Below are 57,671 nucleotides of genomic sequence, written 5' to 3' on the forward strand. Positions count from 1 at the left end.
GACTTTAGGATTTTTTCTTCTCGTAGATATCTATATTGTGCTGCTGGAGCAGCTTTCGAGAGCTTTTGACGAAGATATCCAGGTGTTTACGAGCTTCCGGCGTTAAATGTTCCGCAGGAAAACCGGCGGGATAAAGAATATAATTTTTTTCTTTAGTAAGTTTCGGCCGGCCGGTCCAGATCAAATCATATCCACAATAGGAAACACGGCAGTGTGGAAAAGGCAGAGGATGTTTCTCCAGCTGCAAAATGAAGATGAGGCCGCCGTCAGTGTTGGCCTTGCTCATATTGGAAATGAAGTTTCCCAAGGAGTAGACTATGATGTGCTGTCCGGTACCGTTGGTACGTAGTTCCATCGGTTGAATGACGTGAGGGTGCGAACCGATAATATGTGTTACGCCTTGTTGGAGCAACCAGTTGGCCAGCTCGCGTTGCTCACGGTTGGGAAGGGACTGATATTCCTCTCCCCAATGCATGCAGGCAATAATGGCATCCGGTTGGCGTGCTTGGCACTTTGGATATCTTGCAGGATGATGTCCTTGTCGATATAGTTCACGATATTGGGAGTGACAGCCTTGATGCCATTGGTGCCGTAAGTATAGTTGAGCAGGGCAATGCGAAAGCCGTTTCTGTTGATGAACAGAGGATAGCGTTGCCTGCGCTCCGACAGATTCTTGTAGGTGCCTGCGTGACGGATACCGGAGGAGTCAAGCAATTGTATGGTACGCTCCATTCCCTTTTTTCCACGGTCCAGACAATGGTTGTTGGCTGTCAGTAAAATATCGAATCCGGCGTCCTTTATGGCCTGAAGATATTCATCGGGGGCACTGAACATCGGATAGCCCCGATAGGGCTTGCCTCCCAATGTGACTTCCAGGTTTCCTATGGCGAGGTCTGCCTGGGATATTTGCTCTTTTATGAGGGAGAAGCAGGAGGAGTAGTCATATTTTCCTTCAGATACATGTGCTGCGTCTATTTGTGCCTGGTGCTGCATCAGGTCACCGACAAATAATAGCGTAATCCTTTCCTGGGAGGAAAGGGTTACGCTATACAGCAGGACAGCCATGAAGACGGCGAGCGTTTTCATTACCTTGTTATTGGTAGATTGCTTTCTTGCCGGCGAGCAATGTATTTTTCATAAGGGAAACGATGGTCATCGGACCTACGCCTCCCGGTACGGGGGTAATGAATGAACATTTAGAAGCTACTTCATCGAATTTCACATCACCGGTCAACTTGAATCCGGATTTCTTGGAGGCATCGGGCACACGGGTAGTGCCTACATCAATAACGACAGCACCTTCCTTGACCATTTCAGCCTTAACAAAGTTCGGTTGTCCCAATGCAGCAATGATGATGTCCGCTTCCTGGCATTCCTTTACCAGGTCTTTGCTGCGGCTGTGGCATACGGTTACTGTGGCATCACCGGGATAGGCTTTCTGCATCATCAAGCAGCCATGGGTTTGCCGACAATGTTACTGCGTCCCAATACCACGCATTTCTTGCCTGAAGTTTCTATCTGATAGCGCTTCAGCAGTTCAAGGATACCGTTGGGGGTAGCGGATACATAGCAGGGAAGACCAATGGACATCCGTCCCACATTGATGGGATGGAAACCGTCCACATCCTTACGGTAGTCGATGGTTTCAATCACCTTTTGCTCGGAGATATGTTTGGGCAAGGGAAGTTGTACAATGAAACCGTCCACATCTGCATCCTCATTCAATTCGCGTACTTTGGCAAGTAGCTCCTCTTCAGTAACGTCTGCCTCGTAACGGATAAGGGAGGACTTGAATCCGCAAACTTCGCATGCTTTTACTTTGGCGGCAACGTAGGTTTCGCTACCTCCATCGTGTCCTACAAGAATGGCGGCCAGATGCGGGCGTTTACCCCCACGAGCCACTATCTCGGCTACTTCTGCTGCAATCTCTTGCTTTACTTGCTCTGAAATTGCTTTTCCATCAATCAGTGTCATAGGCTATTATCTTATCTTTTTAATTTCGGCATCATCTTGCCCATCTTGCTGCCAGTGACCATCTTCATCATCTTGCGGGTCTGGTCAAACTGTTTCAGCAGGCGGTTCACTTCCTGAATATTCGTACCGCTACCTTTGGCAATGCGCTGGCGGCGTGAACCGTTCAGAATGGCCGGATTGCTGCGTTCTTCCGGAGTCATGGAGTAAATGATGGCTTCAATGCTCTTGAAGGCATTGTCGTCAATGTCTATATCCTTGATGGCTTTGCCTACGCCCGGTATCATGGAGGCAAGTTCCTTCAAGTTACCCATTTTCTTGATTTGCTGAATCTGGCTCAGGAAGTCGTTGAAGTCGAACTGGTTCTTGGCAATCTTCTTTTGCAGGCGTTTGGCTTCTTCCTCGTCATATTGTTCCTGCGCACGTTCCACCAAAGATACGATGTCGCCCATACCGAGGATACGGTCGGCCATACGTGAGGGATGGAATTGGTCGATGGCATCCAGCTTTTCACCGGTACCTACAAACTTGATGGGCTTGTTTACCACCGAACGGATAGAAAGGGCGGCACCACCGCGGGTGTCACCATCCAGCTTGGTCAATACTACACCATTGAAGTCGAGCCGTTCGTTGAATTCCTTAGCGGTGTTTACTGCATCCTGACCGGTCATTGAATCCACTACGAACAGAATCTCGTCCGGATTGATAGCCTTCTTGATGGCGGCAATCTCGTTCATCATCTCCTCATCCACTGCCAGACGACCGGCTGTATCGACAATTACAAGGTCGTAACCTTTGGCTTTGGCTTCTTGGATGGCATTTTGGGCAATGGCTACCGGATTCTTGCTGTCCGGTTCAGAGTACATCGGTACGTCAATCTGTTCGGCCAGTACACGCAACTGCTCGATAGCGGCAGGACGGTACACGTCACAAGCCACCAATAACGGCTTTTTGTTCTTCTTGCTCTTCAGCATGCGGGCCAGCTTTCCGGAGAAAGTTGTTTTACCGGAGCCTTGCAAACCGGACATTAGGATAATGGCAGGCTTGGAGTCGAGTTTTATTTCAGAAGTCTCGCCGCCCATGAGCTGGGTCAGTTCATCGTGCACGATTTTTACCATCAGCTGGCTGGGCTTAACGGCTGTCAGCACGTTTTGTCCCAAGGCTTTTTCCTTAACGGTATCGGTGAAGTTTTTGGCTACCTTATAGTTCACGTCGGCATCCAAAAGTGCCTTACGTACGTCTTTCAGGGTTTCCGCAACATTGATTTCGGTGATTTTGCCCTCACCTTTCAAAATTTTAAACGACCTTTCAAGTCTCTCGCTTAAATTATCGAACATAGTATCTAATTACAATTACTAAATTACAAATTACTCTTATTGAGGCGCAAAAGTACAAAAAATCCCTTTAACTGCCTTCTTTTGGAGCAGAATATTATTGAAGACTTGCAGCGGGATAAGTGAAAAGAACGGTAGGGGCGGTTGTATCATCCGTTATAATCTGATAAGTGCCTCCAAAATGTTTCAGCAGCAATCGGTTGATGTCGTGGCGTATGGAGGTTTCCTGGCTCGTGTGTTTCTTGTCGGCCAATGGGCTGTTTGCTACCTTGAAATATAGTATATCCCCTTTTTTGTCGAGGCTGAAATGAATTTCTTGTTTTTCTTGGGAAGCTGTGGAACTGCCGGCCAGGGTGCTGATAATCATTTGCATTATCCGGTTACAGTCGGTGTGTAGGATGCATTGTTCCACATTGTTCTGAAAATGGACTTTTATATTCGGATGCTGCATACGGACAGCGCCTATGGCATCATTGCAAAGTTGTACGATATCAGCATCCATCAGTTGGAATTTCATCATATCCGCTTCCAGACGCGATAGGTCCAATACATTATTGACCAATAACATCAGTTTTTCAGTGTTTTGCTGAATGATATTGGAGTATTCCTGACGTGTTGCTTCCTCTATCTCTACAGGGGAGGCCATAAGTTGTGAAAAGCCGACTACACTGTTGAGGGGTACCCGGATGGCATGGCTCATGTTCGATAGGAAACGGCCTTTCATCTCGTTGGCTTCTTCCGTTTGGAGAGTCGCCTCTTTGGTCTCTTTTTTCCGATAGGCGCAACTCTTTTCTCAAACGGCTGATATGCAGTATGTAAAAAATGCATAAAATCAGTATAACACTTACCACAGCCAGGATGATGGTTTGTATATAGCTTCTTAGTTGCCCTTGTTCCAGTAAAAGCTGGTTCAGGTGGTAGCTGTCTTTTATTTCTTCCAGTTGTCGGTTTGAGACGGCAATATATATGGAATCCTGTATCTGGTTTACCCTTTTATAGAGTGGCAGGGCTTCGGAGTACCGTTCCATACTTTTCAGTATGTCGGCTTTGTATCTCAATTCTTTGGCATAGTCCGCTTCGCTGAACTCATATTTTCTTACAAGATGTAGGGTGCTGTCTACCGTCGCAAGAGCTGTATCATACTCTTTTGTATAAAGGCAATAATCTATGGTCAGATTCTGGTAGCTGACCAGATAGGGAAGAAAGGTATCCGTGGTGACGTATGTCTGCCCTTTTTCATAATGAACTTTGGCTTGTTCCGGCTCATTGGTTTCTAAGTACAAATAGGTGTAATATATTTCCAGATACAGATATTGGTCGAAGAAGCTTTCAAGCATTTCCGGATTTTTGCTTATCATTTCTTCCAGCACAGTTCTTATATTGTCGAGATATGTTTTCATGTCTGCATAGTTTTTCCGGAACTTGCAGAAGTTGACGAGTTGAAACAGTATGTTTATCTGTGAGCCGGAATATGTGATTTGTGGTAGCAATGCGTATGCTTTCTTCAGGATTTTTTCTTCTTCTTTCCAGCGGTTCGTCTGATGGTAAACGGTGGCTAAACACTGGTATGCAGCAGATTCGCCATTGACACTTTGGGTCTTCCGGGCTTTCTCTAGCATGAGGGTAGCTTCGTTGAAGGCATATTCATACTGGTGATTGTATATGTAGATATTGATGAGTAGCCTTTGTGAGTTGAAATAAATTTTCCAGTACTTGATGTCCTGGGCAATGGGTTTTATTAAGTTGACCCATTTGGCAACACTGTCTTGTTCTCCTTCATTGTTGTAGTAATGAAGGACATGGAAGTAGGCTGCATTGCAGATATAATAGTCGTCTTTCTGTTGTTGGGCCTCTTTGAAGAACCGGTCGGCAAACTCAAGCGAGCGTGAAGAATTTTGTGAGGCAAGTGCCAGCTTTTGCAGAAGTTCCAGCCGGGTAGTATCGTGAGGCAGTGTTTCCAGTTGTGTCAGCAAGCTGTCTACAACGGATTTTGGAGTATTGTCTGCCAGTCCGGCCAAGGTTTGCAGGCAAAAAAGTAGGATGCATATCATTTTTTTCATAATCTGTCCTCCTTTTCTTTGTGCGGAACGGGGCGGATGGGGTGGGTGAATATGAAGCGGGAGCCGTTTCTATATTCACTGTCAATCCATATTTTACCTCCGAAATGTTCTACAATCAATTGGCAGATGGAGAGCCCGAGCCCGCTACCCTGGACATTCTCGTCGAGTTTCTCGAACCGGTTGAAGATGGTGGCCTGCTTTTCGGGAGCAATGCCGCATCCGGTGTCGGTCACGGCAAACAGAGCGGTATCCTGCTGCATCTCCAGTGAGAGGGTAATGCTTCCTTCAGGAGTGAATTTGGTAGCGTTGATAAGCAGGTTGATGAGGAGCTGCTGCAGGCGTGCTTCGTCTGTATGGAGCTCCAATTTATCCAGGGTGGTCCGGAAGGTGACGGTGGCGGCCGTCTGTTTAATTTTCTCTACAGTATCAATGACATTCCGGCAAAGGGAAACGGCCTCATGGTTTCCCATGTGGAATTGCATTTTCCCCCTTTCCAGGCTGGATAAATCTACAACATCGTCAATCAGTTTTAAAAGCAAGTCTGAGTTCTGTTGGATAATATCGTTGCATTGCTGGCGGATACTGTTGTCTATATTGCTATCGGTTAAGATGGATGAAAAACCGGACAGCGCATTCAGTGGTGTCCGTATTTCGTGACTCATATTGGACAGAAACACACTCTTGGTACGGATGGATTTTTCCGCATTTGCCCTTGCCTCGTTCAGCTTCTGTTTTGAAGTGGCGAGCCGTCTGTTTTCCCGTCTTATATGTATGACGAATACGATGAATACCGTCAAGATGAGGATTCCCCCTGCAATGAGGTAAAGCAATATTCGGTTCCATTGTTTCTGGTTGTCTACTTCAAGCCGGTCTACTTGGTATATAGTCCGCAACAGATTGATTTGGGAAGTGTAATTGTGCGCATTGATGGAATCGCGGGCAGTATTGATTGTTTGGTATACTTCGCATGCCTCCCTCTTTCGTCCCAGTTCCGTATATATATTGGCAGTCGCTTTTTTTATCTGCAGATAATTATTGTATAGGTTCAGGCTGTTGATGTTGCTTGTCAGCTCTGTATATAGCCGGATGGCCCGTTCATAGTCCTGCGTCTCTTTGGCATACTCTGCCTGGATATATTTCAGGATGAAGGCATGAAAAACGGATGGATTGTTGCTATTGGCTTGTTCTGCGTCGGCAAGGTACTTGCCGGTTTTTTCAGAATTGCCGGTCCGCAGGTTGTAATACGCTCGATAGGCATACAGAAGGAATGGGTTCAGTTTGCCCTCTTCATAGATGCGGCTCATCTTTTCCAGATATTCCATCGCTTCGTCCGTTCTTCCATGTTGGATGAGTGTGGGGACTAGCTGGATGAATACTCTTTCCTGCAGGAGTTCGGAACCGGGTGTCCGGTCCAGTATGTGGAAAGCCTTTTCATACTCTTCTATAGCTTCGGGGCCCATGCCGGCATTGAGGTAAGTGTCTCCCAGCGCAAAGAAGGACAAGGCAATTCCGGTTTCGTAGTTCATTTTCCGGGCTTGCGCCATCATGGCGTTGGATCTTTTCAGAGCTTCGGTAATCTGTCCCTGGAAGGAATAGGCATATACTGCCATCTGCTTCATCAGGAACATATGTCTGTAATCTTGCTTTTCCCGGAAGGCGGATACCATTGTGTCTTCCCATTGGATAATATCGTTGGCTCTCATTTCTTGCGAATAGCCCAGATTGTTGTCCATCAGGGTTTCCACAAGGTGAAGCACACTGTCTTTTGCATTTTCCGAAGAAAAAGTCCGGGTGTACATTCCAAATAATAAAAACAATAACAGTATGTTTGCTTTGTTTTTTTTCAACTTATTTTCTTTTTGGTGAAAGAAATCATTTAATATCCTGCAAAAATAATTAAAAAAGAGCGGAATAAATGAATTATTCCGCTCTTTTTTAGCTCTTTGTGCTTATTTCCTATTGATGACGTCTCTGGCGCAGGGTCCCTCGTGGTTGGGATATCCTGGTGCGTGGCTGCGCCATCTCTTGTCGGCTTCAACTTTCAGGCTTCGGTAGTCGTCCTGTGTGCGGCGGATGTAGTTGTCCAGCAGTGCCCGATGCTCGGCCAGAATCTTTGAGTATTTGGGGTCATGGGCAAGGTTTCGTCTTTCTCCTTTATCCTTCAGCATATCATACAGTTCTTCCCCGTTGCCTTCCAGATAGTGTGTGTATTTGTATCTGGGACTGCGTATCATCCGTCCCGGGCTGACGGTCACTTCGTATTCACTGTGCCATTCGGAGGCTACATAGGGGTGCTGTCTCTTTTGCTGCTCGCCTTTCAGGAAAGGGGCAAGGCTGATGCCGGGCTTGGAGGAAGGCACCGGAATGCCTGCCAATTCACAGAGAGTGGGCAGCAGGTCGATAGTGGGTTGGGTCAGTAAATCTTCCACCGGCTTTTGACGGGGATGAATGCCGGGACCGGCTATGATGAAGGGCACATTTGTCATTTCTTCGTAAAAGCTGACTTGCTTGGTTACCATGCGGTGTGACCCCATTCCGTCTCCGTGGTCTGCCAGTACAATGACAATGGTATTTTTGCCGGCGGGAGTGGAGTAGAGGGCTTCCAGTACACTCTCTATCTGTCTGGCCACTATCCGCGTGTAATGCTGGAAGGCGGCGACGTAGTGCCGGTAATTGTCCTCGTTCCAGTGGGCGGCTTGCATCATCCTCCGGTGGCTGCAGCAGATGTACTGAATGGGCAACGGAAGTTTTTCCCAGTTTTCCACTTCAAAGTTTTCGGGTAGTAGCGGGAGTGGGGTACTGATGGGGCTATCTATGTGCTCCCCTTTATTTTCGCCTACATATCCGCAGATATTGTGCGGGTTTTGGAAATCGGCTATGCAGATGAAAGGTTCTTGCGGCGGATTGCTGAGATAGGCCACGGCATCCTCGCAGGTTCCTACATCCAGAAAGCTGTCATTGTTGACGGGAAATTCGGGGTCGGTGAAGGGCTTGGCAACCGGTTCCTTGTGGCGGAATCCCCTTAGGGAACCCATGTCATGGGTTTTGCCAAAGTGGACGGCCTCATAACCGTTGGCGGTGAAGAGGCTTCCCAGGGTCGGAATGCTGTCGGGTAGCGGAGGATTGATGTGCTCGGCCGAGTTGGAACGTACATTGGTTTGATGTGGCATCAGTCCGCTCCATAAGGCGGCGCGTGACGGTTGGCTGAGGGGGCATCCCACGTATGCGTTGGCAAATGTTACACCTTGGGAGGCAATTCGGTCTATAGGCGGAGTGCAACTGGGGTCGGCACCGTATGCGCCTACTACCCGCTGGGTCAAATGGTCGCATTGGATAATAAGAAAATTGGGCGATTGCTGTGCCATCACCGGAAAGCTGCACAATGCCATTCCCATAAAAGAGTGAATCGTTTTCATCAGATTTGGATTTTATTTGTTCAAGGTTATTGTATGGTGGCAAATGTATGAAAAAACGGATATAAAAAAAGCTTCCACCTACGTTTATGAACATAAATGGAAGCTTTTGTACAATATCTGTATGCAGTTGTTGTTAACTGTTCATGCTCATCAGGAATTCGTCGTTGTCTTTGGTCTTCTCCAGACGGTCTTTTACGAAGTCCATGGCTTCTATCGGATTCATGTCGGCAAGGTACTTGCGGAGAATCCACATGCGGTCCAGTGTCTGCTTGTCTTGCAGCAGGTCGTCGCGGCGGGTGCTGGAGGCAACGATATTGACAGCCGGGAAGATACGCTTGTTGGACAAGTTGCGGTCGAGCTGCAATTCCATATTACCTGTACCCTTGAATTCTTCGAAGATAACCTCGTCCATCTTCGAGCCGGTGTCAATCAAGGCAGTGGCAAGGATGGTCAGTGAACCGCCGCCCTCGATGTTACGTGCTGCACCGAAGAAGCGTTTGGGCTTATGCAATGCGTTGGCATCCACACCACCGGAAAGCACTTTGCCGGAAGCCGGGGATACGGTGTTGTAGGCACGTGCCAAGCGGGTGATGGAGTCGAGGAAGATGACAACATCGTGTCCGCATTCCACCATGCGTTTTGCTTTTTCAAGGACGATGCCGGCAATCTTCACGTGGCGTTCTGCCGGTTCGTCGAAGGTAGAGGCGATTACTTCCGCATTGACGGTACGAGCCATGTCGGTAACTTCCTCCGGGCGTTCGTCGATGAGCAGCATAATCATGTAGACTTCCGGATGATTGGCGGCAATGGCGTTGGCAATGTCTTTCATCAAGATGGTCTTACCGGTTTTGGGCTGTGCCACAATCAAGGCACGCTGACCTTTGCCGATGGGGGCAAACAAGTCTACGACACGGGCAGACATAGAGTCGGAGTATCCGCCTTTGCAAAGCTTGAACTTCTCGTCCGGGAAGAGGGGGGTGAGGTGCTCGAACGGTACGCGGTCGCGTACGAAAGCCGGGTCACGTCCGTTTATTTTGGATACTTTTACCAGCGGGAAGTACTTTTCGCCTTCTTTCGGGGGACGGATTACGCCTTCTACCACATCACCGGTTTTTAGGCCGAACAATTTGATTTGTGATTGTGATACGTAAATATCGTCCGGTGAGGACAAATAGTTGTAATCGGAGGAACGGAGGAAGCCGTAACCATCCTGCATGATTTCCAGTACACCGGTTCCGGTGAGGATGTCGTCGAATTCGTACGCCTTCTCGCGTTCTATTACGGGTTTGCGTTCCGGAGCGGCGGGATAGTTCTCTCCGTTGTTATACGGTTGTACAGGGCGCTGCTGCACGGGGCGCTGTTGGTTATAGCCACCGTTGCGGTTGTTATTGTTGTTGTTATTGTATGGGTTGTTGTTGTCGCGGGCGCGGAGGCGCGGGCGTTGTGGCTGTTGCGGTTCGGCTGGGGCAGCGGCAGGAGTGGGAGTGGCGGGAGTTTCCGCTTTGGTCGCTTCGAATTTGCCGATAAGTTCGGATGGCAACTCTATCTTTTCCGTAGGGAGGTCTTCAATGGGGATGAAGTCATCTGTCGCTTCGGCCAGGATAGGGCTTTCGTCCGGTACGATATTCTTTTCTGCTTTGGCTTCTGCCTCTGCCTGAGGTTCTGTTTTCGGAGCTTTAGCCTCGAAGTTCAATTCCGGTTCGGCAACCTTCGGGGGTTCCGTTGCTTGGGGTGCGGCAGTCTCTTCCTTTACCTTGCGGGGGCGTCCCGGTTTGCGTTTGGGTGCGGCGGCTTCTTTGGCTGGCGCCGGCGTTGCAGCTTCTATGGTCGGTTCTTGGGGTGCTTCCACAGTTTTGGATTGTTCTTTCGCAGCCGGTGCTTCCTCTGTTTTGGCTTTGGTGAGGTCTCCGTTTTTATTGGCTGAGAACACTTTGTCGGCACCTTCCTTTTTTACGGTCTTGACAGTGACGCGCGAGCGTTTTTGCTTTTCCCCTTTACGCTCTTCCTTCAGCTTGTCGGCGGCAACTTTCTTGGTAGCGCCTGCGATAGCTTGTTCGTCAAGTATCTTGTAAACAAGTTCTTCTTTTTTGAGTGAGTCTGTTTTTTTTATACCCAGTTCTTGGGCAATAGTTTGTAGTTCCGACAAATTTTTGTCGTTCAGTTGAATGATGTTATACATACAGTATATATGTGAATGGTTTAAAATTTACTTTTATTGAAAGGCATAAGTGCACAGTTGCAGTTGTTGTAGGAAGCAACTTGGGCAAGTTTACCTTGTGATATATGATTTATATGGGATATTTATTATTGAACCGGAAATCTGATAAACAATTCTCGCCACAGCAAGAAGTCGCAGAATGTTTCAACGGTGCAAAGGTAATAAATATTTTTGGTTTCATAAACAAATCATCTTTTTTTTAAATTTAAAACTTTATCTTTGCTGTATTAACAACAACATGAAGGATTGGTTTATGAATATAGATGAAGTACAGTTGATAACTTTTTCACCTACTTGTACCTCTAAACAAGTGGGAGAGGCAATTGTTCACGGAACGGGAATTTCGTCTGTCTCCAAAGTGGACCTCACCTTGGAGGCGGCGGGTAAAAGGGAGGTGCCTTCCCATGCTTTGGCGGTCATCACGGTGCCCGTATATGGCGGTCATGTGGCTCCTTTGGCATTGGAGCGAATGAAGGAGCTTCATGCTGACGGTGCACCAGCCGTGGTTGTGGTGGTTTACGGCAACCGGGCCTATGAGAAGGCTTTGGTGGAATTGGATGCTTTTGTCACGAAGTTGGGCTTCAAGGTAATTGCAGGCGCTACGTTTGTAGGCGAGCACTCTTATAGCAGTGAGAAATATCCGGTGGCATCCGGACGTCCGGATGCGGACGACTTGGAGTATGCAAAGCTTTTTGGTGAAAAGATACGTGCTAAAATTGCGGCGGCCGAAGATATGGAGAAACTGTATGGGGTGGATGTGACCCGTATCCAGCGTCCGCGCCAGCCTTTCTTCCCGTTGCTCCGCTTTTTGCGCAGAGTCGTCAAGTTGCGTAAGAGTGGGGTGCCTATGCCCCGCACTCCGCAAGTGGATGCGGAACGTTGTACGCATTGCGGATATTGCGTGAAGCATTGTCCTGCAGGAGCCATTATAAAAGGAGACGAGTGTAATACGGTTGCAGAGAAATGCATCAAGTGTTGTGCTTGTGTGAAAGGCTGTCCGCAGAAGGCGCGCACGTATGACACGCCGTTTGCCGTATTGCTTTCCGATTGCTTCAAGAAACAGAAGGAGGACAGAATTATTCTGTGATGGCTACTGGCCGATGGTTGATACAACCAGCACTTTCCGGGTTTTTTCGTCTATCCTGAAACGGTTGTCCGCCCGTTCTCCCACCAGCCAGATGATGTCATCTCCGCAGCAAAGCACCCATTGCTGTTCTTTGCGCAGAAGGGAGAACTTGCGGTCGGTCAGGTAGTCGCTTACCTTCTTCCGGCCTTTCATGCCGAAGGGCACGAAGCTGTCTCCCTGCCTGCAAAGGCGTAGTGAGAGGGGATGCTGGAGTTTGTCGGCATCAAAGCAGGCGGTGGCTTTGTCGCGTGGAATCGTGAAATCCGGTGTATAGGGATGTTCTTTTATCTTCAATAAGGGCTTTACGGCTTCTTGTACGGGCTCTATCAACAACGAGCCGCGGTCTTTGATGACACGCCAGCCGGGGGTGGCAAAGACTTTGCCGGGCTGTCCGTCCAATGTCCGGCAGATGTCCCTTACTTGTGCGGCGTTGAATCCAAGCGGATGCAGAATTTCAAATAAGACCGTTTCCGGTGCCGCTTCTTGCCTCAGGGCGCCGATACTTATGCCTTCCGGTGTCTTGACCCGCAGTTTGGCTTCTTCTATACCTATATTATATATAGAGCAGCATCGTCCAGATGCTCTGCCGTTTTGAGGATGCTTTCCTTGACGGAGGGGTTTATCTCCTGCATCATGGGAAGCAGGTTCAAGCGTATTTTGTTGCGGGTATATTCGTCCTGCAGATTGGTGCTGTCCGTCACGTAGGATTGCGCGATACTTTCCAGATAACCGACGATTTCCTTTCTGTCCAGGCAGAGCAAGGGGCGGACTATATGTCCGTTTCGGGGGCGTATGCCCCGCAATCCGTTGATGCCGGTACCGCGAATCAGATTGAGCAGCAATGTCTCCACACTGTCATCCTGATGGTGGGCGACGGCAATGACAGTCGCATTGCATGCTTCCCTTGTTTTTTCGAACCACGCGTAGCGCAATTCCCTTGCAGCCATTTCGATGGAGATATGCCGTTCTTTTGCTTCCTGCTCCGTGTTGAAGTGGACGGTGTGCAGCGTCACCCGGTGCTCCAGGCAGAGCTGGCGTACAAAGTGCTCGTCGCGGTCGGATTCCGCTCCGCGCAGATGGAAGTTGCAATGGGCGGCTTCGCATGTGTATCCCAGGCTGAGGAGCAGGCGCAGCAACGCCACGGAGTCCGCCCCGCCGCTCAGTGCCACAAGTATCTTGTCGTTCGGCGAGAAGAGCTTGTGGCGCTCGATGTATTGTACTACCTTCTGCATATTCAACTATAGAGTGGTGCAAAGATAGTGAAACGATTTTTATTGCCATATCTGCAAGTATCTATTTTCAGAATCTCTATCGACTAAGGTCGTATTTGCTAAAAGCTAATCTTACTACAGTGGTGTTTTATGCATACCACAGCTTTGTTCTTTTCTTACCACAGCTGTGGTAAGAAAAAGAACAAAGCTGTGGTAAAATTACGATTTAGTATCTCTGGAAATAGTGTTCTGCCTTCTGGGTATTATTGTTTAGTGTCTCTTTTAGGAACTGAATGGTGGTTCCATCTTTTCTCTTATCACGGCTCTTTAAATAAAAGAACAGTGTTTGCTTATTTAAAAACATTCTAAATTATTTGTACCTTGTAGCCATAAGTGTTATCTTTGCCCCAAAATAGAAAAGAAAGGCAGAAAGACTATGCGTTTGTCCGAATTGAATACCGGTGAAAAAGGTGTAATCGTAAAAGTGCTGGGACACGGCGGTTTCCGCAAACGGATTGTGGAAATGGGATTTGTTAAAGGTAAAACAGTGGAGGTCTTGCTGAATGCTCCGCTACGTGACCCTATCAAATATAAAGTAATGGGATATGAGATTTCTCTTCGTCGGCAAGAGGCTGAGATGATAGAGATTATCAGTGAGCAGGAAGCTAAGGAGCAGGCTGTGCAGCCCGATTACCACAAGGGGCTGGGCGAAAACATGCATCTGGGCGAAGATGAGCTGAAGCAACTGGCCCTCGGCAAACGCCGCACCATAAATGTGGCTTTGGTGGGAAATCCCAACTGTGGTAAAACTTCTCTTTTCAACATCGCTTCCGGCTCGCACGAGCATGTGGGCAATTACAGTGGCGTTACGGTAGATGCTAAGGAGGGGTATTTTGACTTCCAGGGCTACCATTTCCGTATTGTCGACCTTCCCGGAACCTATTCCCTCTCTGCCTACTCTCCCGAAGAAATCTATGTCCGCCGGCACATCATCAATGAAACGCCGGATATCATTATCAATGTTGTGGACTCTTCCAACCTGGAACGCAATCTCTATCTCACCACCCAGCTGATTGATATGAACGTGCGTATGGTGATTGCACTGAACATGTACGATGAGCTGGAAGCCAGTGGAAACACGCTGGATTATGTAAAGCTCAGCCAGTTGTTCGGAGTGCCGATGTTGCCTACGGTCAGCCGTAGCGGAAAAGGCATCGAACAGCTGTTCCATGTGATTATCAATATTTACGAAGGCGGCGATTTCCTCGACCATAAGGGCAGGATGCGCAGCGAGATATTGAATGACCTTCGCAGTTGGCATCAGGAGTATGTGCCCGACCATGACTTCGGAAGCCATAAAGAAGAGGTGGAGCGGTCGCGCGGCTTTTTCCGCCATATCCATATCAATCACGGTCCCGAGCTGGAACGTAGCATTGAGGAGGTGAAGCGCGTCATCAGCGTCAATGAGAACATCCGCCACAAATATTCCACGCGTTTCCTTGCCATCAAGCTGCTGGAGAACGACGAAGACTTGCAAAAGATTGTGGAGGAGCTGCCCAACGGAAAGGAAATTCTTGCCGTCCGCGACCGGGAAGAGGCACGGATTGCCGAGGTGGTGAACGAGGAGAGCGAGCAGGCCATCACCGATGCCAAGTATGGTTTATAGCCGGTGCCCTGCGTGAGACCTATGTGGACAATCATCAAGATACGTCGCACACCACTCAAATCATAGACTCAATCGTTACTCACCGTGTATGGGGTTATCCCATTTTCTTTCTTTTCCTTTATCTGATGTTCGAAGGCACCTTTGTGCTGGGCGACTATCCTATGCAGGGGATTGAATGGCTGGTAGGCGAATTGGGCGACCTGATACGCAACAACATGTCCGAAGGACCGCTGAAGGACCTTCTGGTGGATGGTATTGTCGGTGGTGTGGGAGCGTCATTGTATTCCTGCCGAATATTCTGTTGCTCTATTTCTTCATTTCCTTGATGGAGGACTCGGGCTATATGGCACGTGCTGCTTTCATCATGGATAAGATTATGCATAAGATGGGTTTGCATGGAAAGTCCTTCATTCCGCTGATTATGGGCTTTGGGTGTAATGTGCCCGCCATCATGGCTTCGCGTACCATCGAGAACCGCAAGAGCCGTCTGGTGACGATGCTCATCAACCCGCTGATGTCGTGCAGCGCCCGTCTGCCTATCTATTTATTGCTGGTAGGCGCCTTCTTCCCGAACAATGCGAGCTTTGTGCTGTTAGTAATCTATGCCATCGGCATTCTGTTGGCAGTGGTCATGGCACGCCTTTTCTGCCGTTTCCTGGTGAAAGGGGACGATACGCCGTTTGTCATGGAGCTGCCGCCTTATCGTATGCCGACGTCCAAGGCCATCTTCCGCCATACGTGGGAGAAGGGGGCGCAGTATCTCCGCAAGATGGGAGGCATCATTATGGTGGCATCCATCGTTATCTGGGCATTGGGATATTATCCCAACCACGATGAATATGAAAGTGTGACGGAACAGCAGGAGAATTCCTACATCGGCCGGATTGGTAAAGCCATAGAACCGGTCATCGAACCGTTGGGATTCGACTGGAAGCTGGGCATCGGCATCCTTTCCGGCGTGGGCGCCAAGGAACTGGTGGTAAGCACACTCGGAGTGCTTTATGCCGACGATGCCGAGGCAGATGTCGTAAGCTTGGGCGAACGCATTCTGATAACGCCCCTGGTGGCTTTCGGCTACATGGTGTTTGTGCTGATTTATTTTCCGTGCATTGCCACGTTGGCAGCCATTAAAGGTGAGTCGGGCAGTTGGAAGTGGACCGTGTTTGCGGGGCTTTATACTACTGCGCTGGCCTGGCTGATGTCTTTTGCAATTTATCAGATAGGAGGTCTGTTTTTATGATGAATAGTTGGCAGGAGTGGGTAGTAGCCTTATTGTTGTTGCTCTGCGCTGTGCGGATTGGCATGAGTATTTATTCTTTTTTTCATCGGGTCAAAGAAAATGGTAATCCGTGTGATAGTTGTGCAAGTGGCTGTGAACTAAAGAATTTGTATGATAAGAAGCGTGCGGAGTGCAGTGGAGTGACGAAAAAAAAGAAGAAAAGTTGTTGCGGATAGTTGGTAGTTTCAAAAAAAAGTGCTACCTTTGCATCCGCAAACGAGAAATAAAGAGTTCTTGTAAGAACCGGTACCTTGGATGAGTGGCTTAGTCAGCGGTCTGCAAAACCGTGTACGGCAGTTCGAATCTGCCAGGTACCTCGAAGAATAAAACTCCGAAACTGCTTTTTTAAAGTGTTTCGGAGTTTTTTGTTGTAGGGAATTGTTTACCCCTTCTATAAAATATCATTCGCTGAATAGTTACAGCTTACTTATTAAAGATTGAATAAAATGAAAAAAGTTGGATTTCTGATTTTCTGTCTGTTTGCTATGTGCAGCATGGCAGGCAAGGCGCAGGATGTAGTGGCGGACAGTACCGGCTACATCGTTAAGGTAGGGGAGATGGCTCCTGATTTTACAGTGAAGCTGACGGATGGGAAAAGCATTACCCTTTCGGAACTTCGTGGGAAGGTGGTCATGTTGCAGTTTACCGCGAGTTGGTGTGGGGTATGCCGTAAGGAGATGCCTTTCATTGAGAAGGATATTTGGCTGAAACATAAGTCGAATCCGGATTTTATGCTGATTGGCATCGACCGTGACGAGCCATTGGAGAAAGTGATTGCTTTTGGTAAGTCAACCGGAGTGACCTATCCTTTGGGTCTGGACCCGGGAGCGGATATATTTGCGAAGTATGCGCTCCGCAAGGCAGGCATCACGCGCAATGTCCTGATTGATAAGGAAGGGCGTATTGTGAAGCTGACACGTTTGTATAACCCTGAAGAATTTGCTTCTTTGGTGAAGGAGATTGACGGAATGCTGGCTGAATAGTCGGAATGAGAAGTATAAAAAGAAAGGGGTGTGTCGAACCCAGTTTCGACACATCCTCTTCTTTTTATGCTTGTCGGGATAGTTTGGCAAGATAGTCATAATGTGTACCCTCTTTCACCAGTTCTGCTGTAAAGCCGTTTTCGGCAGCATAAAGGCTCAGGGTTTGGAAGTCGATGTAGAGCCAGTCAAAGGAGTCGCCTTTGACATTCCTGTATTGCATCTGGAAATCTACCTCTCCGTAGTAATCGCCGGCAAGGTCGATAACAATACTGCCATCTTCCTCTTCGAACAGATAGCTCAGGTTGCTGGAATCCATTAAAACGCAACCTCCAGGTCGGAGCAGCAGCTTCATCTTCCGGAAAAAATCAGGCAGATTCTCCAACTTTCCGATAATGCCGGAACCGTTCATCAGCATCAGGATAGTGTCGTATTCATCGGCAAACTGTTCATTGAACAAATTGGTTTGTGACACGCTACGCACACCTCGCAGCTTCATCACTTCCACGGAAAGCGGGGAAATGTCAATGGCATGGACCTCTTTTCCGGCTTCTTGCAGGGCAAGGCTATGGCAACCGCTGCCGGCGCCCACATCCAGAATCCTTCCGGTTGCCATTTGCAGAGCAGTACGCTCCAGCAAGGGCATTTGCTTTTCTGTGCGGAATAGCTCTTCGACGGGAATTTCGTCCTCATCGAATTGTGAAGAGAACACGCGTAGGCGGTCGGCTTTATGCCGTTTGAAGTAATCGGCTATGGCTGCGCCCATCGGGTCCTTGTCGGCAGGCAATAAGGCTGTATTAATCATTTCTTATGTCTGTTAGCGCGTTTGCGGCGGATTTCTGCTTTCATTTTGGCTGAGGCGGAACCGTGTTGCCCGGTAATGTAGGTTTTCTTCTTGGCTTTGGTCTTTATCTTGTTTTCTTCTTTAGGTTTGTCCTTTTTGCCTTTGAAGACAATACCACCCATCATCGCTTCTTCTATACTCATATATTTCGTTGTTTTAGTGATGTAAAATATCATTTCTCCGGCAGTACCTCAATCCAATAGTCATCCGGGTCATTGATAAAGTACAGTCCCATTGCTGTGTTTTCGAAACATACCCATCCGTTTTCCTTATGGTATTGGCGTATGGCGTCGTAATCGCCGGATACGCGGAAGCAGAGGTGACTCTCGTTCTCTCCTAATTCGTAGGCTTGTGGGTGCTCTTTCAAGCAGGTCAGTTCCAGCAGGAAACCGGTACTGCCGTCAGTCAGATAGACCAGGGTGAAAGAGCCGTCGGACGACTCTTTCCTATGATGTTCTTTCAGCCCCAGTGCCTTTTCGTAGAATGCGATGCTGCGTTCCAGGTTGGTGACATTGATATTAAAATGGTCGAATTTACTTTTTATTTCCATTTGTTTATTTCTGATTTGATTATTTCTGATTTGATTATTTACCATTTACAGTCTGCGTGTGCGGTCATTTGACCATTGCTTTCAGAATTTCGCCTACATACGTGCGTGGCATACCCTCCATCGTTGCCGGTGAGGGCAGCTTCTTACATTCCAGAATAACCGTAGGCTCTGTCTGTCCCGTAGGATAGAAACGGATGGTATAGCTTTCTGCTTTTTCCATTTGTTCATACGGTTGGTCGGGCGACAGTATGCTGAATACAACTGGTTTGCCGTTGACTTTACCCAAAGAACCTCCGGAGTTTGCTGTCATCATGGTCATGTTGAAAGGCTCTTGGCCGATGACGATAACCAATTTGCCTGCTCCGGTCTGGATGGCATCGGCTGACAATTGCTCGGGGGCTATGGTCTTATATTCTTGCTGCTGGCTCTTTTGGGCAGGAACCAGTGCGGCAGGTTTCTTGACTTGGGGCACTTCAATGACTTGGGCATTTTCCACGACGCCTTCGGATGCCTTTTCAGCAGCCTGGGCGGGTTCTACGGTAACTTGTTTCTTCGGGGTGATTACCGTCGGACCGGAATTGACGACAGCCTTCACCTCTTTCTTTTCTTCCTTCTTTTTTTCTACCGGAGCTTTGGCAGTGGTGGCGCTCAATGCTTCTGCTGCTCCCAGGCAAAGGTCATCAACAAAGTCTACGGTTTTTCTGCGCCACTTGGCAAGTCCGCGTACCAGTTTGGTCTTCGCCTTGTTTAAGGCATACTTGTCTACAATCCACTCTTCGGCGGTATATTTTTCTTTTCCTTCGCGGTAGTTAAACCGTATCTTCTCTACTTCGAGCACGCTCTTTTCGGGTTGGCAGGTCACAGTCAGCTGGTAAAGGATTTTGGTACGGTCTAATGACAGAGCCGTAGAACTGAATACAATCCATTCATCCCCGATACCTACAATCTGTCCTTTCTCTTTGTCTGAGAATACTACACGGCTGGTATTTTCATTCTCTTTCAGACGGGCATTCATCCAGCCGAGCAGACGTTCGTAGATTTCATCTTGAGACATGCCGGGGATACTGAATTCTTTGGTGAATACCACTTTACCGTCCACCTCGGGAACGGCACCGGCCAAATATTTACTGTCGTCCCTATCCTGCGCCTGCAGCATGGTCGGCAGACAAAGGCAAAACAGTGTAAAAAGAAGTTGTGTCAAATTTTTCATAATAGTATGTGTTTTAATTATTAATTTACGAATTACGGACTACAAGTTACGAGTTATAAGTTAGGGGGTGGGAAGTTCGAAACTTTCGCCCCGGTGTGTGATGCTGAAGAAACGGCATCCTTTTGCTTCGGCAAACTGCCGGAAGGCGTTGCCTCCCTGATAATCTTCACTGAAGTGCATCGGTACAAATATAGTGATTTTTATTCGTTCCACGAATTGTTCTGCTCCACGCATATAATCTTTTCCGATACGGCTGTCCACCGGAAACATGGCTACATCTATGGCAGGTGCAGTTTGCTGCAGAGCTCTCACTTCGGCCAGAAAGTCACCTTCGGCCTTGCGTATTTCCTGCGGGGTAGATTCCTCGCTCCAGTGCCAATTGTTCAGGTCACCGGCATGGAACAGCCGCCTGCCCTGCAGGTCTATCAGGAAGGAGATACCCACATCGGTGGAACCGAAGGCCCGGATACGGATATGTTCGTCTTCGTAGGTGTCGCCCTTATTGATGTAGGTGGCATCTTCCGCTGAGGCGCGGCGGTGCTTTAGGATGTCTTTGGAGAATATGTAGCGGATATCGGGCCGCAGTTTTTTCCATGAAAGAACTTCGCGATTGAAATGGTCGGGATGGAAATGCGAGCATAGTACGTAGAGTACGCCCGGCTTTTCCAAGAGATAGTCGTGCACGATACCTTTATTGAAAAACTCTTCCGAGGAATCTTTATAGTAATCGATAATGACCGTCACTCCGTCCGCTTCAATCGCGAAGCCGCTATGGTAGATGTAATCAAGTTTCATTTACGGATTGAATTATAGCGCAATATTACAAAAAACGCTACACAAACTTCCGGTTTAAGCTGTTATTTTATGTAAAAGCACGCTACATCGGTACTTCTATGAAGAGAATGTGAGAGTCTTTCAATGTTTCCAGCTCAAAACTGCTGGTTTCGTACACTCCCATTCCGTCACGACGTGAGAGTATTGTGCCGTCCACTTTGACTTCACCTTCCATTACGAAGATGTATACACCGGAATGCGATTGGTGCATGTGGTAGTCAATCTTCTTTCCGGATTCTATTTCACCGATAGAGAACCAGGTCTGTTGTAACAGTCTGGCAGGAGCATCGCCGTCAGGGGATACTATTAGTGCCATTTCATTTTTGCGCAGGAGTGGACGTACGTCGAAGTCCTGGTATGCGGGTGGTGTGTTCAGCTTTTCGGGCATCACCCAGATTTGCAGGAATTCTACCGCTTCAGTGTCACTGCCGTTCATTTCGCTGTGGTAGATGCCGGTGCCGGCGCTCATGGTCTGTATATCTCCCGGAGTGATGACGCGGCTGTTCTGATGACTGTCCCCATGTTTCAGTTTCCCTTTCAGGGGAATGGAGATGATTTCCATATTTTTATGAGGATGTGTGCCGAAGCCTTTTCCCGGAGCCACACGGTCGTCGTTCAGTACACGCAAGGCGCCGAAATTCATCCGACGGGGATTGTAATACTCGTCGAAACTGAAGGTGTGGTGGCTATCAAGCCAATCATATAGGGAATGACCTCTGCTGTCTGATTTGTCTATAACTTTTTTCATAATTTATTCCTTTTCTTAAAATGGTTTATGTACTAGTAACGCTTTGGAAAGCTATAAAGTTTAAAAACCGATGTCTAAGAATTTATAAATGAGTGGGGACTATGCCATGACCTCGTTCTCCAGTAGTTTATGGTTCATGAAGTCTTTGATGTTCTGCAACGTTGTCGAAGCAATGTTTGCCAGTGCCTCGCGTGTGAAAAATGCCTGGTGCGAAGTGACGATGACATTATTGAAGGACAGTAGCCGCGCCAGGGTATCGTCATCAATGATTTTGTCCGATTGGTCTTCATAGAAGTATTCGCTTTCCTCTTCGTACACATCCAGGCCGGCAGAGCCGATTTTCTTGTTTTTCAGTCCTTCAATTAGGGCGTTGGTATGGATGAGTTGTCCACGTCCGGTATTGATAATCATTACTCCGTCCTTCATTTTACTGATGGAATAGTCGTTGATGAGATATTTGGTCTGCTCAGTCAGCGGGCAGTGCAGGGAGATGATATCCGAATTGTGATAAAGCTCATCCAGGCTGGTATATACCACTTGATGTTCACGGGCGAAATTATAGTCGGGATAGAGGTCGTAGGCAAGGATATTCATGCCGAATCCGCGCAGGATACATATCAGTTTCTTGGCAATTTTTCCCGTACCGATGATGCCTGCTGTCTTTCCGTACATATCGAAGCCCAGAAGTCCGTGCAGCGAGAAGTTTCCATCCCGTGTCCGCCAGGTGGCGCGTGGAATTTTACGGTTGAGGGATAACATCAAGGCAACGGTATACTCTGCCACGGCATAAGGGGAATAGGCGGGGACGCGCACTACGGTAATGCCACAGTCGGCAGCCGCTTTCAAATCTACATTGTTGTAGCCGGCGCAGCGCAACGCCAATAATTTCACGCCGTTGTCCGCCATCAGACGGATAACTTCGGCATCGGCCGTGTCGTTCACGAAGATACAGACTGCATCTACGCCTTGGGTTAAAATAACGTTGTGCTTGTTGAGATGCCCTTTATAGTAGCGGAGCTCAAAACTATATTCCTTGTTCTTTTCGTTGAAAGACGCTTCATCATAAGGTTTGCTGCCAAAAAATGCAATAGTGTATGCCATGGGATTTGTTGTTTTTTAAATGTTACATAATTATAAAGAGATAACAAGTGGAAAGTTGATATGGTTCAGTGGCCGGAAGGATTCATAAAATGATAATTATTTCCATTTGTTTCATCAGAAACTATTGGGTATTTCAATTAAAGTATTATATTAGGATAACTTTATGCACAAAAATCTTTTTTCATGTGCAATATTATTGTACCTTTGCGCCCGAAAACAATTAAAAAAGATTTAGATGAGAAAATTTTCGTTGATTAGCATTGCGATGCTAATCGTTTCAATTCCAACTTTTGCAGGGGATTATTTGACTAATACAAATCAGAATGCTGCTTTCTTGCGTATGATTGCACGTGGTGCTTCCATTGATGTTGACGGCGTTTACAGTAATCCTGCCGGTTTGGCATTTCTTCCCAAAGATGGCTTTCAGGTAGCCCTTACCATTCAAAGTGCTTATCAGACGCGTGACATTGCTGCAACCAGTCCCTTATGGACTATGGATGGGCAGAATACTACCCGCTATTATGAAGGAAAGGCTTCCGCTCCTGTCATCCCTTCCATACATGCTGTATATAAGAAAGGCGACTGGGCATTCTCTGGTAGCTTTGCTGTGGTAGGCGGCGGTGGAAAAGCCTCTTTCAACCGGGGATTGCCGATGTTTGATGCTGCAGCTATCGGACTCGTGACAAAAGAAACGGAAGCACTGGCTACAAACTTTGGTTATGCTGTGACTCCGGATAAATATACCATTAATTCTGCTATGGAAGGCCGTCAGTTTATTTATGGTTTCCAGTTGGGATTAAGCTATAAGATAAATGAACACTTTGCTGTGTTTGCCGGTGTGCGCATGAATTATTTTACTGGTGGTTACAAGGGTTTCCTCAATGTGGGGCTGAATAATGGTGTGGCCGAGCAGATAGGCGGTGCCATTGTACAGAAATTGATGCAGGCAGGACTTACCCAAGAGCAGGCAATGGCAAAGGCTGCGGAAATATCAGCTCCTATGATGCAAAAGCTGGATGACTCGAAGATTGAGTTGGATTGTGACCAAACCGGTTGGGGACTGACCCCTATTATCGGAGTGGATGCCAAGTTCGGCAAGCTGAATCTGGCTGCGAAATATGAGTTCAAGGCAAACATGAACATTGAGAATGATACGCACGAATTAACCTATCCGTCGGGAGCCGAAGCTTATATGGCTCCTTTTGTGAACGGTGTGAATACACCGAGCGACATTCCTTCTATGTTGTCGGTGGCTGCAGGCTATGAGATTCTTCCTTCTCTGCGTGCTTCGGTAGAGTATCACTTCTTTGATGACAAGAATGCCGGTATGGCAGATGGCAAACAGAAGGCATTGACGCACGGTACGCACGAGTATTTGATTGGTGCGGAGTGGGATATTAACAAATTGCTTACAATCAGTGGAGGTTATCAGAAGACTGATTACGGATTGAGTGATGACTTCCAGTCGGACACCAGCTTCTCTTGTGATTCTTATTCGGTAGGTTTCGGTGGTCGCATCAACCTTAGCAAAGCGTTGAGCCTGGATGTGGCGTACTTCTGGACTACTTACAGCGATTATACAAAGAATAATCCTCGTGGCCTTGCAAGTGGCAATACTGCAAATGTGGTGGACAAGGATGTGTATAGCCGTACCAACAAGGTATTTGGTGTCAGCGTAAACTATAAGTTCTGATTTCACAATCCTACCTTTATATATTAAGAAGCCGTCTCAAATATCGATTTGAGGCGGCTTCTTTCTTATTTTATATTGGATTAGAAAGAATACTGTACAAGCAGGTTCATACGGTTGGCATGGTTGGTGGAATTGTCGAAGTTGGTTCGCCAGCCACGCAAATATTCAGCGCCTACCTGCATGTTCGGGGTTACGTTCCAGAATACGTTGGCTACGAAATACTGCCCGTAGCGGTAGGTACTTGGCAGGTCGTTGGGATAACCGTCTTCAGAGTAAAGGCGGGACATGCTGTAAGTGCTTGAAAGGAATATCTTTGGAGAAATGTTATATTGCAGACCTGCATACCAGCCCAGCATGGGCAATGCCTGCATTTTGCCCTCCTTTTCGGGATTGGGGACAATATCGACGTTCAGATTACTGATATCGTTCAGGTATTGCCCGATACCTTTACCATAGTTGACTTGCCCGAATGCCTGCCATTTTTTACCGAGGTTGAAGGTCGTTGAGGCTTGTACACCGTATCCGGTGACACTGGATGCCTTATCCCTCTCCACACTGGTATATGTCATGCTGCGGATGATACCTCCTACACGCAGATGACTGCTGCTGTTCCAGCTGTATTGTGCCGAAGCCGTGAAGTCCGGCATGCGTTGCTGGGCAATCTCGAATTGGCTGTTTGTAGTGCCGTCAACGGCAGGCGCCTCGATGGAAGCTTTGAAGCGAAAGTCTTTCAGCCCTTTATAAGTATATGACAATTGTGTGGCGCGGTAGAATGTAGCGCCGTTGGGACCCTGAAAGTCAATGGTAGAAGGGAGGGCGCCTAAGTCCATGAAACCGCCATAATTGTATCCTATTGTTATATTGCGGAATGAAAGATAGGCATTGCGCAGTTGGAATGTCTTGTCTCCACCACGGAAATTTCCAGCAGTATAGACTGTGAAGTCACCCAATAGCCGGGTGTGTCCGACCAATTTCAGAAAGATAGTAGCCGTACTGGCATCCATCTGAAATTGATTTTTGATTTTACTACTGCTTGGAATGTTGGCAGGAACAAAGTCGATGTCATCCACAATACCTCCAAAATCATACTCGCTGGTGGCACGGACATACCCTCCGATACCCAGGGCGAATTTGCCTTGTTTGTCCATCAATAAGAAGCGGGGAGCTTTCGGGTCATGGATGTAAGGCAATTGTGACTCATTCATGATGCGGATAATTTCGTCGCCCGCTTTGTCGATGGTAACTATGACAATGCCGTTTGGGGCTTCGTCATCGATAATCTCTTTTTTTTGTGCATGGATAGTGGACAAGGGAAGTCCAGCTACGCACAACAGAAACATTGCTTTTAAGATTGTTTTCATTTAAGTTAGGTTTTGATGAATGTGCTTTCAACAACTTAATTTCAAAATGGTTTTGGAGTGAGCAGAAGAAAGCGTATATTTGCGCCCGATTTAACGATTACAAAAACATCGAATATTGTGTCTTTGTATAATGAGGTATAAGTAGCAAATCGTTAAATTTAAAATGTATGATGCCGTGAATAGCGGTCGTGTATTCTAGAACACCACGTAAAAAACAGGAGTATGAAACAAAAAGTATCTGTACCTTTTATGTTGCTGGGCATTCTGTTCAATGTATGCCTGATTGCAGCCAATCTTCTTGAGACTAAAGTTATCCAGGTTTTTGGTATTACCGTAACAGCCGGATTGCTGGTCTTCCCGATTTCTTATATTATCAACGATTGCATAGCCGAGGTTTGGGGCTTTCGTAAAGCCCGCCTGATTATCTGGAGCGGTTTTGCCATGAACTTTTTTGTGGTAATGCTGGGACTGATAGCCGTGGCGTTGCCTGCCGCCCCTTTCTGGGATGGTGCCGCGCATTTCAATTTCGTTTTTGGAATGGCGCCCCGTATTGTCATAGCCAGTCTGACGGCATTCTTGGTGGGCTCTTTTCTGAATGCTACGTAATGAGCCGCATGAAACTGGCAAGCAACGGGCGTAATTTCTCCGCACGTGCCATTTGGTCGACGGTGGTTGGTGAGACGGCAGACTCGTTGATTTTCTTTCCGGTAGCATTCGGAGGAATCATTGCATGGCGGGAGTTGCTGGTGATGATGTGTATCCAGATTCTGCTGAAGTCCATGTACGAGGTATTGATACTGCCTGTGACTATCCGTGTGGTAAAAGCTATTAAGCGGATAGACGGTAGTGATGTCTATGATGAAGGCATCTCCTATAAAGTATGGAAAATAGGCGATATTTAAAGCCCCTTACCCGTAGTGAGGGGAAATCAGTTATTATGTCAAACAAATAATTAGCAATGCGAGGCGTGTCAGAATTCACCACAGATTACACGGATTAACACAGAATGAGCTTAATCTGTTGATAATCAAAAATGCTTATCTGTGCAAATCTGTGTAATCTGTGGTGAATACCAGTTTCGACACACCCTCCTTTTAACAAGATGAATAAGGACACAGCTTTGGTGGTATTCAGTGGCGGGCAGGACTCGACCACTTGCCTCTTTTGGGCAAAACGTGAATTTAAGAAAGTGTATGCGCTGAGTTTTCTGTATGGACAGAAGCATCAGAAGGAAGTGGACTTGGCGAGGGCCATTGCCCGTAAGGCAGGTGTGGAGTTCGAAGTAATGGATGTTTCCTTTATCGGCCGGCTGGGACATAATTCATTGACAGATGCCGGCATGGAGATGGACCAGGAAAAGCCGGCGGACAGCTTTCCGAATACTTTTGTGCCGGGACGCAATCTGTTTTTCCTGAGTATAGCCGCCGTCTACGCCCGTGAGCGGGGGATTAATCACATTGTGACGGGGGTGTCGCAGACCGATTTCAGCGGTTATCCCGATTGTCGGGATGCTTTCATCAAGTCGCTTAACGTGACGCTGAACCTGGCTATGGACGAGCAATTCGTACTGCACACCCCACTGATGTGGATTGACAAAGCGGAGACCTGGGCGCTGGCAGACGAGCTTGGAGTGCTCGAACTTATACGCCACGAAACGCTGACTTGCTATAACGGTATCCCGGGAGACGGTTGTGGACACTGCCCGGCATGCACGTTGCGCAGAGAAGGATTGGAAAAGTTTTTGGCTTCTACTAAATGAGGCACACTTGTATCACTAAAAATATATGGCTATGACAGAATTGAAAGACCAACTTTCCCTTTTGGGGAGAAAGACAGAATACCGTCAGGACTATGCCCCCAAAGTATTGGAGGCATTTGATAACAAGCATCCCGGCAATGACTACTGGGTGCGTTTCAACTGTCCCGAATTCACCAGTCTCTGTCCCATCACGGGGCAACCGGACTTTGCGGAAATACGGATTTGCTATATCCCCGATGTCAAGATGGTAGAGAGCAAGAGTTTGAAACTCTACTTGTTCAGCTTCCGCAATCATGGTGCTTTCCACGAAGATTGCGTGAACATCATAATGAAAGACCTCATTCATTTGATGAACCCTAAGTATATTGAGGTGACGGGTATCTTCACCCCGCGCGGAGGCATCTCCATTTATCCGTATGCCAATTATGGACGTCCCGGCACGAAGTTCGAGCAGATGGCGGAGCATCGTTTGATGAACCGTGAATGAGGACCGCTCTTCGAAGGCCTCCGCAAATAAAGGGAGGCTTTGGGAGCAAATCCTATCCCCACATTGCGGATATGTATCCCAAGGCTTGGGATGTCTGTCCCAAGGTTTGGTTTTTCTATCCCAAGCCTTGGGATAGAACTTTCTTCCTGTTTTCAGGCATTTTAGTATTGATTCCCCGAACTTTTTTTTATAGGATGCCGGCATCTTTTTCACCGGTATCCGACGATGCGGTATGTGGTACGGCTCCGCAAACGCTCCTATTCCCGACGGACCGCCAACTGCTGGTTCGCATTACTTGCTAAGAACGGTTTGTCCGACAGATACTTAATTGGAAGGAGTGTCAAAAGGAGAAAAAGGAACACAAATTACACAAGTTTGTTGTAGGATGTTCACTGATAATACCTATCAATGGTGATTGCCAGGTATGATATATATGATAAATCCACTCCATACAATTACCTACAATAAGCGATTGCACAGTTGGCTGTTAATAATGACCTTTGCATCGGTTTACTAACAACAACTTATAATTCTTGTAAAATTGAAGGCATATACACTTACATTCCCGCTGCTGTTTTTCCTTCTGTTGGCTTCTCTGTCTGTACATGCGCAGAGGGGAGGAGGGATGATTTCGGGTAGAATCATTTCTACGGAAAAAGAAACGGTGGATTTTGCGACTGTTTATCTGAAAGGGACGAGTTATGGAGGAACCACGAATCAGGAAGGCCTCTATCACATCAAGGCGCCTGCCGGCGACTATACGCTGGTGGTGTCTGCCGTAGGTTATACAAAGGTGGAGAAAAAGGTGAAGCTGGCGGGTGATGAGCGGATGAAGCTGAACATAACCATCGCTCCCGAAACGCAACAGCTGGACGAGGTGACTATCGTTTCTACCGGAGTGAGCCGGGTGAAGAGGTCGGCATTCAATGCTGTGGCAGTCGATACAAAGGAACTCCAGAACACCACGAAGAATCTGAGCGATGCCTTGACCAAGGCTCCGGGCATGAAACTCCGTGAGTCGGGTGGGGTAGGTTCGGACATGCAGTTGATGCTGGACGGTTTTAGCGGAAAGCACGTCAAGGTGTTCATTGACGGTGTGCCGCAGGAAGGTGTGGGAAGCTCCTTTAGCCTGAACAATATTCCGGTGAGCTTTGCCGACCGTATAGAGGTATATAAGGGTGTAGTTCCCGTGGGCTTCGGTACGGATGCCATTGGCGGTGTCATCAATATTGTTACCAACAAGAAACGCCGGAACTGGTTCCTGGATGCTTCTTATTCTTACGGCTCGTTCAACACCCACCGCTCATACGTTAACTTCGGACAGACTTTCAAGAACGGTTTCAGCTATGAAATCAATGCCTTTCAAAACTACTCGGACAACGATTATCATGTAGATGCACCGGTAAAGAATTTTGAGACGGGCAGCTTCAACGAAAGTGAGAAGGTGTGTGTGAAGCGTTTCAATGATACTTACCACAACGAAGCCATTGTGGCTAAAGCGGGTATTGTGGACAAAAGTTGGGTGGACCGGCTGATGTTCGGTTTCACCTATTCGCACATGTACAAGGACATACAGACCGGCGTACGCCAGAAGACAGTCTTCGGGGAAAAGCACCGCTTCGGTCATTCACTGATGCCTTCGATGGAATACAGCAAACGCAACCTGATAATCAAGGGGCTGGATATGGTGCTGACAGCCAACTACAATCGCAATGCCACTACGAATGTGGATACTGCCCGCTACGAATACAACTGGCTTGGTGAGAAACATCCGCTGAACAGCCCCGGCGAACAGTCCCGCCAGTATTCCCGTGCCGATAATGACAATTGGAACGGTACTTTGACCTTGAATTACCGCATTGCCAGAGTCCACATGCTGACTTTCAATCATGTGTTGAGTGCATTCCAGCGTGATAATACTTCACTGTTGGCGGTGGAAGAACAGACGGATGCCATTGCCAAGCAGACCCGCAAGAATATCTCCGGTTTGTCATACCGCCTGATGCCTTCCGAAAAGTGGAACTTCTCGGCATTCGGCAAATACTACCGCCAGTATGTGGCAGGACCTATGGCCGAGGATGATACCGGTAGTAATTATGTACGCACCAGCCGTACGGTAGACTCTTGGGGATATGGTGCTGCCGGAACCTACTTCATCTTGCCCGGCTTGCAGGCGAAGCTCTCTTATGAAAAAGCTTACCGCCTGCCCACTATCGAAGAGATGTTTGGTGACGAAGACCTGGAGAGTGGAGACATCGGCATCCGCCCCGAGAAAAGTGACAACATCAACTTGAACCTGAGTTATTCCCGGAGTTTTGGAAAACATTCCGTCTACGTGGAAGGCGGTGTGGTATACCGCAATACGAAGGATTATATCCAGCGTAATATCCAGGACTTGAGCGGAGGAAAAGAAGGGGCCACTTATACCAACTACGGCAAGGTACTGACGAAGGGATACAATGTATCGGCACGCTATGGCTTCGGACGCTGGCTGAGTGTGGGCGGCAACTTCACGCAGATGAATGTGCGTGACAATGAGAAGATGCAAATCGGCAGTACCGGCAACTCTGTGGAAAATCTCGGTTACAAGGCACGCATTCCCAATGTGCCCTATCAGTTTGCTGATTTTGACGTAAACTTCTATTGGCGCGACCTCTGGAAGAAAGGGAATATGCTGTCCGTGACTTACGACAACCAGTACATGCACAGCTTCTCCTACTATTCGCAGGCCATCGGTAGCAAGAACAAGGATTTCATGGTACCCGACCAGTTCTCCCATAACCTGACATTGAGCTATAGTCTGAAGAATGGCCGCTATAATATCTCGTTTGAATGCCGCAACTTCACGAACGAGGATTTGTACGACAACTTCAGTCTTCAGAAAGCCGGGCGTGCATTCTATGGCAAGGTACGTGTACATTTTGGTGATTAATAAATATAATGGTTTTAATAGGTGTAATTAATAAGAAGAACAAATGAAGAAGAACTATCTTTTGTCCGGCTTCTTTGCAATGGCAATGACCGGAATGGCTTTAATTTCTTGTACAGACACAGACGAACCGGGTTCCGGCTCCGGTTCTGGTTCCGGCTCAAAGGGTAACTATGTGATAGCTGCCACGGCTACAGTTTCAGGTAGCTCCGTTCCTGTCCTGCTGACAGCCGAGTCGCTGGAAAGCGGTGAAATTACTGCTGCCGGCAATGGCCTTGTGAACGATGGGGCTACTTACTGGGTGTTCTACGGAAACAAATATCTGTATGCCTTGAACTATCACCAGGGAAATGCAGGCACTACCCAGTCGTTCATTATGAATACAAACGGTGAACTGGAAAAACGTAGCCAGGAGTATAACGTCAATCGTTTCACTACCTACGGCTATTATGACCAATTTATAATGACGACTTCTACCGGCGACGGCCCTACGGAACTGAATGATGCAAATGGATATACTCCCCAATCTTTTTTGATTTCCTATCTGGATGTCGAGAAACAGACTTATACAAAGAACTCGGTAACAAAGGATACTCCATTTCTTGCCGAAAATTTCCTTGAAAATGGTGAATACGTAACACTGGCCGGTATAGAACAAGTAGGCAGTAAGGTTTATGCAGCAGCCATTCCCATGGGGCTTAGCCAGTATGGTTGCATGCAGAAGAACGAAGACGGTAGCTACAAGTGGGTGCTTTCCGGTAATGAGGATTTAATAAAGACAGAATCCGGCGGGCAGGGTAGCGGTGCCTATGAGAAGGACGAATTGCAATGGACCCAGTATCCTAATGAATGCCATATCGCTATCTTTGGTGATCAGACACTGAATTCTCATAAGGTCATCACTACAGACAAAATCAGTTATGCTGCCGGACGTAACCGCTCACAGTACTACCAGATGAACTGGCTTGCCGACGACGGCTATGTATATGTATTTTCTCCGAGCTATGCCAAGACCATGAGTGACTCGCGTCAGCAGACTACATTGCCTGCTGGAGTTGTACGCATCGATACCAAAGCAGAGGAATTTGATGCCGCTTATTACTATAATCTTGAAGAGAAAGCCAATGGCGCCTCTTTCTTGCGCACTTGGTATATTTCAGGTAATTATTTCCTGCTGCTGATGTATGATAAGGCAATTACGGCATCAGACAAGGTTGCCAACCGACTTGCCGTCTTCAATGCCTCCACCGGAGCTTTGACTTATGTGGACGCCTTCCAGGCGATGTTTCCGGCTTTGGTAATACCCCGTACATGGAAAATGGCAACGCATATGTGGCAGTCACTACCTCTTCCGGCTATCCTGCCATCTATAAGGTAGACCCTGCCAATGCAACAGCTACCAAGGGTCTGGTTGTCAATGCAACCCAACTGAATGGTGTAGGTAAACTGGAATAAAGCTCCTATGAAAAAAGTTTTTCGTAAGATACATTTATGGCTTTCAGTCCCCTTCGGGCTACTGATTACCCTTATCTGTTTTTCCGGAGCCATGCTGGTATTCGAGACGGAGGTGATGGAGCTTTGCCGCCGCGACCTCTACTATGTGGAGAAAGTCGGGCCGGCACCGCTTCCCATGGGCAAGGTGGCCGAAAAAGTAGCCGCTACTCTGCCGGATAGTGTTTCTGTGACGGGTGTCACAGCCTCGTCTGCTCCGGAGCGTGCCTGGCAGGTGAACCTTTCCAAACCTCGTCGTACTTCCGTCTATGTAGACCAGTATACGGGTGAGATAAAGGGCAAGTATGAGCGTGCGCCGTTTTTCATGACAATGTTCCGCTTGCACCGATGGTTGTTGGACAGCATGAAGCCCGATGGAGGCATCTTCTGGGGGAAAATGATTGTGGGCACTGCCACGCTGATGTTTGTCTTTGTACTGTTATCGGGCATTGTCATCTGGTGGCCCCGTACAAAAAAGGCTTTGAAGAACAGTTTGAAGATTGTTGCCGGTAAGGGTTGGCGTCGGTTCTGCTACGACCTGCATGTGGCAGGCGGTATGTACACGCTGGTTCTTCTGTTGGTAATGGCGCTTACGGGACTGACATGGTCTTTCTCCTGGTACCGCACCGGCTTCTACAAAGTTTTCGGAGTGGAAACCACGCAAGGGGGTGGAGGACATGGTGCTCCGGCACAAACTGCTGCCCACTCTCCTTTTACAAGCTGGCAGAAGGTTTACGAAGAACTGAAGGAACTCAATCCCGATTATAAACAGATTACCGTGTCCAAAGGCTCTGCTACGGTTTCTTTCAATCGGTTGGGCAACCAGCGTGCTGCCGACCGCTATACGTTCAATCCCCGTAGCGGTGAAATCACCGGGGCTACCTTATATAAGGATGCCGACGCTTCAGGAAAAATCCGTGGCTGGATATTCTCCGTTCATGTAGGCAGTTGGGGAGGGCTGACCACCCGCATATTGAGTTTCCTTGCCGCTTTGGTAGGGGCCAGTTTGCCGCTGACGGGCTATTATCTTTGGATTCGCAGATTGGTTCGGAAGGGCAGTAGGAAAGCGAATATGCAATTAAAGAAAGTTGCTTAGAAAAAGCAGGCAGTTTTATAAAAGGATGAAGATGTCCACAAGATGCGCAGGCGTGCGTGTTTTGTGGACGTTTTCATATAGGTATGTCTGGAGAATGAATGCTTTATTAAAAATACTGAAAAATAAATGGAAAAATGTAATCATGATTACACTTTTTTAGATTGTAACTGCCTATTTTTGCTGAAAATATTCATTTTATGGCGAAGTTACCAATCATAAGTAAACTATTTCCGTCCTACAGATGGAAAGTAACGGCACTCATTGTATGCGGTGTCCTCGTCGGCGGAGGAGGCTTGTTTATGTATCTTCTCCGGGCGCACACTTATCTGGGAGATGACCCTGCGGCATGTGTCAACTGCCACATCATGGCTCCTTATTATGCAACCTGGATGCACAGTTCCCACAGCCGGGATGCCACTTGTAACGATTGCCATGTCCCTCATGAGAATATAGTAAAGAAATGGGCTTTCAAAGGCATGGACGGCATGAAGCACGTGGGTGCCTTTCTCATTAAAAGCGAGCCGCAGGCCATCCAAGCCGAGGCAGCAAGTGCGCAGGTCATTATGAATAATTGCATCCGTTGCCATACGCAACTGACCAACGAGTTTGTGGATGCTGGTAAAATAGACTACATGATGACCCTCACCGGCGACGGAAAGGCATGCTGGGATTGCCACCGCGACGTGCCTCATGGCGGAATGAACAGTCTTTCGTCTACACCCGCTGCATTGGTACCCTATCCGGAATCTCCCGTGCCGGAGTGGTTGCAGAAACTGATAAAGGAATAATAACAATAAATCTTCATAGATATGGAAAAGAGATTAAAATCGTGGCAAGGATGGCTGTTGTTCGGTGGTTCAATGGTCGTTGTATTTGTCTTGGGGCTATGTGTTTCTGCCTTGATGGAGCGCAGGGCCGAGCTGGCAAGTGTATTCAATAACCGCAAAACAGTGATTGAGGAAATTGAGGCACGCAACGAAGTCTTTAAGAGTGACTTCCCCCGTGAGTATCAGACATGGACTGAAACTGCCAAGACCGACTTCCAGAGTGAATTCAATGGAAATGTGGCTGTGGATGTATTGGAACAGCGTCCCGAGATGGTAGTGCTCTGGGCGGGATATGCCTTCTCCAAAGACTATTCCACTCCGCGCGGACATATGCATGCCATCGAGGACATTACGGCAACTCTTCGTACCGGTGCGCCTGCCACTGCTACGGATGGCCCGCAGCCTTCTACCTGCTGGACTTGCAAGAGCCCCGATGTGCCCCGCATGATGGAAGCTATCGGTGTGGATGCTTTCTATAACAATAAGTGGGGCGCTTTGGGCGATGAAATTGTAAACCCGATTGGTTGTGCCGACTGCCACGAACCGGAAAACATGAACCTGCATATCAGCCGTCCGGCTTTGATAGAGGCTTTTGAACGCCAAGGCAAGGATATTACCAAGGCCACTCCGCAGGAGATGCGCTCACTGGTATGTGCGCAGTGCCATGTGGAGTATTACTTCAAGGGCGACGGCAAGTACCTGACTTTCCCCTGGGACAAAGGTTTTACGGTGGAAGACATGGAAGCCTATTATGATGAGGCTGGTTTCTACGACTATATACACAAGTTGAGCCGTACCCCTATCCTGAAAGCGCAACATCCCGATTTTGAAATAGCCCAGATGGGTATTCACGGCCAGCGTGGCGTATCGTGTGCGGACTGCCACATGCCTTATAAGAGTGAAGGTGGCGTGAAGTTCAGCGACCACCATATACAGAGTCCGTTGGCTATGATAGACCGTACCTGCCAAACCTGCCACCGCGAAAGTGAGGAAACTTTGCGCAACAACGTCTACGAACGCCAGCGCAAGGCCAATGAAATCCGTAACCGCTTGGAGCAGGAACTTGCCAAAGCCCATATCGAAGCTAAATTTGCTTGGGATAAGGGAGCTACGGAAGAGCAGATGAAAGATGTGTTGGCGCTGATTCGTCAGGCGCAATGGCGTTGGGATTTCGGTGTGGCATCTCACGGCGGCTCTTTCCACGCACCGCAAGAAATCCAGCGTGTCTTGTCTCATGGGTTGGATAGAGCCATGCAGGCGCGTTTGGCTATCTCCAAGGTGCTGGCGAAGCATGGATATACAGACGATGTTCCTATGCCGGATATCTCCACCAAAGACAAGGCGCAGGAATATATCGGGCTCGATATGGATGCCGAAAGAGCTGCAAAGGACAATTTCCTGAAGACTACAGCACCGGCTTGGCTGGAAAAAGCGAAAGCTAACAACCGGTTAGCACTAAAATAAATTTGTACATCGTCAAATCATAAATCAGAAGATGTGGAAGAAACCGTGGGGATATAAGGAAGGTCTTATCTGTGGGGCAGGACTGTTTGTCACGGGCTTGCTGTTACAGTGGAGCGTTGGAGGCATTCGTTGGGGCTTGTTTGCATGGCCGGTCAATATCATTGTTCTGGTGTTGTTCTTGCTGTTGCTGGCAGGGATGCATGGGCTTCGCAAACGGGTGTATTGTTTCGGATGGCTCAGTCATTATACGGCTGCAGTTTCTTCCCTGGTCTGTGTGGCGGCTATCACTGTCATTATGGGGTTGGTACGGCAGGTTCCCTCCACCCATCCTTCGGCAGATGTCATCGGCTTTTCGAAAATGCTTTCTTTTTGGCCGTTTGTGTTACTTTATGTCTGGCTGGTTGCTGTCTTAGGGATGACTATTCTCCGTGCCGCTATCCCCTTCAATGTGCGTAAGATTCCTTTTCTGCTGAATCATGTCGGCTTGTTTGTTGCCCTTCTGACGGCAACGCTGGGCAATGCGGACATGCAGCGTCTTAAAATGATTACCCAATTGGGCAAGACCGAATGGCGTGCCACAGATGAAGGCGGCAAGCTGACGGAACTTCCGCTTGCCGTTGAGCTGAAAGAATTTACCATACACGAGTATCCTCCCAAACTGATGCTGATAGACAATGAGACGGGGCAGGCACTGCCGAAGGATATGCCGGAACATTTGTTGCTGGAAGAGAGGGTGGAACGGGGAAAATTGCTGGATTGGGACATCTCCATCTTTCAAACCATTCCGATGGCTGCCTCCGTGGCTACGGAAGATACCTTGAAGTTTACTGAATTCCATTCGATGGGAGCTGCCTATGCCGTTTATCTGAAAGCGGTGAATACCGCCTCCGGACAGTCGAAGGAGGGATGGGTGAGTTGCGGCAGCTTCATGTTCCCCTATAAGGCATTGCGCTTGTCGGAGCAGACCAGTCTGGTGATGCCCGAACGTGAACCGCAACGGTTTGTGTCCGCTGTTACGGTTTATACGCAGGCGGGAGATGTGGTGGAAGACACTATCGAGGTGAACCGTCCGTTGAAGATATCCGGGTGGAATATTTATCAATTGAGTTATGACGAGACGAAGGGACGGTGGAGTGACGTCAGTGTCTTTGAACTGGTGCGCGACCCCTGGCTCCCGGCTGTATATGCCGGCATTATAATGATGGTGCTGGGGGCAGTCTGCTTGTTTGTCAATGCACCAAAAGGAAAAGAAGAAAGAAAGGAGGAGACGGTATGAGTTGGGATTATTTTGCTCTGTTTGCCATTGTCGCTTTACTCTTCTGGGGACTGGGAGCTTTCGCTGCATGGCGTGGCAAACGTCCGGCAGTGGTATATACCTTTACCTGCCTGGGACTGGTTGTCTTTTTCAGTTTCATTGTCGGTATGTGGATTTCTTTGGAACGTCCTCCGATGCGGACGATGGGAGAGACCCGTCTGTGGTATTCGTTTTTTCTTCCGTTGGCGGGAATCATCACTTACAGCCGTTGGAAGTATAAATGGATTCTTGGTTTCAGTACCATTTTGTCACTGGTGTTTGTCTGCATCAATATATTCAAGCCCGAAATACACAATAAGACTTTGATGCCTGCCTTGCAGAGCCCGTGGTTCACTCCTCATGTCATTGTTTATATGTTTGCCTACGCCATGCTGGGTGCCGCTATGGTGATGGCCGTCTACCTGCTGTGGTTCAAGAAGAAGGGGATTGAAAGGCATGAGATGGCTCTGTGCGATAATCTGACTTATGTAGGGCTTGCTTTCATGACGCTGGGTATGTTGTCCGGTGCCGTCTGGGCAAAAGCTGCTTGGGGACACTATTGGGCATGGGACCCTAAAGAGACTTGGGCGGCGGCTACCTGGTTTTCCTATCTGGCATATATCCATTTCCGTCTGGGGCGTCCCGCGGCACGTCGCAAGGCATTGGTCGGCCTGCTTGTTTCTTTTCTGCTGTTGCAAATGTGCTGGTACGGCATCAATTATTTGCCCTCGGCACAAGGAGTGAGTGTACATACGTATAACTTAAATTAAAATACTTATGAAGATAGTTTATTTGGCATTAGGCTTGTGGCTGTTGCCCGGAATGTTGTGGGCGCAAAGTGCGGAGAAAGAGAACGAATTCACCATGTCGATGCAAATCAGACCCCGTGCAGAATACCGTAACGGTGCACAGTTCCCACGTTTCGAGGGGGACAAAGCAGCTGCATTCATCAACAACCGTGCACGCCTTTCCATGGAGTACAAACGCTCGGACTTGAGCATGAAGATTTCCGCCCAGCATGTAGGGGTGTGGGGACAAGACCCGCAGATAGATACTAACGGGCGTTTCATCATGAACGAAGCATGGGCAAAGCTCGATTTCGGTGCCGGTTTTTTTGCACAACTGGGACGTCAGACCTTGTCTTATGACGACGAACGTATTTTAGGAGGACTGGACTGGAATGTCGCAGGCCGCTATCACGATGCCTTGAAGCTGGGCTATGCCAAGAATGCCCACCAACTGCATTTCATTCTTGCCTTCAATCAGAACAAGGAAAAGTCAAAAGGCGGTACCTATTATTATGACGGTGCGCAACCTTACAAGAATATGCAGACCCTTTGGTATCATTATGCGGCGCAAGCTTCCAATCTTGATGTCTCTTTATTGTTCATGAATCTGGGGCTGGAAACCGGTGATGCGGAGACCGAGACCTCCCGTACCCGCTATTTGCAGACGTTTGGTACTTACGTGACTTATCAACCGGAATCGGGAAACTGGCTGCCCGTGCAGGCTGCTTTCTATTACCAGACCGGAAAGAACAAGAATGCGCAGAGTGTATCTGCCTTTATGGCAAGCGTGAAGGCTGCCTATGCCATAGACAAGCAATGGAGTGTGAGCTTGGGTTATGATTATCTGAGTGGCAGTGACGGGGAGGGTGACAAGTTCAAGGCTTTCGATCCCCTTTACGGAACACATCATAAGTTCTATGGAGCGATGGATTATTTCTATGCTTCTGCCTGGCAGGGAGTCGCTCCCGGTTTGCAAGATGCCCAGTTGGGTGTTAACTTCAAGACATCCAAGCAGGTGAGTATGCAATTGAATTATCACTATTTTGCTACTGCTGCCAAGCTGGATGATGTAAAAAAGGGATTGGGTTCGGAGATAGACTATCAGCTTGACTGGAATGTGATGAAGGACGTGAAACTTTCTGCCGGTTACTCCATCATGCGGGGTACGAAGTCCATGGACGTGGTGAAAGGCGGCGACCATAAACGCTGGCAGGATTGGGGCTGGGTATCTGTCAACATCAATCCGAGAATCTTGTTTGTAAAATGGTAGTTTAGATATACTCTTTCAGAGCTGCTTCATTCAATACCTCAATTTTCTTACCCGTCATTAGGATAATACCTTCTTTGGTCATCTTATTGATTTCCTTTGAAAGTGCCGGACGGGTTACATTGAGGTATTCTGCCAGCTCAGATTGGGTATGCGCTATGGTGATGCTGGTAGAGTTGGAAGTTCTGTTTTCAAACAGATAGACGACAAACCTTTCGCGGACTGTTTTGCGGGAAAGGGTTTTTAATCGCGAAACCGTGCAGGCATTGCAATTTCCCGTTATGCAAAGGAAGTTGTGCAGCACTTTGGGATCCTGGCTGATAAGTTTGAAGGTGGATTCTTTGGTCGCAGTGAATAGGATACAGTCTTCAATGGCGGTAAAAGTTGCCGGCAGTGTGGTGTTGCTGCCGAAGAGATGGGGAGTGGCAAAGGCCCGGGGGGCAACGATGTATTCTACCATAACCTTATTGCCCAGGCCGTCTATAATATCTACACGCAATTTGCCTTCCAATAGTATATATAGCTTCTTGCAGGGGGTGCCTTGCCGGGCAACTATATCTTTCTTGTCTATAGAATAGACTGAATATTCCAGTTTCTCAAGCAGCGATTGCTTGATATTATGTGGCAAATCCCTTAGTAGAGGGATTTGGAACAATAACTGTTCGTGCTTTTCATCCAGTAGAATCTTTTCCATAGCTTTTTATTCTTGGACAAAGGTAAGAATAATATATAAGTGCGGGCGTTTTTTATAAATACTTTTGGGCGGAGATTTCATTTATCCGCATTTCCTTCTCTTCTATCCGGATGCATCCTTCGCTTGCCAGCTCCGATAAGGCACGTGCCAGCGAGGGACGAGCCACTCCCAGTATTTGTGCCACTTCCTGCTGGTTGAGTATCGTGCCATGCATGCGTAGATAGTTCAGTATGCGCGATTTCAGGCTTTGCAGGGCAAAGGCATTCAGCTTTTTGGAGAGAAACAGAGTTCTGTCCGATACCAGTTGCAGAAAGTTGTGCATCACAGTGGGGTGTCGATGCAGGAATTCCAGGAAGACATTCTTGTTTATGACGAGTATCTCACATTTCTCTTTAGCTTCGATATTTACCGGAAAGCGGTTTTCGGAGGCAAAGACAAAAGCCGGGGCAAGCAGTTGCGGGGCTTTCAGCGTTTCTATGGTGAGTTGCTTTCCCTCTGCACTGACCATTTGGGTACGCACACTGCCGCTGCACAATATGAATAGAGAACGGTATGCTTCTCCCTGCATGGCAATGAAGTCAGCAGGTTTGTATTGCCTGCGTGCATGTTCGGGTGCCAGGATGAGGGATAATAATTCTTCTTCTGTTATGCCTTGAAAAGGAGGCATTTTCAATAGTGTATGGATTTCCATTCTCTTTTTTACTTTTTTGTGATTCGATGTAACATTCGTGACAGTTTTCGCGTTGTAGAACTCTCATCTTTGCACAAAGATAATGCAAACCGAAAGCAATAGAAAATAAGCTTGCTTATTTTTATTGCTGAGGTGCCGCTTATCTTATGGAAAGATGATGTAAACTTTTAAATGAATAAGAATATGGAACCGAACATGTTTTGTTATCAATGTCAGGAGACAGCCAAAGGAACCGGCTGTATACTGAAAGGTGTATGTGGCAAAGAAAGTCATACGGCTCAAGCTATGGACTTGTTGCTGTTTGTGGTTAGAGGTGTTTCTGTCGTTGCCGATGTTTTGCGCAAGGCAGATTGTCCGGTCTCTGAAGAAGTGAATATCTTTGTGACGGATGCTCTGTTCTGCACTATTACGAATGCAAATTTCGATGATGAAAGCATCTTGAAGCGGGTGGACAAAGGAATCACCATGCGTAATGGATTGATTCGAGAGGCCAAGCATAACAAAGTGCCCCTACCCAAAGTAGATGAACTGACTTGGCAGGGAACACGTGATGACTATGCCGGAAAAGCGAAGACAGTAGGTGTTCTGCGTGAACAGAATGAAGACCTCCGCTCGTTGAAAGAATTACTTGTCTATGGCTTGAAAGGTATGGCTGCTTATCTGGAGCATGCCATGCGTCTGGGATTCAATGATGATACGGTTCATGTTTTCATGCAACGCGCACTGGCTACCATTGCGGTTGAGTCTCTATCGGCAGAGGAGTGGGTGAAGCTGGTTCTCGAAGCTGGTGAGTTTGGAGTAAAGACAATGGCTCTATTGGATGCAGCCAATACCGGTACTTACGGTAATCCTGAAATTACAAAGGTGAATATCGGTGTGAAGAACCGTCCGGGAATTTTAATTAGCGGCCATGACTTGAAGGATATGGAAGAATTATTGAAGCAGACTGAAGGCACAGGAATAGACGTCTATACACATGGTGAAATGTTGCCTGCCCACTATTACCCCGCTTTCAAGAAATATTCCCATTTTGTAGGCAATTATGGCAATGCCTGGTGGAAACAGCGCGAAGAATTCACTTCCTTCAACGGACCGATTCTGTTTACCACCAATTGCATCGTTCCTCCTCTGGCAAATGCTGTGTATAAAGAACGTATGTTTACCACCAACTCTACCGGCTATCCGGGTTGCAAGTATATTGATAAGGATGCTGAAGGCAGGAAAGACTTTTCTGAAATCATAGAGATTGCCAAACAATGCCAGCCTCCGGTGGAGATAGAGCATGGAGAGATTATCGGCGGTTTTGCCCATAACCAGGTGCTGCAACTGGCAGACAAGGTGGTAGATGCCGTGAAGACCGGGGCCATACGCCGCTTTATCGTAATGGCAGGTTGTGACGGACGTATGAAGAGCCGTGACTACTACACGGAATTTGCCAAAGCCTTGCCGCAAGATACCGTTATCCTGACCGCAGGTTGTGCCAAATACCGCTATAATAAACTTGGTTTGGGAGACATCAACGGCATTCCCCGTGTATTGGATGCCGGACAGTGCAATGACAGCTATTCACTGGCGGTAATAGCCATGAAACTGAAAGAAGTATTCCAGCTGAACGACATTAATAAACTTCCCATAGTCTACAACATAGCGTGGTACGAACAGAAAGCAGTTATTGTATTATTGGCATTATTGAGCTCGGTGTGAAGGATATTCACTTAGGACCTACATTGCCCGCTTTCCTTTCTCCAAATGTCGTCAAGGTACTGGTTGATATGTTCCATATTGCAGGTATCGGCAACGTGGAAGATGATTTGAAGAAATTCGGATTGTAAATAAGATGATGGGGTGATATCCTGCTATCACCCCATCATCTTATCCTCTTATCACATTATTTATCGCTTCCTCCGTTCCGCAGAACGGCCCGTGTGATTGTAGCTTTATGGTACACATGGCGGCGGCAAAGCATCCGGCTTCCCGATAAGACGCGCCTTTGTTGCGCATATACAGATATCCTACCATATAGGTGTCTCCGCATCCCGTTGCATCTGTAATCTGCAGGGCAGGGTAGGCGGGTATTTCGTGGAATTCTCCTTGGGCATATATCAGCGAACCTTTATCTCCCAGGGTCAGCAGCACTTCCTTCACGCCCCAGTCTGCAATCAGCAATGCAGCTTCGTGCGGTTCACTGCATCCGGTCAGCACTTCCATTTCTGCTTCGTTGGCTTTCAGGATATGGATATACTTCAATGCTTCTTTCTTTTCCGGCCAGTCTACGGGCAGCACCTTTTCATTCTCCACCTTGCGGAGAAATCCCTGCACGTCTACCGAGAGGAGTCCCTTGCCGGACAAGAACTTGATGACCTCCAAAGAGAAGTCGTCGGCAAGCAGGCTGCCCAAGTGGATAATCCGTGCATCGGTATCTTTCAAACCTTCCACGGTGAAAGGGTCTGCTTTTGCTGTGACACGTTGTGTACGTTCGTTCTGGTTTTCTCCATAAATATTCTCGAAACAGACGGAATGTGTGCTGTGCAAGGCTTTGACGGAAATACCTTCTTTCCGAATGTCTTCCACAATGCCCATGTCGGTATCAGCCAAAGCTGTTACCAATAGAAAATCGTTGGCATTCAAGTGCTTGATGGCATGTGCGAAGTAGAAAGAGGTGCCTCCCGGCATATATATGGTATTTTTAGGGGTTACGACTTTATCTTGGGTAATATAACCGATGCAACATAGACTGTGTGTGTTCATTTCTTTGTTGGCTTTTTATTTCTTTATTGTATTGATTCTGTAAATTGGGCGCGAAGATAGTGATTTAATAACAATTCGACTATATTTGCAGCTGTAAATGTAGCCTCATTGAATATGAATTCATTAAAAACGAAAAGAGTACGTATGATAGTTGGCATTGGCTGTTGCGGTCATAGCGGGATTCGTTTTTGTCAATCAGCCGAGTTTCGGGAGGGCTCCTCAAGGAGAACGGTTGGAGAGGATAAAGAAGTCGCCTCATTACAAAGACGGAGAATTCCGGAATCTGCACAGTACGGTGATGATGACTTCCCAAAAGGGACGTTTGGGAGCTTTCTGGGGATTCTTATTTAAGAAAGAAACCGATTTGCGTCCTGAAACGGAGATTCCGGTTATAAAGACGGACCTCAGCAAGATAAGCAAGGACGAGAATGTATTGGTATGGTTCGGACATTGCTTGCCCGCCCGGCATTTTTCGGACCGCTCGTTGAAGGCAAATCAGGCATTATGGGCCTCTTTCCTTATCGAAACTCCTTTGCAGAAGATTTATATGGGCGGTGATAGCGGATATGACACGCATTTTGCCGAAATAGGCAAGCAATATACCGGCATTGACCTTGCCATATTGGAGAATGGGCAGTATAACGAAGACTGGAAATATATCCATACCATGCCCCAATATTTGGGGCAAGCGGCCAGGGACTTGAATGCGGAAAAGATTCTGACTGTCCATCATTTATAAAGCCCGCCCTTTGTAAACGTTTGACTGGGACAATGGAACCAGGACTCCGTTCAGCGTCAGGGTATTCGAATTGAAGTTCGGGCTGATTCTTGCCGATGCATTATTGCCGCCGTTGGTCAGTGTGATATGCACTTGTGCGGATATTCCGATGCCTTGTACGCTGAAGTTGCAATTCACGTTTCCCTTTTTGTCGGTCGTGATTTTCATTTCCTTTCTGTTGCCGTCCACTGTGATGCCGCCTATTCCGTTGAGGCCTGCAAGGGCACTGTTGGCAGCTATTTGTACGGATGCGTGTTCACCGTCCATCATAACGAAGTTTGTTGTCGATGAAACAAATGCGCTCCGTCCTCTCTTGAACACCAGCTGGTCTGCTTCCAATACAAACTTGCCCTCTTTCAATGCCTGGACGGCAATGGCATAGTTCCTTTCATTTTCCGCTTTTTCGCGTGCTTTCTGGGCTTCTCGTTGGGCTTTACGCTCTGCCCGGCGTGCTTCGCTGCTACTCTGTGCATACATCAGGGTCGATGCACTTACCAACATCAGTGTGATTAATGTAATGATTCGTTTCATAATTGTTCTTTGTTATTTAGTTAAGACCTTCTGACTAATTAACAAATGAAAGGCCAAAAAGATGCGGCTTGAATCTTAAATAAATGTAAGACTTAGAGCCTGTTTAAATTTTCCTTTTAAAACCCGTTGTCGGAATTAGATGATGTGGAAATACCGACAAACAGAACATTTTCCTACCTTCTCCCTATCCGCTCCCTACCTTCTCCCTATCTTCTCCTTATTTGGTCCGTCTATATATACACGGAGCAGATAAGGGGAAAACAGGAGGCAGGCAGGGAGAAAACCGACAAACAGAATAAAATGAAGCCTGTGCATACCTCTAAGAAGGGGATATGAAAGCGGTTGATTCCACCAACGGGTTTTTAAAGTTTTTTATCTGCTTAAAAATAGAAAAACATCTTCAAAGAAAACTCTTAAAACAATGCAGAACAAAATTTAAACAGGCTCTTGACACTTCTTGGGGCTTTGTTGGAAGTTCGTATTAAATTTCTTCCAAGGCATAATACTGATAGTCCCGGAGAACGGTTTGAAGAAAATTTTCCGGGTTACTGTCATGAGGAGTGATGGAGAGAAGTTCCTGCACTTTTTTCGCAAGGGAGGCAATGCGGCGTGTACGGTCTTTTTTACCCGATTGCAGGGTCCGGGTAATGACGTTGATTTGCTCCAATGACAAGTCGGAAGCTTGTGGATAGGCAGGTCGGTAGTCTTTGGTCAGGTAGTCGAACTCATCGAGGCTGACGTGTATCTTGCGGTAATTCTTTTCCTTGATTACCATGGTGCCGGCAGCAAGGTCGCCCATTCGCTGGCTGTTTTTGGTCAAAAGGATGACCAGAAGTCCCAGGCCACCGGTCACCGGTCCGTCGATAGGAAAGAGAAGCCATCGGAGCAGGTACGAGCCTATGCCAGGCGTGGAGCCGTCCGCCTTTACGACACGAATGTTCATCAGCCGCTTGCCGAAACTTTGTCCCTGGTTGAACATTTCGCAGAGAAAAGCATAAAACAAGACTGGCAGGTAGACAATGGCAAACAAGAAAAGCATCGTGAAATCAGAGGGTAGATGAATCCGTGAAAACAAGGCCAAAGTAGAAAATACATAGAATCCGAGCAGAATATAGTCTATGGCCAGTGCAATGAGCCGCTCACCGATACTGGCAGGCGTTTGACTGATGCGGACAAATTGTCCGGTGATAATTGTAGATTCTGCCATTCCTGATAAAACATTTTTAGTATTTCATTGCAAATATATCATTATTCTCTTATTTTTGTTACCAATTTCAGACAAAACTTCTCTGAAATAGTCATAAGGTATGAAAGAAGTGACGTTTATCCGGCGGAACATCGAAAAATGGAAACAAGCAGAAACGATGGTGGAGCAGGCGGAAAGTCTGTCTCCCGATGAACTTGCCGACGCATATACGGAGCTTACGGCGGACCTGGCTTTTGCCCAAACGCATTTCCCCGCTTCCCGCATCACTATCTATCTGAACAATCTTGCCTCGGCATTGCACAACCGCATTTATAGAAACAAACGCGAGAAATGGTCAAGAATTATCACCTACTGGACCGTGAAGTGCCTTCGGCCATGCACGATGCACGCCGTGAGCTGGTGGCTTCCTTCATTATATTTGTGGTCAGCGCATTGATAGGAGTGGTATCCGCTGCCGGAGACCCCGATTTTGTGCGTTTGATTTTAGGAAACTCCTATGTGGATATGACTTTGAACAATATCGCTAATGGTGAACCCATGGCTGTATATAACGGTTCTTCCGAGCTCCCCATGTTTCTGAGTATCACGCTGAACAATATCATGGTCTCCTTCAACTGCTTTGCCATGGGGCTGCTGACCAGTTTTGGCACTGGATACATGCTCCTTAACAATGGTATCATGATAGGGGCTTTCCAAACCTTCTTTTATCAGCACGACTTGCTTTGGGAGTCCTCCCTTGCCATTTGGCTGCATGGGACACTCGAAATCTGGGCGATTGTTGTAGCCGGTGCCGCCGGTCTTGCCTTGGGCAACGGATGGCTCTTTCCCGGAACCTATTCAAGGCTGGAATCTTTCAAACGGGGAGCCAAAAAAGGACTGAAAATAGTGGTGGGTACGGTACCCGTATTCATCATGGCAGGATTTATAGAAGGATTTGTTACCCGCCATACCGAACTTCCGGATGCTGTGAGGTTCGGCTTTATTCTACTCTCTTTGTCGTTTATCTTTTTTTATTATATTTATTTACCTAACAGAAAGAAGCATGGAAGCACAGAAACCTAAAATCGCACTGTATGCACAACGTTCTTTTGGAGAGAAACTAACTGCTACCTTTGATTTTATCAAAGAGAACTGGAAACCGTTGATGAAATTCACCACATATCTGATGTTGCCGCTTTGTCTGCTTCAGGGACTGAGTCTGAACGGCTGATGAGCGGTACAATGGCTTTGGGTGATATGACCGGAGGCTCGTTCGACTCTTCTGTCGTCGGAGCGTCCATCATGGCGCTGGTGACTTATTACAGCCTGTATGCCGTTCTCTATCTGCTGGGAACTGTCATGCTGATTTCTTTGGTCTACGCATTGGTCCGTACTTACAATGAACGGGAAGAACGCTTGGAGGGAGTGACGTTAGGGATGCTGAAGCCCTTGTTGTTCCGTAATGTCAGAAGGGTATTTCTGATAATGATTGTTAGTGTGCTTTTGGTGCTGTTTGTAGGGCTTATTGTTGGTTTTATGGCCACCATCATTCCGTTTATGGCGCTTGCGTTCTTGTTCGTTTTGCTCGTTGTGGTGGTGTCTGTACCACTTGCCATTTGGGCTCCAGTCTATCTGTTCGAAGATATCTATATCATAGATGCCTTGAAGAAGGCCTACCGACTGGGTTTCGCTACCTGGGGAGGTATCGTACTGATTTCCATTGTTATGGGATTCATTGCCGCCATCTTGCAGGGAGTGACGATGATTCCATGGTATATCGGGACCATTGTGAAATATATCTTTGCAATGACTGATGCAGGTGGCGGTGCCACTGTATCGGTAGCCTATAGCTTTGTGCTTTATCTGCTGGCGGTAGTCCAGGCATTCGGCGTTTATATGTCCATGATTTTCTCATTGCTGGGGCTGGCTTATCAATACGGTCATGCTTCGGAAAAGATAGATTATGTGATGGTGGAGAGTGATATTGACAATTTTGATAAACTCTGATAACGGACTATGAATATGGCTCCGGCTGATACACTGGTTTGTGATACTGCACAGGTTGCCGTTTGGCAGTCCGACCCGGCGTTTGCTTACAGTCGTGAGTTGATAGCTCCCGAAATTAATGTACTTGAGTGGTTCAGCAGATGGTTCGGCAAGCTGCTGGACAAGATATTCGGGAATACGTTGGTGGCAGAATATTCGGAGGCCGTGTTGATATGCATTGCCATTCTTATCCTGGTATTGGTCATCTGGTTTGTGTACAAGAAGCGTCCGGAACTGTTCATGCGTTCGCGCAAAAGTACCTTGTCCTATACAGTGGGGGAGGATACCATCTATGGAGTGGATTTTGCGGGGGGAATTGCCGATGCGCTTGCCCGTACGGATTATCGGGAGGCGGTACGTTTGCTCTATCTGCAGACGCTGAAACAGCTCAGCGATGGAAAACGTATAGACTGGCAGTTATATAAAACGCCTACACAATATATCTATGAAGTCCGTCTGCCAGCTTTCCGCCAAATGACCAACCATTTTCTACGGGTACGTTACGGAAATTTTGAAGCGACCGAAACATTGTTCCATGTGATGCGGGATTTGCAGAAAGAAGTGGAGAAAGGAGGGATGGCATGAAGGGGAACCATTGGTTTATAGCCGGTATCATTGCTTTTCTGGTGCTGATGTTTGCGATAGAGTGCCGTCTGCCAAAGAAGTTTGTCTGGAACCCTACGTTCAGCCATTATGACAAGCAACCGTTCGGCTGTGCCGTGTTCGATAGCCTGCTGTCTTCATCGTTGCCGAAGGGATATTCGTTGTCGAGAAAGACTTTTTATGAACTGGAGCAGGAAGATACGACGCTCCGCCGCGGAATACTGGTTGTTACCGATAACCTGCATTTGACGGATGTAGATGTGGAGGCGATGTTGAAGATGGCGGGACGGGGAGACCGGATTATGCTGGCGGGGAGCTCTTTCAGCCGTATTTTGAAAGATACGCTGGGATTTGAGTGCAGCTATTCCTATTTCAGTCCGTCGGCTTTGAAAAAATATGCCACTGCATTGCTCTCGAAAGACAGTTTGTGCTGGGTGGGGGATTCGGCGGTTTATCCGCAGCAGACTTTCTGTTTCTATCCCCAACTTTGTCAGTCTTATTTCTTTGCAGATTCCATTTCTAGTAAAGTGTTGGCGGAAAAAACTGTTACCGGAGAAGCTGCTCATCCGGTTGTCATGTCAGTTTCTTGGGGAAAGGGGGAGGTTATACTGGCTTCCACTCCCCTGCTTTTTACGAACTATGGTGTGCTGGATGGGAAGAATGCGGCTTATCTTTTTCGTATATTGTCCCAGATGGGTGGATTTCCCATTGTCCGTACCGAAGGCTATATGAAAGAAACAGCCCAGGTACAGATGTCTCCTTTTCGCTATTTCCTTTCGCAGCCGCCGCTTCGCTGGGCATTGTACTTGAGTATGGTTTCCATCCTGCTCTTTATGATATTTACAGCCCGCAGGAAGCAGCGCGCCATTCCAGTTATCCGCGAACCGGAAAATAAGTCTTTGGAGTTTGCAGAGTTGATAGGTACTCTTTATTATCAGAAGAAGGACCATGCTGACTTAGTCCGCAAGAAATATCTCTATTTTGCGGAGGAACTGAGGAGGGAAATACAAGTGGATGTGGAGGAAGTGGCAGAGGATGAGCGCTCTTTCGGCAGGATTGCCCGGAAGACGGGTATGGAAGCGGGGGAAATAGCCGCGTTCATCCGCGAGGTGAGGCCGGTGGTGTACGGAGGGCGCAGCATCTCTGAGAAGGAGATGAAACGGCTTGTCGATAAAATGAATGAAATAATCAATCATATATAAAGAAGATATTTATGGAAGAGAACACAGAAAAACGGGTGGACTTGACTCTCTTTTCCGAGAAGATACAAGCGTTGAAGGACCGGATTGCTACGGTCATAGTGGGGCAGGAGCAGATAGTGGACCTGGTACTGACGACTGTCCTGGCAAACGGCCATGTGTTGCTGGAGGGAGTGCCGGGGGTGGCAAAGACACTGCTTGCCCGTCTGGTGGCACGCTTGATTGAGGCAGACTTCAGCCGCATTCAGTTTACTCCGGACTTGATGCCGAGTGACGTGTTGGGTACTACGGTCTTCAACATGAAAAACAATGACTTTGACTTCCATCAAGGACCGGTGTTTGCCGACTTCGTGCTGGTGGACGAGATAAACCGCGCTCCTGCCAAGACGCAGGCAGCCTTGTTCGAGGTTATGGAAGAACGGCAGGTCAGCATTGACGGCACCACGCATCAGATGGGAGAACTCTATACGATTCTGGCAACCCAGAATCCGGTAGAGCAGGAGGGGACTTATAAGTTGCCCGAAGCGCAACTGGACCGCTTCCTGATGAAAATAACCATGGGATATCCCTCGTTGGAGGAGGAGGTGGACATCCTGGAGCGCCACCACACCAATGTTTCGCTGGTGAAGTTGGAGAGCCTGGCACCTGTGCTCACAAAAGAAGAACTGCTGTCGTTGCGCAGGCTGATGGAACACGTGTTTGTAGACCGTACGCTGCTTCAGTACATCGCGCTGATTGTGCAGCAGACGCGTACCAGCAAGGCTGTGTATTTAGGAGCCTCTCCGCGTGCGTCCGTGGCAATGATGCAGGCCTCCAAGGCTTATGCACTGTTGCAGGGACGCGACTTTGTGACACCGGAGGATATTAAGTTCGTTGCTCCGTATGTGCTTCAGCATCGCTTGATATTGACAGCGGAAGCCGAGATGGAAGGCTATTCGCCGGTAAAGGTGACGCAACGGCTGATTGATAAGGTGGAAGTGCCGAAATGAGACTGGGCCGCCGATTCTATATTGTTCTTGTTCTGATAGTCCTGCTGATGGGTATCGGGTACGTCTTTGCTCCATTCTTTGCAATCGGGCAGTGGGCGCTTTTTGTCCTGGTCGTGTCGGTGCTGGTGGATGGGGTGATGCTCTATCGCATTCGCGGCATCCGGGCATTCCGCCAGTGTGCCACCCGCTTCTCCAACGGAGATGAAAACGCCGTGAACATACGTGTGGAGAGCAGTTATCCGCATCCGGTGGCTGTGGAAGTGGTGGATGAGATTCCTTTTGTATTCCAGTTGCGGAATGTTGATTTCCGGATGAGGCTCCAGGCGAATGAGGGCAGGACGATTACGTATCATCTGCGTCCCACGCGGCGGGGGATTTACTCTTTCGGACGGATTCGGGTGTTTGTGGCAGGCAGGATGGGATTGCTTTCCCGCAGATATACTTGCGATGCTCCGCTGGATGTCAATATATCCGTCCTATCTGATGCTCCATCGGTATGAGTTGCTTGCCATCAGTGACAACTTGACGGAATTGGGCATCAAGCGTATCCGCAGGGTGGGGCATCATACGGAGTTCGAACAGATAAAGGAGTATGTGAAAGGCGACGATTACCGCACGATAAACTGGAAAGCAAGCGCCCGGAAGCACGAACTTATGGTAAATGTCTATCAAGACGAGCGTTCCCAGCAAATCTATAACGTGATAGACAAGGGGCGGATTATGCAGCAGGCATTTCGCGGGATGACCTTGCTGGACTATGCCATCAATGCCTCCCTGGTTCTTTCGTACGTTGCCATGCGGAAGGAGGATAAAGCCGGACTGGTGACGTTTAATGAGCACTTTGATACATTTATCCCCGCCTCCCGACAGCCCGGACAAATGCAGGCGTTATTGGAGAACCTTTACAGCCAGCAGACTACTTTTGGGGAGACCGACTTTTCCTCATTGTGCGTACATTTGAACAAGCGCGTCAACAAACGCAGTCTTTTGGTGCTGTATACCAATTTTTCAGGCATCGGCAGCTTGAACCGTCAGTTGGCTTATTTGCAGCAGTTGAACCGCCAGCACCGGTTGCTGGTCATCTTCTTCGAAGATGCCGCTCTGAAAGAGTACGTCGCCACTCCTGCGAGGAATACGGAAGGGTATTACCGCCATGTCATTGCCGAGAAATTTGTATTCGAGAAACGGCTGATAGTCTCCACCTTGAAGCAGCACGGCATCAGTTCCGTGCTGACTACACCGGAAAATCTTTCTGTGGACGTGATAAACAAGTATCTGGAGATGAAGTCACGTAGCCAGATATAAAAACAGTAACTAAGGTTATATAATCCGTAATAAGGGTAGTGAAGATGTCTGGATTTTCCTCTAATTTTGTAATTGGGATATTGTGAAGGTGTGGAAAACATATCCTTAAGATTTTATATATCTGAAATTACAATAATGAGAATGACTTTATAGGTGATGAAAGACAATACATTGGACATAAAGACAGTATGTGAATGCAACCGATGCCTGGGATGTAAAACGTTACATCCTCAGGTAAGCATTATTAATCTGGAAAATCCTAGTGTGTATCAGGATGCTGTGAAGTTTGAATTCTATGCCATCCTGCTGATTGAGGACTGTGAAGGGGATTGTGACTGCTGCGGACGGAAATATTATGATTATTCCAATGCTACGATGGTATTTCTTACACCCGGTGAGATATTCCGGATGAACAAGAACAATACGTTTCCGGACAAAGGCTGGCTATTGGCATTCCATCCCGATTTATTGCTTTGCACTACACTGAAGAGTCATATCGATAACTATACTTTCTTTTTCTACCGCAAGGAAGAAGCATTGCATCTGTCACAGCGCGAAATGGCCAAGGTGACGTGCTGCCTTGAGAATATTGAGGATGAACTTCATCACTCCATCGATACGCACAGCAATACCATTCTGTCCCGTCACATCGAATTGTTGCTGGATTATTGCTCGCGCTATTATGAACGGCAATTCATTACTCGCGAGAATAAGAACAAGATGATTCTGGAAAAACTGGAAGAGATACTTGACGGGTATATCACTTCCGGCAAGCTGCAGGAGGGCAAGCGGCCTACTTCCATAGACTGTGCTGGGAAGCTAAGCCTTTCAACGGCCTACTTTGACGATTTGTTGAAGTTTGAAACCGGCAAGACATTGGCTGAACATTTTCAGCTCAAGTGTTTGTGTATGGCTAAGAGGATGCTACTGGAAACAGACAATACGCCTGCCGTTGTGGCGCGTAGGTTGGGGTATCCGAGTGTGCAGTACTTCAGCCTGGTGTTTAAGAAAGTCACGGGAGTTGCACCGAATGAGTACAGATACTCGCAGAATTAAGTTTAGGAGCTTTCTACAGAGTATGTTTGTTATGTATTTTGCCTAAAGCCTTCAATTTTTCGTCTTTTTAATGTTTTAGGATAAAAAAAATGACATCTCATGTTTGTTTTAACAGAATAAATCTTATATTTGTCTCGTCAATCAATGACATGAGTTTCTTTACATAGTAGATTAGAAAAGCGTTTAGCTGATTTCTGTATAAGTGGAAAAGTCGAAATTTCATTAACAAGTACACAAAAACAGCCTTACGTTCAACCTTACAAAAATTGTGGGGGGCGTTTCCTGTTTGTACTAAGGGCTTCGACTCCCTCACTTAAAAACAAGCTAATGCCCTTCCGCTTTTTCACATTAACGGGTTTGCATATAGGGCACAAGCCAGTACAACCAAAACGATATGGTAAAAAAACAAGTTGCGTTTCCCGTTTTCTTCTCGAATGTCCTCATCAAACATTGGCGGTCCACCGAAAAGAAGTATCCTTTGTTTGACATGTAAGTAACGTCTTGTTATTTACATGATTGTCATATCTGTATCGGCTTCCTTGTGGGAGTCGCATGGTCGTCGTGTCTTGTTTGGGAGGCAACGCTTATAGGTTTATTGAACATGAATGTAATTATATTAATCTGAAAAATTATGGATAAGAGTATTGTTGGTGCCAACGCAGGAGCTGTATGGCATGCCCTGAATGGGAGTGAGAAGATTTCAATTCCTGAACTTGCAAGGAGTTGAATCTGAGTGTGGAAAGCACGGCGTTGGCCATAGGCTGGCTTGCGCGTGAAAACAAAGTCTGCATACGACGCAAGAATGGCTTGATAGAGGTTTCTGACGAAGAACATGTTTCTTTTAGTTTCGGTTGATTCCTTGTTTACTTTCTTGTCATACTATCAAAAGACCGTCATATTAGGGGCAGGGCGGTCTTTTTTTTAATATTGCCTAATATCAATGGGAACGATAAAATGGAAGCATATACTCATTATGGAAAACAAGCGGATGTGTTTAAGCATCTTGTATTAGGCGAGGTGCTTTGCAATGAACAACCGAAAGTGTATATTGACACAAATTCGGCTTGTGCGGTATATCGATTGGAACGTATACCGGAGAGGGATTATGGTATTTGCCATTTTTTACGAACGGCCGACAAGGAATTGAGAGATTCCTTTTATTTCAGGTTAGAAAGTGAAGCCTTTCGAGAGAATTGCTATTATGGTTCTCCTGCACTGGCAATGAAAGCATTAGGGTTGAATCGTAAATATTATTTTTTTGATTTGGAGAGGGAATCATTGGATAATGTTTTTGAGTTTGCAAGGCGGGAGCATTTGGATAATAGGATTGTTTTGCGGAATTGTGATTCAACAGAAAGTGTCATGGAGTTATTGCCGGAGCTTCCTAAACAATCTTTTCTTCATATAGATCCTTATGAAATAGATAAAATGGGAACTGGCGGACATACTTATTTTGATGTTTTTCTTCAAGCAACCCGATTAGGTATGAAATGTCTGCTATGGTATGGGTTTATGACATTAGACGAAAAACGGTTGCTGAATCAATATATGGTTGCCCATCTACGGGAATTGGGTGCCACTAATGTAGTGGGTTCTGAACTGATAATGAACTGTATTGAAAAAGATACTGTCGTATGTAACCCTGGCATCTTGGGAAGTGGGCTTCTTGCTTCTAATTTGTCTGAGAAATCAAATAGCCTGCTGCTAACCTTTAGCAGATTATTGGTCGATATTTATAAAAATATCCGGTATAAAGATGGCGATGGGAGTTTGTATAATGATTTGCTTTAAGTTGTTGCAACTTGCTTATTGTCCGTATTTATTGAATATATGACGGTGTTTTGCAAAGCTCTGATTATCAGTGTTTATTGAATATGCTACACTCAGTCGTATACTGAACTATTCAGTCGTATACTGAACCTAATTCACTATACGACTGAATAGGGTTCAGTATATGACTGTTTCTTGAAACGGCATTCTTTGTAAAGAATGCGGATTGTCTTTCAATCCCTATAACCTATGAGTCAATGGCCCATTTCTTATATTATGATTGCATTGGTCCAACGGATAAGCCAGTGCCACGTGTGCAATTCGCTTAATTGCTTGGTGTTGCGATGGTTGTTTTGAGTTGATGCAAAGATAGGTGTTTATCATAGAGTAATAAAATAATAGAGCCATATTTAACACTATTATTTGCTTGCTAATTTCTTGTACACTACAGTATTTGGCCGACCAATGCAGGGAAATGGGATTTACGGATGAAATGACAAGGCGGCTCGTATGTTTCAAGCCTGTAGGGTTCAGGGGAAAGCTCTATTCAAGGGAGCATGGAAAGGAATTCAAGACGGAACACTCAACGGCAACCATAGAGAAAAATCCGCAATAGACTGGGAAATTCAGACTGTGCATTGATGGTATACCGATACTGGAATGGTTCAAGATGAAGTTCCAAGAACTTAAAGAGAAACTGGGTGTAAGCCACACCCAAAAAGAAGAACCGAGAAAGGGGTTGAGAATGTAGAAATAGCACCAATGTGCAAACTACGATTTACAATAAGAGCTTCTACTTGAAAGCCTTTATCAGAAAATGGTTTGACTGAATGATTTACGGAAATAAAAGTGCAATTCTGATTGTTAATGAGTTGCACTTTTATTATTTTTGTAGATATATTGTTTGTAATAAATTATTTGAAACTATGAAAATAGTACTTTTATATTTTCTTTGTTGTTTCATTATAGGGTGTACAAATGAATCCACAAAAAGAAGCAAAAATAATGAAGCAGCCAGCACAGATATACCGGATTGTAGAGGCATGGCTGAACTTATAGATGTTTATTCATTAGGTACTGCCATTAGGATGCAAACCCTACAAAGATATTACACTGTAAAAAGCAATGAGATATTTGCTGTTGTATTAAATCCTCAGAACTTTTCCCTGAGTTGTGGTAGATATTGGATTTTAGAAAAGTGGGAAAATGGTCAGTGGGTAAAACCCAAGATGAAAGAAAATATATTTTTCTTTGATGATGAAATACTGCTCCCAGCATGTGATTTTCTCTGTTTTAGGTTTCCTATTAGTTATTATGATATAACTATCGGGAAATATCGTATTTCTATATCTTTATGGAATAATGGAGAAAAGATTAAACTAAATACCGAATTTGAAATAAAGTAACCATGAAACATTTATTACTCGTATCATTAATACTGCTTAGTTCTTGCCATTCTACTACTTCCAAGAAAGGGCAAGAATTTGAAACAGACAGTATTCCACAGCAAGAAGAATTGCATCCTGACAGTGTTCTTAAATCTGAACCAGTTCCAACGGAAGAAGAACAAGAACAACCATCGGGAACAACATCTTTTGTTCTGCAACCCGTTCCCCGTGATATTCCAACGGGAGAAGCTATCAGCCCCGTTTTACTTTCCATGCAGACAGAATACGATTATTATCCACTATCAACAACAGAAGTGAAAGTAACCGTTACCAGTCATTCCCAACAAGAGTATATATGCGGAAATGATTACAGCCTTGCCTATTACAATAATGAAAAACGACAATGGGAAACATTGCCAACCGACCCAGTCATTGAAGATATAGGTTGGATATTACAGCCAGAATATCCAACCCATGGACAGACAATCAAGCTATATACTTCCGAAGTTCCTAATCGTGCAGGCAAATACCGCATTTACAAAGCGTTCAACAGGAACTCCAAAGTTGCTTATGCTGAATTTGAGTTAGTTGATAAAAAAGGAGTAAAAAAACTTCGCCAACAGATTGATGGTTATTGGGATAAAAATGCAAAAACGCCCAATGACACAACCGCAAGAAACATCCATTCCACTTGGATACAAAATGATGATGGAGATACTATTTTTGTGAGTTTGATGAATAATACACCACGTTATCAGGAAATGTTCAGAAGAAGAGTTGTAAGCTATTCGGCAGTCAGTCATGGCAAGATACAGCAAGACATACCTTTTATTCAACCGACATCTTCTGATACTATGCGGATAACTATGCAAACCGAGCATTCCGTTTATCCTGTGGGAACTGAAACTATATCAGTGGAATTAGCCAATGGAAATTCAAAAGACTTATTTTTTGGAGAACGATACAATGTAGCACGTAAAGAAGGAAACCGTTGGATATTACTTCACGATGGCGGTGCATGGAATGACCTTGGGCATGGTTTGGGACAAGGAGGTACATACCTGTTTACTGCAAGACTTCGCCCGATTGTTAACGACAACAAGCCAGGGATTTATAAAGTAGTCAAAGAAATAGGTTTCATAGGTTCTTCTCAAAAGTGGTTTATGGGCGCAGAATTTAAGATTGAATAAAAACAACAACATGAAACCATCACTGTTTTTTATATTGTTTATACTTTGCTTCTATCCTTCCATTACTTTAAAAGGGCAAAATAATAAAGCTGATAGTGTTTCTTTGCATGAGAATATGGAAGCACATTTAGACAGTATTTGGCGTAAAGAGAACATTTGGAATCTTGGTGTGGCAAAAATAACAGGAGAGCCTATTAAAGACCTGTCAACGATAGAAGCTCCCAAATGGGCAAAATGGAATTGTGATTTGGAAGAGTATTTTATTTCTCAAATGAAATATCCAAAGCATTTATTAGCGAAGAATCAAGCAGGGTATTCTGTCGTCATGTTTTCCCTCGATACATTAGGACTGCCACGCGCCATCAATATATTAGCTACAACCCATAAAGATTTTGGTAAGGAAGCTGTTAGGCTCATTAAAGAACTTCCTCATTGTTTGCCATGCCGAGATAAGAACGACAAGCGGATAGAATGTTTTTATACGGTATATATT

General features: G+C 46.8%; 42 protein-coding genes, 1 tRNA gene and 12 pseudogenes (1 of these 55 running past the window's edge). 33 read left to right on the forward strand and 22 right to left on the reverse strand.

Going from position 1 to position 57,671, the window contains the following annotated elements; all coding sequences use genetic code 11:
- Window positions 1-4: 4 nt before the first annotated feature.
- From JCM16496_RS13220 to rho, 8 genes and pseudogenes are all read right to left on the reverse strand, one after another.
- Window positions 5-1,086, reverse strand: a pseudogene (locus JCM16496_RS13220) (CapA family protein).
- A gap of 7 nt (window positions 1,087-1,093) precedes the next feature.
- Window positions 1,094-1,974 (reverse strand): annotated as a pseudogene (gene folD / locus JCM16496_RS13225) (bifunctional methylenetetrahydrofolate dehydrogenase/methenyltetrahydrofolate cyclohydrolase FolD).
- Window positions 1,975-1,985: 11 nt separating this feature from the next.
- The gene (gene ffh, locus JCM16496_RS13230; RefSeq protein ID WP_025834845.1) at window positions 1,986-3,308 is read right to left on the reverse strand and encodes a signal recognition particle protein; all 1,323 of its coding nucleotides are present in this window, start codon (window positions 3,306-3,308) and stop codon (window positions 1,986-1,988) included.
- Between the two features lie 94 nt (window positions 3,309-3,402).
- Entirely contained in the window at window positions 3,403-3,993 is a 591-nt protein-coding gene (locus tag JCM16496_RS23885) for a sensor histidine kinase (RefSeq protein ID WP_244440375.1), read from the reverse strand.
- Window positions 3,881-5,365, reverse strand: a complete 1,485-nt coding sequence (locus JCM16496_RS13235; protein ID WP_244440374.1) for a tetratricopeptide repeat protein — start codon at window positions 5,363-5,365, stop codon at window positions 3,881-3,883. Before JCM16496_RS13235 ends, JCM16496_RS23885 begins: the two co-directional genes overlap by 113 nt.
- Window positions 5,362-7,164, reverse strand: a complete 1,803-nt coding sequence (locus JCM16496_RS13240; RefSeq protein WP_128809607.1) for an ATP-binding protein — start codon at window positions 7,162-7,164, stop codon at window positions 5,362-5,364. Before JCM16496_RS13240 ends, JCM16496_RS13235 begins: the two co-directional genes overlap by 4 nt.
- A 150-nt stretch (window positions 7,165-7,314) precedes the next feature.
- A complete protein-coding gene (locus JCM16496_RS13245) occupies window positions 7,315-8,781 on the reverse strand; it encodes a sulfatase family protein (protein ID WP_025834849.1) in 1,467 nt (488 codons plus the stop codon).
- 133 nt (window positions 8,782-8,914) lie between these two features.
- Window positions 8,915-10,960: a transcription termination factor Rho gene (gene rho, locus JCM16496_RS13250; RefSeq protein WP_025834850.1), complete on the reverse strand. Its 2,046-nt coding sequence runs from the start codon at window positions 10,958-10,960 to the stop codon at window positions 8,915-8,917.
- A 292-nt stretch (window positions 10,961-11,252) separates the two neighbouring features.
- Between rho and JCM16496_RS13255 the strand changes: the two genes are divergently transcribed.
- Window positions 11,253-12,086 (forward strand): 4Fe-4S binding protein, encoded by an 834-nt coding sequence (locus JCM16496_RS13255; protein ID WP_025834852.1) that lies wholly within the window; start codon window positions 11,253-11,255, stop codon window positions 12,084-12,086.
- Between the two features lie 3 nt (window positions 12,087-12,089).
- On the opposite strand, the pseudogene tilS reads toward JCM16496_RS13255, so the two are convergent.
- Window positions 12,090-13,357 (reverse strand): annotated as a pseudogene (tilS, locus tag JCM16496_RS13260) (tRNA lysidine(34) synthetase TilS).
- 415 nt (window positions 13,358-13,772) lie between these two features.
- Between tilS and feoB the strand changes: the two are divergent.
- From feoB to JCM16496_RS13275, 4 genes and pseudogenes are all read left to right on the forward strand, one after another.
- A pseudogene (gene feoB, locus JCM16496_RS13265) lies at window positions 13,773-16,242 on the forward strand (ferrous iron transport protein B).
- Complete coding sequence (locus JCM16496_RS23890) at window positions 16,242-16,457, forward strand: hypothetical protein (RefSeq protein WP_370293441.1); 216 nt, start codon at window positions 16,242-16,244, stop codon at window positions 16,455-16,457. Before feoB ends, JCM16496_RS23890 begins: the two are co-directional and overlap by 1 nt.
- A 69-nt stretch (window positions 16,458-16,526) precedes the next feature.
- Window positions 16,527-16,598, forward strand: a tRNA-Cys gene (locus JCM16496_RS13270).
- 177 nt (window positions 16,599-16,775) lie between these two features.
- Entirely contained in the window at window positions 16,776-17,264 is a 489-nt protein-coding gene (locus tag JCM16496_RS13275) for a TlpA family protein disulfide reductase (protein WP_487247155.1), read from the forward strand.
- Between the two features lie 64 nt (window positions 17,265-17,328).
- Here the strand turns inward: JCM16496_RS13275 and JCM16496_RS13280 are convergent, their stop codons facing one another.
- The 7 genes from JCM16496_RS13280 to JCM16496_RS13310 form a co-directional block, all read right to left on the reverse strand.
- Window positions 17,329-18,066, reverse strand: a complete 738-nt coding sequence (locus JCM16496_RS13280; RefSeq protein ID WP_128809604.1) for a class I SAM-dependent methyltransferase — start codon at window positions 18,064-18,066, stop codon at window positions 17,329-17,331.
- Window positions 18,063-18,248 carry a hypothetical protein gene (locus JCM16496_RS13285; protein ID WP_008664928.1) on the reverse strand — a complete coding sequence of 62 codons (186 nt, stop codon included), beginning with the start codon at window positions 18,246-18,248 and terminating at the stop codon, window positions 18,063-18,065. Before JCM16496_RS13285 ends, JCM16496_RS13280 begins: the two co-directional genes overlap by 4 nt.
- A 29-nt stretch (window positions 18,249-18,277) precedes the next feature.
- Window positions 18,278-18,655, reverse strand: coding sequence for a VOC family protein (locus JCM16496_RS13290; protein ID WP_025834860.1), 378 nt, complete (start codon window positions 18,653-18,655; stop codon window positions 18,278-18,280).
- 64 nt (window positions 18,656-18,719) lie between these two features.
- The gene (locus JCM16496_RS13295) at window positions 18,720-19,865 is read right to left on the reverse strand and encodes a DUF4468 domain-containing protein (RefSeq protein ID WP_025834862.1); all 1,146 of its coding nucleotides are present in this window, start codon (window positions 19,863-19,865) and stop codon (window positions 18,720-18,722) included.
- A gap of 60 nt (window positions 19,866-19,925) precedes the next feature.
- A complete protein-coding gene (locus tag JCM16496_RS13300) occupies window positions 19,926-20,660 on the reverse strand; it encodes an MBL fold metallo-hydrolase (RefSeq protein WP_025834863.1) in 735 nt (244 codons plus the stop codon).
- A gap of 82 nt (window positions 20,661-20,742) precedes the next feature.
- On the reverse strand, window positions 20,743-21,447 hold the full coding sequence (locus JCM16496_RS13305) for a pirin family protein (RefSeq protein WP_025834866.1): 705 nt from the start codon (window positions 21,445-21,447) through the stop codon (window positions 20,743-20,745).
- 99 nt (window positions 21,448-21,546) lie between these two features.
- Window positions 21,547-22,548 carry a 2-hydroxyacid dehydrogenase gene (locus tag JCM16496_RS13310; protein ID WP_025834868.1) on the reverse strand — a complete coding sequence of 334 codons (1,002 nt, stop codon included), beginning with the start codon at window positions 22,546-22,548 and terminating at the stop codon, window positions 21,547-21,549.
- Window positions 22,549-22,783: 235 nt separating this feature from the next.
- On the opposite strand from JCM16496_RS13310, the gene JCM16496_RS13315 reads away from it, so the two are divergent.
- A complete protein-coding gene (locus JCM16496_RS13315) occupies window positions 22,784-24,241 on the forward strand; it encodes an OmpP1/FadL family transporter (protein ID WP_025834870.1) in 1,458 nt (485 codons plus the stop codon).
- Between the two features lie 80 nt (window positions 24,242-24,321).
- On the opposite strand, the gene JCM16496_RS13320 is transcribed toward JCM16496_RS13315, so the two are convergent.
- The gene (locus JCM16496_RS13320) at window positions 24,322-25,602 is read right to left on the reverse strand and encodes a DcaP family trimeric outer membrane transporter (RefSeq protein ID WP_025834872.1); all 1,281 of its coding nucleotides are present in this window, start codon (window positions 25,600-25,602) and stop codon (window positions 24,322-24,324) included.
- Window positions 25,603-25,914: 312 nt separating this feature from the next.
- Here JCM16496_RS13320 and JCM16496_RS13325 point away from each other — a divergent pair.
- The 11 genes and pseudogenes from JCM16496_RS13325 to JCM16496_RS13375 all read left to right on the forward strand — a co-directional run bounded on the left by JCM16496_RS13325 (window position 25,915) and on the right by JCM16496_RS13375 (window position 39,007).
- Window positions 25,915-26,504 (forward strand): annotated as a pseudogene (locus JCM16496_RS13325) (queuosine precursor transporter).
- A 200-nt stretch (window positions 26,505-26,704) separates the two neighbouring features.
- Window positions 26,705-27,361, forward strand: coding sequence for a 7-cyano-7-deazaguanine synthase QueC (gene queC / locus JCM16496_RS13330; protein WP_025834873.1), 657 nt, complete (start codon window positions 26,705-26,707; stop codon window positions 27,359-27,361).
- A 31-nt stretch (window positions 27,362-27,392) separates the two neighbouring features.
- A complete protein-coding gene (gene queF / locus JCM16496_RS13335; RefSeq protein ID WP_025834875.1) occupies window positions 27,393-27,848 on the forward strand; it encodes a preQ(1) synthase in 456 nt (151 codons plus the stop codon).
- Between the two features lie 625 nt (window positions 27,849-28,473).
- Complete coding sequence (locus tag JCM16496_RS13340; protein ID WP_244440376.1) at window positions 28,474-30,780, forward strand: TonB-dependent receptor; 2,307 nt, start codon at window positions 28,474-28,476, stop codon at window positions 30,778-30,780.
- Window positions 30,781-30,823: 43 nt separating this feature from the next.
- Window positions 30,824-32,232: pseudogene (locus JCM16496_RS13345) on the forward strand (DUF4374 domain-containing protein).
- A 7-nt stretch (window positions 32,233-32,239) separates the two neighbouring features.
- Entirely contained in the window at window positions 32,240-33,364 is a 1,125-nt protein-coding gene (locus tag JCM16496_RS13350) for a PepSY-associated TM helix domain-containing protein (protein WP_025834880.1), read from the forward strand.
- Between the two features lie 197 nt (window positions 33,365-33,561).
- On the forward strand, window positions 33,562-34,152 hold the full coding sequence (nrfH, locus tag JCM16496_RS13355; RefSeq protein ID WP_025834882.1) for a cytochrome c nitrite reductase small subunit: 591 nt from the start codon (window positions 33,562-33,564) through the stop codon (window positions 34,150-34,152).
- A 21-nt stretch (window positions 34,153-34,173) separates the two neighbouring features.
- A complete protein-coding gene (gene nrfA, locus JCM16496_RS13360; protein ID WP_025834883.1) occupies window positions 34,174-35,655 on the forward strand; it encodes an ammonia-forming cytochrome c nitrite reductase in 1,482 nt (493 codons plus the stop codon).
- A 31-nt stretch (window positions 35,656-35,686) separates the two neighbouring features.
- Complete coding sequence (locus tag JCM16496_RS13365; protein WP_025834884.1) at window positions 35,687-36,931, forward strand: cytochrome c biogenesis ResB family protein; 1,245 nt, start codon at window positions 35,687-35,689, stop codon at window positions 36,929-36,931.
- Complete coding sequence (locus tag JCM16496_RS13370) at window positions 36,928-37,719, forward strand: cytochrome c biogenesis protein (protein WP_025834887.1); 792 nt, start codon at window positions 36,928-36,930, stop codon at window positions 37,717-37,719. The genes JCM16496_RS13365 and JCM16496_RS13370 overlap by 4 nt, the downstream gene beginning before the upstream one ends.
- A 7-nt stretch (window positions 37,720-37,726) precedes the next feature.
- Window positions 37,727-39,007: an alginate export family protein gene (locus tag JCM16496_RS13375; protein ID WP_025834889.1), complete on the forward strand. Its 1,281-nt coding sequence runs from the start codon at window positions 37,727-37,729 to the stop codon at window positions 39,005-39,007.
- 1 nt (window position 39,008) lies between these two features.
- On the opposite strand, the gene JCM16496_RS13380 is transcribed toward JCM16496_RS13375, so the two are convergent.
- A complete protein-coding gene (locus JCM16496_RS13380; protein ID WP_025834891.1) occupies window positions 39,009-39,698 on the reverse strand; it encodes a Crp/Fnr family transcriptional regulator in 690 nt (229 codons plus the stop codon).
- A 52-nt stretch (window positions 39,699-39,750) separates the two neighbouring features.
- Entirely contained in the window at window positions 39,751-40,389 is a 639-nt protein-coding gene (locus JCM16496_RS13385) for a Crp/Fnr family transcriptional regulator (protein ID WP_025834894.1), read from the reverse strand.
- A gap of 183 nt (window positions 40,390-40,572) precedes the next feature.
- Here JCM16496_RS13385 and hcp point away from each other — a divergent pair.
- Window positions 40,573-42,221: pseudogene (hcp, locus tag JCM16496_RS13390) on the forward strand (hydroxylamine reductase).
- 40 nt (window positions 42,222-42,261) lie between these two features.
- Here hcp and JCM16496_RS13395 read toward each other — a convergent pair.
- Window positions 42,262-43,137, reverse strand: a complete 876-nt coding sequence (locus tag JCM16496_RS13395) for a PfkB family carbohydrate kinase (protein ID WP_025834896.1) — start codon at window positions 43,135-43,137, stop codon at window positions 42,262-42,264.
- 151 nt (window positions 43,138-43,288) lie between these two features.
- On the opposite strand from JCM16496_RS13395, the pseudogene JCM16496_RS13400 reads away from it, so the two are divergent.
- A pseudogene (locus tag JCM16496_RS13400) lies at window positions 43,289-43,870 on the forward strand (MBL fold metallo-hydrolase); the annotation flags it as partial.
- Here the strand turns inward: JCM16496_RS13400 and JCM16496_RS13405 are convergent.
- Together JCM16496_RS13405 and JCM16496_RS13420 are read right to left on the reverse strand one after the other, a co-directional pair.
- Entirely contained in the window at window positions 43,871-44,446 is a 576-nt protein-coding gene (locus tag JCM16496_RS13405; RefSeq protein WP_025834897.1) for a DUF4251 domain-containing protein, read from the reverse strand.
- A 481-nt stretch (window positions 44,447-44,927) separates the two neighbouring features.
- Window positions 44,928-45,653: an RDD family protein gene (locus JCM16496_RS13420; protein ID WP_025834900.1), complete on the reverse strand. Its 726-nt coding sequence runs from the start codon at window positions 45,651-45,653 to the stop codon at window positions 44,928-44,930.
- A gap of 100 nt (window positions 45,654-45,753) precedes the next feature.
- On the opposite strand from JCM16496_RS13420, the pseudogene JCM16496_RS13425 reads away from it, so the two are divergent.
- From JCM16496_RS13425 to JCM16496_RS13490, 14 genes and pseudogenes are all read left to right on the forward strand, one after another.
- Window positions 45,754-46,715 (forward strand): annotated as a pseudogene (locus JCM16496_RS13425) (stage II sporulation protein M).
- Complete coding sequence (locus JCM16496_RS25295; protein WP_439644532.1) at window positions 46,696-46,863, forward strand: hypothetical protein; 168 nt, start codon at window positions 46,696-46,698, stop codon at window positions 46,861-46,863. Before JCM16496_RS13425 ends, JCM16496_RS25295 begins: the two are co-directional and overlap by 20 nt.
- The gene (locus JCM16496_RS13430) at window positions 46,863-47,639 is read left to right on the forward strand and encodes a hypothetical protein (RefSeq protein ID WP_439644533.1); all 777 of its coding nucleotides are present in this window, start codon (window positions 46,863-46,865) and stop codon (window positions 47,637-47,639) included. Before JCM16496_RS25295 ends, JCM16496_RS13430 begins: the two co-directional genes overlap by 1 nt.
- Window positions 47,640-47,648: 9 nt before the next feature.
- Window positions 47,649-48,263, forward strand: coding sequence for a DUF4129 domain-containing protein (locus JCM16496_RS13435; RefSeq protein WP_025834902.1), 615 nt, complete (start codon window positions 47,649-47,651; stop codon window positions 48,261-48,263).
- Window positions 48,260-49,483, forward strand: coding sequence for a DUF4350 domain-containing protein (locus JCM16496_RS13440; protein WP_025834904.1), 1,224 nt, complete (start codon window positions 48,260-48,262; stop codon window positions 49,481-49,483). Before JCM16496_RS13435 ends, JCM16496_RS13440 begins: the two co-directional genes overlap by 4 nt.
- Window positions 49,484-49,494: 11 nt before the next feature.
- Window positions 49,495-50,469, forward strand: a complete 975-nt coding sequence (locus tag JCM16496_RS13445) for an AAA family ATPase (RefSeq protein WP_025834906.1) — start codon at window positions 49,495-49,497, stop codon at window positions 50,467-50,469.
- A pseudogene (locus JCM16496_RS13450) lies at window positions 50,466-51,774 on the forward strand (DUF58 domain-containing protein). Before JCM16496_RS13445 ends, JCM16496_RS13450 begins: the two are co-directional and overlap by 4 nt.
- Before the next feature lie 156 nt (window positions 51,775-51,930).
- Entirely contained in the window at window positions 51,931-52,830 is a 900-nt protein-coding gene (locus JCM16496_RS13455; RefSeq protein ID WP_128809609.1) for a helix-turn-helix domain-containing protein, read from the forward strand.
- Between the two features lie 631 nt (window positions 52,831-53,461).
- Window positions 53,462-53,685 (forward strand): annotated as a pseudogene (locus tag JCM16496_RS21940) (winged helix-turn-helix domain-containing protein).
- Between the two features lie 99 nt (window positions 53,686-53,784).
- The gene (locus tag JCM16496_RS13470) at window positions 53,785-54,621 is read left to right on the forward strand and encodes a 23S rRNA (adenine(2030)-N(6))-methyltransferase RlmJ (RefSeq protein WP_025834914.1); all 837 of its coding nucleotides are present in this window, start codon (window positions 53,785-53,787) and stop codon (window positions 54,619-54,621) included.
- Window positions 54,622-55,054: 433 nt separating this feature from the next.
- Window positions 55,055-55,351 (forward strand): annotated as a pseudogene (locus JCM16496_RS24955) (MobV family relaxase); the annotation flags it as partial.
- A 175-nt stretch (window positions 55,352-55,526) separates the two neighbouring features.
- Window positions 55,527-56,006, forward strand: a complete 480-nt coding sequence (locus JCM16496_RS13480; protein WP_025834923.1) for an immunoglobulin-like domain-containing protein — start codon at window positions 55,527-55,529, stop codon at window positions 56,004-56,006.
- Between the two features lie 2 nt (window positions 56,007-56,008).
- The gene (locus JCM16496_RS13485) at window positions 56,009-57,178 is read left to right on the forward strand and encodes an immunoglobulin-like domain-containing protein (protein ID WP_025834924.1); all 1,170 of its coding nucleotides are present in this window, start codon (window positions 56,009-56,011) and stop codon (window positions 57,176-57,178) included.
- Window positions 57,179-57,188: 10 nt separating this feature from the next.
- Window positions 57,189-57,671, forward strand: the 5' portion of a protein-coding gene (locus JCM16496_RS13490) for an energy transducer TonB (protein WP_128809606.1). It continues 378 nt past the right edge of the window; only the first 483 of its 861 coding nucleotides appear in the window; the start codon lies at window positions 57,189-57,191; the stop codon falls past the right edge of the window.

The organism is Bacteroides rodentium JCM 16496 (genome assembly GCF_000614125.1).
Lineage (GTDB): Bacteria > Bacteroidota > Bacteroidia > Bacteroidales > Bacteroidaceae > Bacteroides > Bacteroides rodentium.

Coding starts and splice junctions, on each gene's coding strand:
- JCM16496_RS13310 (WP_025834868.1), bottom strand. CDS start 22,548: ATGGCATACACTATTGCATTTTTTGGCAGCAAACCTTATGATGAAGCG.
- JCM16496_RS13395 (WP_025834896.1), bottom strand. CDS start 43,137: ATGAACACACACAGTCTATGTTGCATCGGTTATATTACCCAAGATAAA.
- JCM16496_RS13240 (WP_128809607.1), bottom strand. CDS start 7,164: ATGTACACCCGGACTTTTTCTTCGGAAAATGCAAAAGACAGTGTGCTT.
- JCM16496_RS13455 (WP_128809609.1), top strand. CDS start 51,931: ATGAAAGACAATACATTGGACATAAAGACAGTATGTGAATGCAACCGA.
- JCM16496_RS13275 (WP_487247155.1), top strand. CDS start 16,776: ATGGCAGGCAAGGCGCAGGATGTAGTGGCGGACAGTACCGGCTACATC.
- JCM16496_RS13290 (WP_025834860.1), bottom strand. CDS start 18,655: ATGGAAATAAAAAGTAAATTCGACCATTTTAATATCAATGTCACCAAC.
- JCM16496_RS13385 (WP_025834894.1), bottom strand. CDS start 40,389: ATGGAAATCCATACACTATTGAAAATGCCTCCTTTTCAAGGCATAACA.
- JCM16496_RS13440 (WP_025834904.1), top strand. CDS start 48,260: ATGAAGGGGAACCATTGGTTTATAGCCGGTATCATTGCTTTTCTGGTG.
- queF (WP_025834875.1), top strand. CDS start 27,393: ATGACAGAATTGAAAGACCAACTTTCCCTTTTGGGGAGAAAGACAGAA.
- JCM16496_RS13420 (WP_025834900.1), bottom strand. CDS start 45,653: ATGGCAGAATCTACAATTATCACCGGACAATTTGTCCGCATCAGTCAA.
- JCM16496_RS13480 (WP_025834923.1), top strand. CDS start 55,527: ATGAAAATAGTACTTTTATATTTTCTTTGTTGTTTCATTATAGGGTGT.
- JCM16496_RS25295 (WP_439644532.1), top strand. CDS start 46,696: ATGGAAGCACAGAAACCTAAAATCGCACTGTATGCACAACGTTCTTTT.
- JCM16496_RS13280 (WP_128809604.1), bottom strand. CDS start 18,066: ATGATTAATACAGCCTTATTGCCTGCCGACAAGGACCCGATGGGCGCA.
- JCM16496_RS13485 (WP_025834924.1), top strand. CDS start 56,009: ATGAAACATTTATTACTCGTATCATTAATACTGCTTAGTTCTTGCCAT.
- JCM16496_RS23890 (WP_370293441.1), top strand. CDS start 16,242: ATGAATAGTTGGCAGGAGTGGGTAGTAGCCTTATTGTTGTTGCTCTGC.
- rho (WP_025834850.1), bottom strand. CDS start 10,960: ATGTATAACATCATTCAACTGAACGACAAAAATTTGTCGGAACTACAA.
- JCM16496_RS13380 (WP_025834891.1), bottom strand. CDS start 39,698: ATGGAAAAGATTCTACTGGATGAAAAGCACGAACAGTTATTGTTCCAA.
- JCM16496_RS13350 (WP_025834880.1), top strand. CDS start 32,240: ATGAAAAAAGTTTTTCGTAAGATACATTTATGGCTTTCAGTCCCCTTC.
- JCM16496_RS13445 (WP_025834906.1), top strand. CDS start 49,495: ATGGAAGAGAACACAGAAAAACGGGTGGACTTGACTCTCTTTTCCGAG.
- JCM16496_RS13370 (WP_025834887.1), top strand. CDS start 36,928: ATGAGTTGGGATTATTTTGCTCTGTTTGCCATTGTCGCTTTACTCTTC.
- JCM16496_RS13365 (WP_025834884.1), top strand. CDS start 35,687: ATGTGGAAGAAACCGTGGGGATATAAGGAAGGTCTTATCTGTGGGGCA.
- JCM16496_RS13340 (WP_244440376.1), top strand. CDS start 28,474: ATGATTTCGGGTAGAATCATTTCTACGGAAAAAGAAACGGTGGATTTT.
- JCM16496_RS13470 (WP_025834914.1), top strand. CDS start 53,785: ATGGAAGCATATACTCATTATGGAAAACAAGCGGATGTGTTTAAGCAT.
- JCM16496_RS13285 (WP_008664928.1), bottom strand. CDS start 18,248: ATGAGTATAGAAGAAGCGATGATGGGTGGTATTGTCTTCAAAGGCAAA.
- JCM16496_RS13430 (WP_439644533.1), top strand. CDS start 46,863: ATGAGCGGTACAATGGCTTTGGGTGATATGACCGGAGGCTCGTTCGAC.
- JCM16496_RS13295 (WP_025834862.1), bottom strand. CDS start 19,865: ATGAAAAATTTGACACAACTTCTTTTTACACTGTTTTGCCTTTGTCTG.
- JCM16496_RS13315 (WP_025834870.1), top strand. CDS start 22,784: ATGAGAAAATTTTCGTTGATTAGCATTGCGATGCTAATCGTTTCAATT.
- JCM16496_RS13305 (WP_025834866.1), bottom strand. CDS start 21,447: ATGAAAAAAGTTATAGACAAATCAGACAGCAGAGGTCATTCCCTATAT.
- nrfA (WP_025834883.1), top strand. CDS start 34,174: ATGGAAAAGAGATTAAAATCGTGGCAAGGATGGCTGTTGTTCGGTGGT.
- JCM16496_RS13320 (WP_025834872.1), bottom strand. CDS start 25,602: ATGAAAACAATCTTAAAAGCAATGTTTCTGTTGTGCGTAGCTGGACTT.
- nrfH (WP_025834882.1), top strand. CDS start 33,562: ATGGCGAAGTTACCAATCATAAGTAAACTATTTCCGTCCTACAGATGG.
- JCM16496_RS13300 (WP_025834863.1), bottom strand. CDS start 20,660: ATGAAACTTGATTACATCTACCATAGCGGCTTCGCGATTGAAGCGGAC.
- JCM16496_RS13235 (WP_244440374.1), bottom strand. CDS start 5,365: ATGAAAAAAATGATATGCATCCTACTTTTTTGCCTGCAAACCTTGGCC.
- JCM16496_RS13245 (WP_025834849.1), bottom strand. CDS start 8,781: ATGAAAACGATTCACTCTTTTATGGGAATGGCATTGTGCAGCTTTCCG.
- JCM16496_RS13435 (WP_025834902.1), top strand. CDS start 47,649: ATGAATATGGCTCCGGCTGATACACTGGTTTGTGATACTGCACAGGTT.
- JCM16496_RS13375 (WP_025834889.1), top strand. CDS start 37,727: ATGAAGATAGTTTATTTGGCATTAGGCTTGTGGCTGTTGCCCGGAATG.
- JCM16496_RS13255 (WP_025834852.1), top strand. CDS start 11,253: ATGAATATAGATGAAGTACAGTTGATAACTTTTTCACCTACTTGTACC.
- ffh (WP_025834845.1), bottom strand. CDS start 3,308: ATGTTCGATAATTTAAGCGAGAGACTTGAAAGGTCGTTTAAAATTTTG.
- JCM16496_RS13405 (WP_025834897.1), bottom strand. CDS start 44,446: ATGAAACGAATCATTACATTAATCACACTGATGTTGGTAAGTGCATCG.
- queC (WP_025834873.1), top strand. CDS start 26,705: ATGAATAAGGACACAGCTTTGGTGGTATTCAGTGGCGGGCAGGACTCG.